A 57,498-nucleotide genomic window follows, 5' to 3' on the forward strand; every position below is an offset into this window, starting at 1 on the left:
CCTGAAAGCCTGAAAGCCTGAAAGCCTGAAAGCCTGAAAGCCTGAAAGCCTGAAAACCTGAAAGCCTGAAAGCAGAAGCTAACTGCTTGTTAAATAATAAAGTGCGTAAGAGACGAGACTGCCTTCGAAAGCATCACGTCCCTGATTGTATTTTAATGGCATCGGCATTTAACATCACTGATAGAAGAGAGTGACGGGAAAGACTAACAGAATTATGGTGGCATATGATAAAAGTACTCGTTTTCTTTAATACCGAATCCTGTAAAGTCATGACCGTTCCGGAGGGTACATCCTCAATCAGACAGGAATACCCAAACGGTGAAGAAATACATCTACAGATTATGTCTGCAGGCTTTCCTTCATTAACCGGTGATCATGATGTTATTTACGTAGCCTCTGACAGACAGTTAATGTCACAGGAAATACTCGATGCGTTCCGGAAATATTTATAGCATTTTCGTTATGTTCTCTGCTTCAAATTGAATTGCGTATTTACCCTATTTATCAGAAGCGAACAAAAATGAGTTGAAATCTTTGTGGCTTGCTAATAGCAGGCCTTTTTTTTACATGTTCATTTTTAATAATCGTTCTCATATAAGGAAGTCACTCTTTGTGCACTGACAAAATGCAGATATCTTTCTAACCTGATGACTTTGCTGCTGGAATGTTCATCATGCACGACTGAAGCCGCGAGTCATGGGGGGATACCTAAATATTTACCGGGAGGAACCCGGCATCATATTGATACATCCAGACAATGCAACAAGGGCTTTTTCACCGGATATTCCGTTTTCTGACCCAGTAAGTTATTATCGAAAAATTATTATTTATTTCCGCTTTTGGCATTAGGCGTACGTCTGGCTATGTGCATTTGATTGCCTCAATCAATTATTCCCCTGATTTTTCACATTTCTTACGGCGCGCGTCACTGCATGCCAGATAAATTTGTCTGCGGGCACGGTGCCATTCGCAGCTAACTCCTCTGACTCTTTCCCTCCAATGTCCTGCCTCATCCATTATCTTGCTGCTTCTGGCGACAGTACCAGAGACTGGTGGTCGTGGATATCTATTAGACCTTTTTCTGTTGCTGCGGTGACGATCAGAAAGCCTTCTGTTTCGTCTCCACGTTCAAATGGTGTGCTTCCGATTGCCGCCATGAATATCGGCTGGCCATCGGCGCGATGGATAAAGTAGAGTGGGTTGCTTCTTGTCACCTTCTTTCTTCCATCCGAAGCCCCCATCAGCAAAGCAGATCGCCCGGCCATGTTGCCATAGCGCCTTAAACATCCTGCTGGTGGCCACAGTTTCAACACGCGCGTTAATCAGTGGAGCCTTATCCCACCACCCGGGCGCATAACCCCAGAAGACAGGATCGATATGCAGTTGTTCGTCGCGTTCGCTCAGGAGCAAAACCTTTGTACCTGGCGACACGTTGTACCGGCCGATTGGTTCGGGGTCATAAGCGATATCCCGCTCAGCCTCTTCAGCCAAATAAGCCAGGTACTCTTCACGGGTTTGTGATTGAGCAAAGCGTCCGCACATGGTTACCTCCCGTTTGCAGACTGAAAGTATAGAATGTGTGGAGGAGTAGGAAGAAAACTCCGACAGCAATCAAACTGATGACTGTCGGAGCTAACGTTAAAAACAATGTGTACAAAATTGTGTATTAAAGTCAGGAATATCGAACAATTTTAAAATTTAACTCATTGTTTTTAATTGATAAAGGTTTTTGCTTTGTAGGTGCTATCGTAGGGCATACCATTCCTTATGTTTCAGTGGGTTAGCCATGGCTCCTAAAATATCCGAGATCACGTTGACGATAATGACCAGCGCGCCGATCACCATCACTCCGGCGGAAATCGCTGCGTAATCCTGTTGGCGGATGGCGTTGATCAGCCAGCGCCCCAGTCCCGGCCAGCTGAAGACCATTTCGGTAATCATTGCCAGCGTTAGCATGGTGGAGAACTGCAGTCCCAGGCGCGGGATCACCGGCGGCAGGGCATTGTGCAACACGTGACGATGCAGAATCGTCCTGCGGGTAACGCCGCGGGTCGCCGCCGCTTTAACATAGTTAGTATCGTAGACTTCACTGGTGCTGATACGCATCAGGCGAATCACTTCGGTGGTCGGCGCGACGGCCAGGGTCAACACCGGCAGCACCATATGCCGCGCGGCGCTGACGATCATCTCATGGCGCCACGGCGAATCAGAGAGCCAGGCGTCGATGAGCGCGAAGCCGGTCACCGTTTTCACTTCGTACAACAGATCAAAGCGGCCGGAGACCGGCAACCAACCCAGCGTTAACGAGAAGAACAGGGTAAACAGCAACGCCAGCCAGAACACCGGAATGGAGAACCCCACCAGCGCCAGGGCGCTAATGAGCGTGTCCGGCCATTTATTACGCATAATTCCGGCAATCATCCCCACGGGAATGCCGACCAGCAGCGCAAAACCAAACGCCAGAATGCACAGTTCCATCGTGGCAGGGAAGACCACCTTCAGCTGTTCGGAAATCAGCTGGCCGTTGATGCTGGAGACGCCAAAGTCCCAGTGCAGAACCCCTTTGAACCAGAACAGCCAGGCATTCCATAGCGATGCGCCCTGCAGCGGCGCGTGCGGCGTAAAGTAGCTGAGGCTAAAGCCGATAAAGGTGAGGAAAAACAGCGTCACAAGCAACAGCAGCAGGCGGCGCAGGGTAAAAATAATCATGGTTTTTTCACCTCTTCTTTTTCGCGCGACACGCCTGCGAAGGAGGCGTTGCCAAACGGACTCAGCACCAGTCCTTTCATATCATAGCGATAAGCCTGCAGACGCAGCGAAGAGGCCAGCGGCAGCACCGGTAATTCACGGGCGAGAATATGCTGCGCCTCTTTGTAGGCCTCGATACGCGACGCCAGCTGTTGTGAAATCAGCGCTTTTTGTAATACCTCGTCAAACTCGCGGTTGCACCAGTGGGCGAGGTTGGTCTGCGAACCAATCGCCGCGCAGCTTAACAGCGGGCGGAAGAAGCTATCCGGGTCATTACTGTCGGTTGCCCAGCCGGAAAGCGTTAAATCGTGGCTCATGTCCATCAATCGCGCCTCCTGGAAGCGACCTTCTACAGGAATAATAATCACTTTGACACCCACCTGCGCCATATCCGCCTGTATCAGCTCGGCGGTTTTCAATGGGCTGGGGTTCCACGCCTGGGAACTGGTCGGCACCCACAATTTTAGCGTGAGATTACTGAGCCCCAGCGCCTGCAGGCGACGGCGCGCCTCCGCGGGGTTGTATTCGGTAATTTTAGCGTCGTTATCATAAGCCCACGAGGCGCGTGGTAGCATTGAGGCCGCGGTTTCCGCGGTGCCGTAGTAGATCGATTGCATCAGACGCTGGTTGTTGATCGCCAGCGCCAGCGCGTGGCGAACCTCCGGATTATCCAGCGGCGGTTTGGCGGTGTTAAAAGCCAGCCAGGCGATATTCATACCCGGGCGCAGCGTCAGACGCAGGCGCGGATCGTCGCGCAGGATGGTGAGCTGGCTGGCGGCGGGCCAGGCCAGCACGTCGCATTCGCCGGTCAGCAGTTTTGACAGACGGCCGGTGCCGCCGGAACCGAGATCCACCACCACCTGTGGCATCAATGGCTTGCCGCGCCAGTAGGCCGCGTGGCGCTGCAGGCGGATGTACTGCCCGGTGCGATACTCTTCCAGTTTAAACGGGCCGGTGCCGACGGGCTGGCGGTCGAGTTGTTCTTCGCGGTCGCTTTTGGTCAGCTGCGCGGCATACTCCGCCGACATGACTGAAGCATAGTGTGTTGCCAGGTGCCACAGGAATGAGGCATCCGGGCGTTTCAAGCGAAACTCGACGGTATGGTTATCCAGCTTACGAATGCTTTCTACGGTGTCGGCGAACTGCAGGCTATCGAAATAGGGGAAGCTACTGCCGTTGACGCTGTGCCACGGGTCGTCGCGATTAAAGATGCGCCCGAAGGTGAAGATGACATCATCAGCGTTAAAAGCGCGGGTCGGTTTAAACCAGTCGGTAGTCTGGAACTGGACCTTATCGCGCAGGTGGAAGCGGTAGGTGGCGCCATTATCAAGCACTTCCCAGCTTTCCGCCAGTTCAGGCACCAGACGATAGGTATAAGGGTCGACGTCGAGCAGGCGATCGTAGATCTGGGCGGCGAGGGTGTCGACAATCAGGCCGCTGCTGACTTTTTGCGGGTTAAAGGTATTTACCTGCCCGCTGACGCAATAGACAAACCCGCTATCGCGGATATCGGCATTAGCCGGCAGCGCCGGGGCCGGTGCGGCAAAAGCCTGCCCGCACAGCATCGAGGCTGCCGCTAAAAGAGAGGACAATTTCAGGCGCATATTTTCTTTTTGATCATAGAGCAGAGCTCTATCTTATTAATATTAAATGACATTTACCACCACCTTTACGACATCGAGGGGGATAATGCGGTCACCGGCAGCGCATGTTGTCCAGCCAGTTGGTCAAAATAGTGTCGGAAATAAACCAGTATTAAGAAACATGGTATCTTTTTATTGCCGATTTCTCCAGTTAGCCATCTGTATGCGTTTTGTAGAGGGGGGGTGTGAATTGCGGGATCAGAGCGGAAGGAGTTGATTATAGCGGGCGATATAATCCTTTGGCGTGATCTCCAGTTCTCCGCCGTCGCGATGGATAGCGACAAAGGTACGCAGCACCAGTCCGCTTTTACGTTCTGATATTTCCCATCCTTGTTCGCTGTAGGCATCGCGCGTGGAGCGCACGCAGAGATCCGAGAAAATCATCATTAAAGAGAGGGCTGGGGCATGATGATTTTTCATGGTGTGGATCAAACTGGCATGGGCGGCATAGCGGGTTAGCGTATGAGAATTAACCGGAATCACGTGAATTTTCAGTCCATTGAATATAATTGCCGCCGATGATAATTCACATTAAGACATCTTACCAGTTACATATTATTAACTCCTCGCGTTTTCATAAATGAAATGATAGTGACGTTGTCACGCTTCAATCATCCAGCGGTGTGAATTCATATAATGCCAGCGCATTGCTCTGCAGTGAATCCACCCGAAGCCAGCCATCATCCATCTGTTCCTCATGCACGCTCAGCGCCGGGCGGGCGTGGTGCTGGAGCCAGCGATAATCTTCTTCGTCCGGGCCGCTGCGGCTGCGGAATGCCTCAAACAGAGGAAATAGCGCGCCGTGATGTTGATCGAACAGATGCTGTTTGATGCGCCAGCGTCCCTGCAGCCCTTCAAGCCGCAGGGTATAGGGCTGGCGAAACCGCTGAGTAAAGGCCTCTTCGCTCGATAGCCAGGGGTTGAAAATCACCGTATTGCGCAGCAGCAACTGGTAGTGTCCGTTATGGCGCAATAACAACAGGTTTTTGTCATTGATTAAGACTTCGCCGCGCAGACGCCGCCACAGCCATAATACCCAGTAAACCGGGCGCGGCAGACCATGCAGGTAATGCAGCGCCAGGCTGGAGGTGTCAAGTTTACCGTTGTCCCGCGCCTCCCCCTGCAGCCCGGAATTAAGCCAGAAGCCGGCCAGCCACACCTGTTCGGCAATGCCCAGCAGGTTATCCATCAATAGCGCGCCGCGGAAAAAACGTCCGTTGGTATCGCGGGTATCACCGGTCAACGTATTCCACGATAGCAGCCACAGTGGCAACGAGAGCTGCCGTTGCCGTAGGGCATTATGTATTTGGCGTAATTTCTGTCGCGGATAGCTTTCACTGGCGGCCAGCTTGCTGCTATCGGCCTGCGCCAGGTCAAGCAGTTCATTAGCATCCGCCTGGCAGGCGAGAAAATCGGCTTCGCTGAGCAGCGGGGAATGCAGTAGCGGATCGTCGGCAATATCGCTTTGCGGGAAACGATGCCAGATCCCCATTTGCGGTTGTTGCAAGGTGGACGCGAGCACTTCGCGCTGTTGTCGCCAGGCCAGCTGTCGCGCCGCTTCACTGGCCTGCGGCGACCAGTGCCAGACAAAACACCAGCTCGCAAGCGTCGCGGGTGGAAAGTGATTAGCGGCAAGTTGCAGAAAACGCTGTAGTAAATCGCAGCGGGTGGTTAAACCGGTATGGAGCAGCACCGTCCAGCCTTTCTGCGCCAGCCAGCTAAACAGCTGCTGAAGGTTGTACCAACAGGCATAGCCCGCGAGCGTCGGGTCGTCCCAGCCTTCGCCAAACAGGCGGCTACTGAGAAACGGATCGTGAATATCGATGCCGTAGACGGGTAGCGTCTGCTGCAGTTGCTCCAGCTCGCGGCGGACATCTTCGCGGAGTAAATCATCAAGTTCGCGAACGGTGACGATGGTTCGGGTATGGCGCAATAACGACGCGCGCGCTGGCAACTGGCGGATATCCACCAGCCTGGTCTGACGCGGGTTGAGCAGCAGCGGCGGCGTATCATCGCTGCTTTTTTCCGCCTCGTTAAGGCGGGCGTAAAGCCGCTCAACCGCGACCGGATACCAGACCTCACTGGCGTTGACTCGCGGACGAGCGGCGGGCTGCGGCTGCTGTTGGCGAAATTGCCGCGGTGTGACGCCATGCTGGCGCTTAAACAGATCGCTCATGATGCGGGCACTGGCGAAACCGTTGTCCTGCGCCACCTGCTGAACCGAGCGGCGGGTGGCCAGCAGTTGCTCGGCGGCCTTGCCGAGACGCAGGGCGGTAATGTACTGCACGAAGCTGACGCCGACCTCTTTATGAAACAGGCGGGAAAGCCAGGCCTCCGAGACAAACTCAGCGGCGGCCACTTCCTGCAGCGAGATCCGCCGCTGATAGTTGGCTTCAATGCGCGCTACTACGTTGATAATTCGTCGGCTCCAGTTTTCGGCGCCTCGGCGCAGGCTGGGTACGATGGGCTGCGTAAAGCGGGTCGCCAGCAGCAGGGCGATTTCGCTGAGCCAGCGGTTGGCCTCTAAGCGGTAACGTGACTGATGATTAACCAGCCCGGCTACCAGCAACTGGCGCATCAACTGGCGCAGGTTATCTGCCGCATCCATGTTTTCGCCGTTAACCCGATAATCACAGGCAAAAAAATCACTATCAAGGCGGGTGAGCCAACCGGCGGCAAGGTTGAGGATCATGACCGCATTGGCCTCTTCGCCGGTAATCTGCCAGCGTTGGCGGCGGTTAACGATCGCCAGTCCATCAACGCGCATCTGTTGTGGCGCTTCGCCGAGTTGCAACCGCGCACTGCCTTCCAGCAGCCACAGCAGCGTTAATCCGTCACTTTCCGGCGGGCTGAAGTGGCGAATATCGCGAACCGTGAAGCTGAAATCGCCGAGATGGTGTTCCATGCGCCGCTCCTTAAAAGACAAAAAATAACAGGGTGTTTTTTGTCATAACAGAATTGTATAGAAAACAGTCATTGATAATTCGTCAATATAAAACAAAAAAGCGCATTTTAAAGCCGGGTGGGGCGCATAAACTCGAAAGTGTCGTGCAAACACAACACAGGAATAATAAAAATGACACATCCATTGATTGAATCTTTGCAAGTTAATGAAGCGCAGTTTGTGGCCTTACGTCGCCGCTTCCACCAACAGCCCGAGATTGGCTTTGAAGAACATAAAACCAGCGATGAAGTCGCCAGGCTGCTTGCTGAGTGGGGGTATGAAGTGCATCGCGGCCTCGCCGGTACCGGCGTGGTCGGGACGCTGAAAGTCGGCAGCGGCGAAAAACGTCTGGGTCTACGCGCGGATATGGATGCGCTGCCGATGCAGGAAATGAGCGGTAAAGCATGGGCAAGCCAGGTCGACGGGCGTTTTCACGGCTGCGGCCATGACGGTCACACCACCACGCTGCTGTATGCGGCGGAATATCTGGCGCGCACGCGTCAGTTTAACGGTACGCTGCAGTTAATTTTCCAACCTGCAGAAGAGCTGCTGTACGGCGGACGGGTGATGGTCGAAGATGGCCTGTTCACAAAATTCCCCTGCGATGCCATCTTTGGCCTGCATAACATGCCGGGCCAGAAGCTGGGCAAAATCGGCCTGCGCGACGGCGCGATGATGGCCTCTTCCGATACGCTGCATATCGAAGTGAAGGGCGTTGGCGGCCATGGCGCGGTACCGGAACATACCGTCGACGCGACGCTGGTTGCCTGCCACATTACCCTCGCGCTGCAATCGATCGTTTCACGCAACATCACGCCATTTGAACCTGCGGTAGTCACCGTCGGCAGCATTCAGGCTGGTCACGCGCCGAACATCATCAACGATAAAGTGTTGATGAAGCTGACGGTCCGTACCCTTAACCAGCAGGTGCGCGAGACGGTGCTGCAGCGCATTCACGATATTGCGGTCGCTCAGGCGGAAAGTTTTAACGCCAGCGCTACCTTAACCCACGTCAACGGCAGCCCGGTTTTACGTAACGATCCGGCGGCTAATGAGCTGGTCCGTGAAGTGGCGACCTCGCTGTTTGGCAAAGAACAGGTTGGTACCGTGAATCCATTTATGGGCAGCGAAGATTTCGCCTTCATGCTGGAGAGCAATCCCAACGGCTGCTACTTCACTATCGGCGCGGGTGATGAAGCCGACCGCTGCATGGTGCATAACCCGGGATACGATTTTAACGATCAAATCCTGCTTACCGGCGCAGCGCTGTGGTGCGGCCTGACGGAACGCTATCTGCGTTAACCTATCGCGACGGGGGGACCCGATTATGAGTTCTGTATCGTTAAGCGAATCTCGTTTCGTCGGTAGCGATCGCCTGCTGGCGGGTATTGTGCTCAGCGTGCTGACGTTCTGGCTGTTTGCGCAATCGGTTATCAATGTTGTTCCGGCGATGAAAAGCAGCCTCGATATTTCACTGGAGACGCTAACCCTGGCGGTGAGTCTCAGCGCCTTATTTAGCGGCTGCTTCGTGGTGGCCAGCGGCGGGCTGGCGGATAAATTCGGCAGGGTGCGGATGACCTATCTCGGCCTGGCGTTGAGTATTATCGGCAGCGCATTTCTGGCGGCGTCGCAGGGGCCGGGTCTGTTTATCACCGGTCGCATCCTGCAAGGGCTCTCGGCGGCCTGCATTATGCCGGCGACGCTGGCGCTGATTAAAACCTGGTATGAAGGTAGGGCGCGGCAGCGGGCGGTGAGTTTCTGGGTCATTGGTTCCTGGGGCGGCAGCGGGCTTTGCTCGTTTGTCGGCGGCGCGATTGCCACCGGTCTTGGCTGGCGGTGGATCTTCGTGTTCTCGATTGCGGTGGCGCTGCTGGCGTTGCTGCTGCTGCGCGGCACGCCGGAGAGTCGAAGCGCCAGCGCCGATCGGCATAAGCTGGATGTGGGCGGACTATTAAGCCTGATCGCGTCGCTGGTGCTGCTTAATCTGTTTATCAGCAAGGGCCATCAATGGGGCTGGAGCAGTGGCTTATCGCTGTCGATGCTGGGCGGCGCGGTAATTACGGGTGGTTTGTTTATCCGTAGCGGTTTGCGTAAAGGTGAAGCGGCGCTGATCGACTTCGCTTTATTTCGCAACCGGGCCTACGGCGCGGCGGTGCTGTCGAACTTCATGCTTAATGGCGCTATCGGCACCATGATGATCACCAGCATCTGGCTGCAACAGGGGCATCATCTTACCCCGCTGGAAACCGGCATGATGACGCTGGGGTATCTGGTGACGGTACTGGCGATGATTCGCGTCGGGGAAAAGTTGCTCCAGCGCTACGGCGCGCGGTTGCCGATGATGACCGGGCCGGTCTTCACCGCCATCGGCATTTTGCTGATCTCCTGTACCTTCCTCGATAAGTCGCTGTATATCGGGACCGTCTTCTTCAGCAATATTCTGTTTGGCCTCGGGCTCGGCTGTTACGCCACGCCTTCGACCGATACCGCCGTCGCCAATGCGCCGGAGAACAAAATCGGCGTCGCGTCAGGGGTTTATAAGATGGGAAGCTCGCTTGGCGGCGCGATGGGTATTGCCGTGACAGCGTCACTTTTCGCGCTGTTCCTGCCGTTGGGAATGGCCAGCGCCGCGCAATACGCGTTGTGGTTTAACGCTGCGCTGTGTTTAGGCTCAATGGTGGTGAGCGCGACGATGCTGCCGCGTGCCGCTCATAGCTGATGCTTCTTCAACAAGGCGCGTAGCTGGTGGTAGGTTAGCCCCAGCAGCTCCGCTGACTGCTTTTGATTGTACTTCGCCTGCTGCAGGCTCAACTGCAGCAGGCTTTTTTCTTGCTCCAGTTGAAAGGCCCGCAGGTCCAGCGGCAACGCGGGAAGCGCATGTTCAATGACCGGTGCAGGCGCAGGCGTCGTGCTGTTAAATGGGTTGATAATGATATTATCCAGCTCGCTATCACTGCTGCCGTGACGGTAAACCGAACGTTCAACCACGTTTTTCAGCTCACGAATATTGCCCGGCCAGCGGTATGCGAGCAGCGTGTCGACGGCTCGCTCGCTAAAGCCTGGAAACAGAGGAAGCCCCAGTTCGCGGCACATCTGAATGGCAAACTGGTTGGCAAGCAGCATGATGTCGCTCTGGCGCTCGCGCAATGGTGGTAGTTGCACGACATCAAACGCCAGCCGGTCGAGCAGGTCGGCGCGGAAATGACCTTCCTCGACCATTTTGGGCAGATCGGCGTTGGTGGCGCACACCAGCCGTACGTTAACCTGCAGCGGCTGGCTGCCGCCGACGCGTTCGAGTTCGCCGTATTCAATTACCCGCAGCAGTTTTTCCTGCACCAGCATCGGAGCGGTGGCCAGCTCATCGAGAAACAGCGTGCCGCCGTCGGCACGTTCAAAGCGCCCCGGATGCCGTTTGCTGGCGCCGGTAAAAGCGCCGGCTTCATGACCAAACAATTCGGAATCGAGAAGGTTTTCATTCAGCGCCGCGCAATTCAGCGAAATAAACGGTCCCTGCCAGCGCGAAGAGAGAAAGTGCAGTCGGTTGGCAATGAGCTCTTTGCCGGTCCCGCGCTCGCCGATCACCAGCACCGGTTTATCCAGCGGTGCCAGCTGCGAGACCTGTTCGAGCACCTCCAGAAAGCTGTTAGCCTCGCCCAGCAGGTTATCCTTGTATTCCGCCATGATGAATTTCGCCATTAAGTAGTGTGATTCGCCAACTCACTGTAGCAAGCAGGCGGCCATATCTCAACCACCTTGTTTAAAATCAATAAGATAAAAAGTTGGCACGCCATTTGTATTAACTACTGCACAGGCCGCTGCCTGCTATCAGAACTATGAGGATTGAAATTATGGGTATTTTTTCTCGCTTTGCCGACATCGTGAACGCCAACATCAACTCCCTGCTGGAGAAAGCGGAGGATCCACAGAAGCTGGTCCGTCTGATGATTCAGGAGATGGAAGATACATTGGTTGAAGTGCGTTCTACCTCCGCCCGCGCGCTGGCGGAAAAGAAACAGCTGACCCGCCGTATCGAACAGGCGCAGGCGCAGCAGGTGGAATGGCAAGAAAAGGCCGAGCTGGCCCTGCGTAAAGAGAAAGAAGATCTGGCGCGTGCGGCGCTGATCGAAAAACAGAAGCTGACTGACCTTATCGGCAGCCTGGAACACGAAGCGCAACTGGTGGATGAAACCCTGGCGCGGATGAAAAAAGAGATTGGCGAGCTGGAGAATAAGCTCAGCGAAACCCGCGCTCGTCAGCAGGCGCTGATGCTGCGCCATCAGGCGGCCAGCTCTTCACGTGATGTTCGCCGCCAGCTGGATAGCGGTAAAATGGATGAAGCGATGGCGCGTTTTGAGTCTTTCGAACGCCGTATTGACCAAATGGAAGCCGAGGCGGAGAGCCATCGTTTTGGCAAACAACAATCGCTGGATCAGCAGTTTGCCGAGCTGAAAGCGGATGATGAAATCAGCGAGCAACTGGCGGCGCTGAAAGCCAAAATGAATCAGAATAACCAGTAATGCATATTGCGCGGCGCGGTGTTGCGCCGCGGCTCACCACCTGTAAGGAGTACACATGAGCATGCTTTTTCTTGCCATCCCGCTCACGCTGTTTGTGCTGTTCGTGTTGCCGGTCTGGTTATGGCTGCACTACAACAATCGCTCGGCGGACGGGGCGTTAACCCAGAACGAACAGCAGCGCCTGCTGCAGCTGACCGATGACGCGAAACGGATGCGCGAACGTATTCAGGCGCTGGAAGCGATCCTTGATGCGGAACATCCGAACTGGAGAGACAAATAATGGCCGGATTGGACTTTAATAAAAAACTGTGGCGTATCCCGCAGCGCGGAATGGTGAAGGGGGTCTGCGCCGGTATCGCGCAGCACCTGGATGTGCCGGTGAAGCTGGTGCGTCTGATAACCGTACTGGCGATGATTTTTGGCCTCTTCTTTTTCGTGCTGGTGGCCTACATCATTCTGACTTTCGCGCTGGATCCGATACCGGATAGCGAACTGTACGGCGAGAAAGGGCCGAGCAATGGCGATTTACTGGCCGCCGTGGATGCCGAACTGGCTTCCGGCGAACAGCGCCTGCGTGATATGGAGCGTTATATCACCTCCGATACCTTCACGCTGCGCAGCCGTTTTCGTCAGCTGTAAAATTTTTCCATGTAACCAACGAGGCAACGCATGAATATGAAATGGCAACAGGCAGGGCAAAAAGTGAAACCGGGTCTTAAGATCGCCGGTAAGCTGGTGCTACTGACCGCGCTGCGTTACGGCCCGGCGGGCGTTGCCGGTTGGGCGGTGAAATCGGTGGCGCGTCGGCCGCTGAAAATGTTGCTGGCGGTCGCGCTTGAGCCGCTGCTCAGTCGGCTGGCCAATCGTTTTGCCCGCGGTATGAAATAATTCCTCAGGGGGAGGAATACCGGCGCGCTTTATATTGGCCCTGATTATCCCCATTTAAATAGCTTATCATTAAACGACATTCCTTCTGGGCATAACGGACTGGCGATGAAGCGACTCAAAACTGAATTCAATGCGCTGGTCAACCGCGGGGTTGACCGGCATTTACGTCTTGCCGTGACCGGACTCAGCCGCAGCGGCAAAACGGCTTTTATCACCGCGATGGTTAATCAACTGCTGAATATCCACGGCGGAGCGCGACTGCCGCTGCTGAGCGCGGCGCGCGAAGAACGTCTGTTGGGCGTGAAGCGGGTTCCGCAGCGTGATTTCGGCATTCCGCGTTTTACCTATGATGAAGGCCTGGCGCAGCTTTATGGCCAGCCGCCGGCCTGGCCGACGCCGACCCGTGGGGTGAGCGAAATTCGCCTCGCGCTGCGCTATCGCTCTAACGATTCTCTGCTACGTCATTTCAAAGACACTTCTACTCTGTATCTGGAAATCGTGGATTATCCGGGAGAATGGTTGCTCGACCTGCCGATGCTGGCGCAGGATTATTTAAGCTGGTCACGGCAAATGACCGGGCTGTTGCAGGGGCAGCGCGGGGAGTGGTCTGCCCGCTGGCGGCAGCTGTGTGATGGGCTCGATCCGCTGGCGCCCGCCGACGAAACCCGGCTGGCGGAGATCGCCGCCGCCTGGACCGATTATCTGCACGCCTGCAAGCGCGAGGGGTTGCACTTTATTCAGCCGGGGCGGTTTGTGCTTCCCGGCGACATGGCGGGAGCCCCGGCGCTGCAGTTCTTCCCCTGGCCGGATGTCGATGCGATTGGCGAAGCCAGGCTGGCGCAGGCGGACAAACACACCAATGCCGGAATGTTGCGCGAGCGCTTCAAATACTACTGCGAGAAAGTGGTGAAAGGCTTTTATAAAGACCACTTTCTGCGCTTTGACCGCCAGATCGTACTGGTGGACTGTCTGCAGCCGTTAAACAGCGGGCCGCAGGCGTTTAATGATATGCGTCTGGCGCTGACCCAGTTGATGCAAAGCTTCCATTACGGCCAGCGAACGCTGTTTCGCCGCCTGTTTTCACCGGTTATTGACAAGCTACTGTTTGCCGCCACTAAAGCCGATCACGTGACCGTCGATCAGCACGGCAACATGGTGTCGCTACTTCAGCAACTGATTCAGGACGCCTGGCAGAATGCCGCCTTTGAAGGCATCAGCATGGATTGTCTGGGGCTGGCATCCATTCAGGCTACCCAGGGCGGGCTTATCGAGGTTAATGGTGAGAAGATCCCAGCGCTGCGCGGCGATCGTCTGAGCGATGGGCAACCGCTTACCATTTTCCCGGGGGAGGTGCCGGCGCGGCTGCCGGGCCAGGCCTTCTGGGAACAGCAGGGCTTCCAGTTTGAGAACTTCCGCCCGAGAGCGATGGATGTCGATAAACCGCTACCGCATATACGCCTTGACGCGGCGCTGGAATTTTTGATTGGAGATAAATTGCGATGAGCGAGCCGATAAAACCGCGGATCGATTTCGATGGCCCACTGGAAACGGAAAAGAGCCAGACTTTAAAATCGGCCCGCGCCTTTGACGCGGTCGATGCGCAAACCTTCTCTCCGATGCTGCCTGAAATGGTTGCTGAAGAGGAGGGGGCCGCCGAAGCGGTGGTGGAATCGGTACTGCGCCCGAAACGCAGCCTGTGGCGGAGAATGGTTAGTGCCGGGCTGGCAATTTTTGGTATTAGCGTGGTGGCGCAGGGCGTGCAGTGGACGGTGACGGCCTGGCAGACTCAGGACTGGATTACGCTCGGCGGCTGTGCGGCCGGGGCGCTGATTGTCGGCGCGGGCGTGGGGTCGGTAGCGACCGAATGGCGTCGCCTGTGGCGTCTGCGCCAGCGCGCGCACGAACGCGATGAAGCGCGGGATCTGATGCATAGCCACGCGGTGGGCAAAGGGCGCGCGTTCTGTGAGAAACTGGCGCAGCAGGCCGGGCTGGATCAATCGCATCCGGCGCTGCAGCGCTGGTATGCGGCGATCCATGAAACGCAAAACGATCGCGAAGTGGTGAGCCTGTACGCGCAACTGGTGCAGCCGGTGCTGGATGCGCAGGCGCGGCGGGAAATCAGCCGCTCGGCGGCGGAATCGACGCTGATGATCGCCGTCAGCCCGCTGGCGCTGGTCGATATGGCGTTTATCGCCTGGCGTAACCTGAGATTGATTAACCGTATCGCCACCCTCTATGGTATTGAACTTGGCTATTACAGCCGCCTGCGTTTATTCCGCCTGGTGTTGCTGAATATCGCCTTTGCCGGCGCCAGCGAGCTGGTGCGCGAAGTCGGCATGGACTGGATGTCGCAGGATCTGGCGGCCCGCTTATCGGCGCGCGCCGCACAGGGTATCGGCGCCGGATTGTTGACCGCCCGTCTGGGGATTAAGGCAATGGAGCTGTGTCGTCCGCTACCGTGGATCGCCGATGATAAACCGCGGCTCGGCGATTTCCGCCGCGAACTGATCGGCCAGTTAAAAGAGACGCTGCAGAAAAGCAAAACCGGCGCGGAGAAATAACGCCGGCAAGCGTAAATGCCGGGTGGCGGCTGCGCCTTACCCGGCCTACGGTTCGTGCGGCCTGTCGTTAATTTATTCACCACGCTGGATCCCCCGGTGGCGCTGCCGCTTACCGGGGCTACAGCGCTTTGCGATTTGGTAGCCCGGAGAAGGCGCAACGCGCCGCCTCCGGGAAAACCCCTGGCGCCCAGCGCCCTCTGTGCCATGCGAGCCATAACGCAAAAGAAATGCCCGCATAACTTTACGGCATAAAGCCCATTTTTCCGTCATACTGTCAATAATTGTTGACAGCTATCTTCACGTAAGCCCATATCTGTCCTATCATTCATCCGTCATTGGCCTTTTTAGGGTGAAAACTCCTATGCGTCTGGAAGTCTTTTGTCAGGACCGTCTTGGTCTGACCCGTGAATTACTCGATTTGCTGGTGCTGCGCGGTATTGATCTGCGCGGTATCGATATCGACCCGATTGGCCGAATCTACCTTAATTTCGCCGAACTGGAGTTCGCCAGTTTCAGCAGTTTAATGGCGGAAATCCGCCGTATCTCCGGCGTAACCGATGTCCGCACCGTGGCGTGGATGCCGTCAGAGCGGGAACATCTGGCGCTGAGCGCGCTGCTGGTGGCAATGCCGGAACCGGTGCTGTCGCTGGATGCCAAAGGCAAAGTAGAGCTTGCCAACCCGGCCAGCTGCCAACTGTTTGGTCAAACTCAGGCACGCTTACGCAGCCATCCGGTGGCGCAACTCATTACTGATTTCAACCTGCAGCGCTGGCTGGAAGGCAACCCGCTGGAGTCGCATACCGAGCATGTGGTCGTAAATGGCCAAAACTTTATGCTGGAAGTGACACCGGTGTATCTGGAAGGCGAACACGCCGAGCGTGTGCTGACCGGCGCCGTGGTGATGTTGCGCTCCACCGTACGTATGGGGCGTCAACTGCAAACGCTGACGACCCAGGATACCAGCGCCTTTAGCCAGATCCTCGCCGTTGGGCCGAAAATGCGCCACGTTGTTGAACAGGCCCGTAAGCTGGCGATGCTCAGCGCCCCGTTGCTGATTGTCGGCGATACGGGTACCGGTAAAGATCTGCTGGCCCATGCCTGCCATCTGGCCAGCCCGCGCGCCAGCAAACCTTATCTGGCGCTGAACTGCGGTTCGATTCCGGAAAACGCGGTAGAGAGCGAGCTATTCGGCGATGCGTCGCAGGGGAAAAAAGGTTTCTTTGAGCAGGCCAACGGCGGCTCTGTGCTGCTGGATGAGATCGGCGAAATGTCGCCTGGCATGCAAACGAAGCTGTTGCGCTTTCTCAACGATGGTACTTTCCGTCGCGTCGGTGAAGATCACGAAGTGCATGTCGATGTCCGGGTTATCTGCGCGACGCAAAAAAATCTCGTTGAGCTGGTGCAAAAAGGACTCTTCCGCGAAGATCTTTATTATCGTCTGAATGTGCTGACGCTGAACCTGCCGCCGCTGCGTGATTGTCCGCAGGACATCATGCCGTTGACCGAACTGTTCGTCGCGCGCTTTGCCGATGAGCAGGGCATCCCGCGGCCAAAACTTTCCGCTGACCTTAATACCGTGTTGACCCGCTATAGCTGGCCGGGCAACGTGCGTCAGTTGAAAAACGCAGTGTACCGCGCGTTAACCCAGCTCGAGGGCTTCGAACTGCGCCCGCAGGATATTCTGCTGCCAGATCACGATGTGTCGTCGCTGCCGGTAGGTGAAGAGGCGATGGAAGGATCGCTCGACGATATTACCCGCCGCTTTGAGCGTTCGGTATTGACCCAGTTGTATCGCAGCTTCCCCAGCACGCGTAAATTAGCCAAACGTCTCGGCGTTTCGCATACCGCGATTGCTAACAAGCTGCGCGAGTATGGTCTGAGCCAGAAGAAAGGCGAAGAATAAATCACCGGTGCGGCCGGCTCGGCGCGGCCGCGATTTTCAGCGTTTTTTCAGCGATATCTCTGTATATACTTATTTTATTTTTCTTTTTCCGGGAAGGTGACGGTTGGCGAAGCAACGGGATTGGCCTCAGTGGATGATATTACTGGCACTCTCCGCCGTGCTCTCCTTTGGGCTGTTCCGGCTCCATCTTCCCGCTGCGCCGCTGCTTGGCCCGCTTATCGCCGGAATTACCCTTAGTCTGCGCGGCGCCACGATTCGTCTCCCTCGTCCATTCTTCATCTCCGCTCAGGCTATCATCGGCTGTATGATCGCCCGCGCGCTAACCCCGTCTATTTTCGGCGTTCTGGCCGATAACTGGGCGTTGGTGTTGATTATCCTCCTTTCCACGCTGGCTATCAGCGCGCTGACCGGCTGGCTGCTGGTGCGTTACAGTTCGCTACCTGGGGCAACCGGCGCGTGGGGAAGCTCGCCGGGCGGCGCTTCGGCGATGGTGGTGATGGCGCAAGAGTATGGCGCCGACGTTCGTCTGGTGGCCCTCATGCAGTATCTGCGGGTACTGTTCGTGGTCGGCGTGGCGGTAATGGTGGTGCGTTTCGCGCTCGGCGGCGAGGCGCAGGAGATGACCCAGCAGATCGTCTGGTTCCCGCCGCTGACTTTTAATCTACCGTTAACGTTGCTATTGACTGCGGTCGCCGGTTGGTTAGGGTTACGTTTACGCATCCCTTCCGGGGCAATGTTGTTACCGATGCTGGCCGGTGCGCTGGCGCAGGGTGAAGGCGTTCTATTGCTGGAGCTACCGGAATGGTTACTGGTGCTGGCTTATACCGCGCTTGGCTGGACGGTTGGCCTGCAGTTTAATCGCGAGATTTTTATGCTGGCGCTGAAGACGCTACCGCAAATCATCGCCGCCATCCTCGGCTTGATTGCGCTGTGCGCACTGATGGCTTTAGCGTTAACGCACCTGCTGCCGCTGGATTTTCTCACCGCCTATCTGGCGACCAGCCCCGGCGGTCTGGATACGGTGGCGATAATCGCCGTCGGTACCCGGGCGGATATGTCTTTTATCATGGCGATGCAAACGCTGCGCCTGTTTACCATATTGCTCACCGGCCCGGCCACCGCGCGGTTAATTTCGCGCTATGCGCCGCGCAAAGAAAAAAGCCCCCGTTGAAGGAGGCTTGATAACAGAAGGGAAGCGATTACGCTTTCAGCGCAGCCAGCGCCGCATCGTAATCCGGCTCTTCGGTGATTTCGTTAACCAGTTGGCTGTATACCACCTGGTCGTTTTCATCGATAACAACGACTGCGCGTGCAGCCAGACCAGCCAGCGGGCCTGCGGAGATAGCAACGCCATAATCTGCCAGGAACTGCGGCGCGCGCAGGGTGGACAGGGTGACCACATTGCTCAGGCCCTCTGCGCCGCAGAAACGGGACTGCGCGAACGGCAGGTCAGCGGAGATGCACAGCACCACGGTGTTGTTCAGCTCAGAAGCCAGTTGGTTGAATTTGCGAACCGATGCCGCGCAGACGCCGGTATCGATGCTTGGGAAAATATTCAGTACTTTACGTTTACCAGCGTATTGGCTCAGCGTGACGTCAGAGAGATCTTTGGCGACCAGCGTAAACGGCTGCGCCTTCGCGCCAGCCTGCGGAATGGAGCCCTGAACGGACACTGGGTTACCCTGGAAATGTACGGTTTGCGACATGGTTATCTTCCTGTTTACATATAGTTAACGTCGTAGTTAGTGTATGACATCAGCCAGCAACACGGCAAACTCTATTTAACATTTACCTAAGAGGCCCAGGGAATGCGCAACCTTCGAGTTTTTGAAGAATCATGGCCGCTTCACACGCCGTTTGTTATCTCTCGCGGCAGCCGCAGCGAGGCCAAAGTCGTGGTGGTGGAAATAGAAGAGGATGGGGTAAAAGGGGCCGGAGAATGTACGCCTTATCCGCGCTACGGGGAAAGCATCGCCTCGGTGATGGCGCAGATTATGGCGATCGGCGAGCAGCTTGAGCGCGGCGCTACCCGCGAGCAGGTTCAACAGCTACTGCCGGCTGGGGCCGCGCGCAACGCCGTCGACTGCGCGTTGTGGGATCTGGAGGCGCGCCGCGCGGGGAAAACGTTGCCGCAGCTGCTTGGCGTCAATCTGCCGCGCGAAGTCGTGACGGCGCAAACCGTGGTAATCGGCACGCCGGAACAGATGGCGGCCAGCGCCGCCGCGCTGTGGGAGAAAGGCGCGCGGCTGCTGAAGGTCAAGCTCGACGATCATTTGATTAGCGAGCGGCTGGTTGCTATTCGCGACGCGGTGCCGCAGGCGACGTTGATCGTTGATGCTAACGAAGCGTGGCGTGGCGAAGGTCTGGCGGCGCGCTGTCAGCTTTTGGCCGATCTCGGCGTGGCGATGCTGGAGCAGCCGTTACCGGCCGGCGCGGATGAGGCGTTGGAAAACTTCATTCATCCGCTACCGATCTGCGCCGATGAGAGCTGTCATACGCGGGAAAGCCTACCGGCGCTGCAGGGGCGCTACGAAATGGTCAACATTAAGTTGGATAAAACCGGTGGTCTGACCGAGGCATTGCTGTTGGCGCAGGAGGCTGAACGGCTGGGTTATAAGAGGATGCTGGGCTGTATGCTTTGTACTTCACGGGCCATTTCCGCCGCGCTGCCGCTGGCGCCGCTGGCCCGTTTTGCGGATCTCGATGGCCCGACCTGGCTGGCGGTAGATGTGGAACCGGCGCTGAAGTTCAGCACCGGCATGCTTCATCTGTGAGTGTGCCAGTGCAGTAAATCGGTCATCGCCGCGAGGTACTTTTCTGTCGCTTCGTCGGCGGAGACCGGCGGAAATTCGGCGGTAATGCACGGCAGGCCGATATCGGCGCACCAGCTGCCAAAAGAGCCCGGCGTTTCGTAACCGACGCTGCCCACCAGCGGTAAATTAAAGGCCCCGGCGAGCCATTGTCCCAGCTCGCTGTGGCCGGGGTCCTCAATGCAGGCTAGCGGATCGTGGAAGGAGACTACCCACGCCGGATGGATCTGGTGGATCAGTTGGCACAGCGCCTGAGTTTCGGGCTCCGACCCCGGTTTTTCACCGGTCAGCAGTACCACGTCACGCTTTTCTGCTGCGCTATTCCAGCGATACACCGTTTCTCCCGCCTTCCAGTTAGCGGCCGGGAAGTTTCGATTGAGATCGATACCGCGAGCGTTGGCGCGTAACCCTAGCTGACAGCCGTCAGGGTTGACCGTTAATACCACGTGATGGCGGCGCAGCTCCGGTTTTAGCGTGCGCAACGCGCAGGAGAGGGTGACGATCGACGAGTTTTCGTCGCCGTGCGTGCCGGCGATAATCAGACCGCTGCGGCTATCAGCCAGCGGAGCGGGGAACCACAGCAACGGCGCGCCGAGATGCGACTGGCCGTAACGTTGCGTACCTGGCGGGAAAGCGCCGCGCAGGGGGCGAGGACGTGAAACGGGCATAGGGTATCCTGTCATCAGGTTATTGTTAGCAGTGTTGTAGAAAAGCGTCCCGGAATCAAACGCTTTCCCTCTCTGGCGAAAAAACTCGTCATGTCAATTTTCTATCATAAGCCGTTTGCAATTTCAGGTGGGGAAACAAATAATTATCGCTCTGCCAGCACTGGTTTGTTCATTTAAAAGGGGATCTCATGAAGTATCCTGTCACATTGACATGCGGCGCGCTGTGGTTAGCCAGCGTTTCTTCTCTTGCCTGGGCGGCGGACGTGCCTCCGGGAACCGTATTAGCTGAAAAACAGCAGCTGGTACGCCATATAAAAGACGAGCCCGCTTCATTAGATCCCGCTAAAGCCGTCGGCCTGCCGGAAATTCAGGTTATCCGCGATCTGTTCGAAGGGCTGGTGAACCAGGACGCGAAGGGCAATATCATACCTGGCGTGGCGACCCGCTGGCAGAGCAACGATAACCGCGTCTGGACCTTTACCCTGCGTGATAACGCGCGCTGGTCCGACGGCACCCCGGTGACGGCGCAGGATTTCGTCTATAGCTGGCAGCGGCTGGTGGATCCGAAAACCACCTCGCCATTTGCCTGGTTCGCCGCCTTGGCGGGTATCAGTAATGCGCAAAATATTATTGATGGTAAAGCAGCGCCGGACACCCTTGGGGTGACGGCGGTCGATGCCCACACGCTGCGCGTGCAGCTGGATAAACCGCTGCCGTGGTTCAGCAACCTGACCGCCAGCTTTGCGTTCTACCCGGTGCAGAAAGCCAACGTCGAAAGCGGCGCTAACTGGACGCGCCCGGGAAGCCTTATCGGCAACGGTGCCTATGTGCTGAAAGACCGGGTGGTGAATGAGAAGCTGGTTGTCGTGCCGAATACACAATACTGGGATAACGCCAAAACGGTGATTAAGCAGGTGACTTTCGTGCCGATTAACCAGGAATCTTCGGCGACCAAACGTTATCTGGCGGGTGATATTGATATCACCGAATCCTTCCCGAAAAATATGTATCAGAAGCTACTGAAGGATATTCCCGGACAGGTCTACACGCCGCCGCAGTTAGGTACCTATTATTACGCTTTCAATACCCAGAAAGGGCCAACCGCCGATGAGCGTGTGCGTCTGGCGTTAAGCATGACCATCGATCGGCGGATTATGGCGGAGAAAATCCTCGGCACCGGTGAGAAACCGGCCTGGCGGTTCACCCCTGACGTTACCGCAGGCTTTACTCCGCAGCCTTCGCAGTTTGAAAGCATGAGCCAGGCCGAGCTTAATGCTCAGGCTAAAGCGCTGCTATCGGCGGCAGGATATGGCCCGGACCGTCCGCTGAAGCTGACGCTGCTGTACAACACGTCGGAAAATCACCAGAAGATCGCCATCGCCGTGGCATCGATGTGGAAGAAAAACCTTGGTGTGGATGTGAAGCTACAAAACCAGGAGTGGAAGACCTATATCGATAGCCGTAATACCGGTAATTTTGACGTTATCCGCGCATCGTGGGTAGGGGATTACAACGAGCCGTCGACTTTCCTGTCGCTACTCACTTCTACTCATAGCGGTAATATCTCGCGCTTTAACGATCCGGCATACGATAAGATCCTCACCCAGGCGGCGCAGGAAACCTCGGAAAAAGCGCGTAACGATGATTACAATGCGGCAGAGAAAATCATCATGGCCAAAGCGCCTATTGCGCCGATATATCAGTATACCAACGGCCGCCTGATCAAGCCGTGGTTAAAAGGATACCCGATCACCAATCCGGAAGACGTGGCGTACAGCCGCACGATGTATATTGTGAAGCATTAATCAGTACCGGTTGCCTGATGGCGTCAGGCAACCATCGCTAACCTCAGAACTGGCGCGGCTTACAGCGCCAGTTTCTCCTTCTGACCATTACCCGCCACAGCAGAAAGCATAACTTTTCTAACGCTTAGTTATCCTGCCGTATTCGGTGGGATAACAAATCAATAAATATGTCGCCAACGCTACTGCTTCCTGGTGCTGGCGCGAACTTGTAACGCTGAGGGTAATTCAATGAATTTATCCGTCGAATTACCCGCCAGTAGCTCAAGCAATGTTTGTCCTGCGAGGGTTCCCGTTTCACTCCAGGGGAATTCGACGGCAGTCAGCGCCGGTGAGCAAACGGCGGCAAGAGTCCCCCCGCTCAGGCTTGCCAGTGCCAGAGAGTCGGGCACTTTTTGCCCCGCGCCATGGCAGGCCATAATGCAACCGCAGGCGATTTCATCGGATGTGCAAATCAGCGCATCAAGCTCAGGCCAGGTGATACGAATATCGCCGAGCAGGTTCAGGCCGGTCGTAATGCCTGCCGGCAGGTGAGAGGTCACCACGCGATGCGGAGAGTGGTTAACGGAGAGCATCGCGCTGTTCCAACCGCTTAGTACCTGGCGAAACATAATGTTATTGGAAGCCGTGCAAAGCAGGCCGATATTTTTATATCCGGTCTGTACAAGCGATGTGACCAACTTTTTGATGGCTGCGGCATAGTCAACGCCAATGCTGACCCAGCTCGCATCGCGATTGATGGCACCAATCTCAACCACCGGCACGCCGGTGTTACTGATCATTTGCGAACAACTGCTGATGTTATCAATATTGAATTGAACAATCGCTGCCGGGTTGTAAGCGAGCATTTGCGCAAAAGCTTTTTCTTCACTCTGTCCACCCTGGCCGGACTCGATAAACATCATGCTGTAGCCCTGGGTCGTGAGCACCGTCTGCAGTGTTTCGGAGACGGCAAGAAAGCCCGGGGAGGAAAACGAGGGAACCACGCCCATCACCAGGCTGGAGTCGGCAGAGGCAAGGTTGCGGGCCTGCAGATTTGGCACATAGCCCAGCTCGTTTACCGCTGCTTCAATACGTGTGCGCAGTTCAGGATTCACTTTTTCAGGCATGCGTAACGCGCGTGACACGGTCATCGTGCTGACGCCGACCAGTTTTGCCACTTCAGCGAGCGTAATTTTACCGGTGTTTTTCCTGCGTTTTTCTCTCGCGCTATCGTCCGCTTCTAACGTCTGCACTGATGTCCTCCTTTCGCCTGACTGGGCGGCCATTGTAAATGATGTTTGGCATTTTGCGCATTGCCCAACTGCAAAGTAATGATAAGTATGGGTAACAAAGTTAGCGGTAACAAGAATTTTAACATTGTTACTGTGTTAGCGCTAACTTTGAGATACAGATCACGGTAAGCCGCGAAGACATTCCACTATAGTAGGCTCACTTTCAACGCTATCGGGGTATTTATGATTACGACCTGGTTAACTGCGGAAAATATCCAGATTGTAGATTCAGTCAGTGACTGGAAACAGGCAATTGCGTTATCGGCCCAACCCTTATTGGCGAAAGAGGCGATTACTGAAGATTATATTCAGGCCATTTTTAACAGCCACGAAAAGCTTGGCCCTTATTATGTTTTAGCGCCTGGTCTGGCGATGCCTCATGCTCGCCCGGAGCAAGGTGCAATTAAAAATGGGTTATCACTTTTGCATATTAAAAAAGGCGTTTCTTTTGACTCGGAAGATAATGACCCTATTTACGTCGTGATTATGCTGTGTGCACTTTCGGGAGATGAGCACATCAATATGATTACAGCACTGGCGGGCATTTTTAGCGATGATGAACGACTCTCAGCACTGCTGAAAGCATCATCATTGGAAACAATTCAAACCGTTATCAACGGATAGTGAGGTAGAGATGAAAAAGGTTCTGATTGTTTGCGGTAACGGTTTAGGCAGTAGCTTTATCGTTGAAATGAATGTGAAAAAAATCATTAAAGAGCTGAATAAAGAAGCAGAGGTTTCCCATACCGATCTGACTTCGGCAAAAAGCGAAACTGCCGATATTATTCTTAGCGCCAGGGATATAGCTGAACATCTGTCGAGCCATTCTGCACAGATATTTGGTTTATCTAACCTGCTGGATAACAATAAAATCAAAGAAATTCTTTCCGAGAATCTCTGATTAATTATTTGCGGCCTTACGGAGTCATTCTATGCTGCAGTTTATTATTCATGATGTGTTGGGCACACCAGCAATACTGGTCGGTCTGTTTTCCCTGATCGGCTTATTATTGCAGAAAAAAGCAGTTTCCGACGTTATTTCCGGAACCCTCAAAACCATTATGGGGTTTGTGATATTAACATCCGGGGCGGCGATTATCGCCACGACGTTAACGACGTTTAGCCAGCTGTTTGAGCACTCATTCCATATTCAGGGTGTTGTACCCAATACTGACGCCATGGCGGCGTTGGCGCAGAAAAACTACGGTACCGCGACAGCCATGATCATGGTGCTGGGGATGTTGTTTAACATTGTCCTTGCCCGTATTACGCCGCTGAAATACATCTTCCTGACAGGCCATCACACGCTGTATATGTCGGCGATGCTGGCTGTCATCCTCTCTGTCGGCGGTCTGTCGCCGTTCTGGGTGGTGCTGGTGGGGGCGGTAATCCTCGGCATCATGATGGTGGTCTCTCCGGCTATTCTGCAGCCGTTTACCCGCAAAATTACAGGCACTGATGACCTGGCACTGGGCCACTTTGGTTCAACCGGGTATCTGCTGTCAGCGCTGGTGGGAAAAGCGATTGGTAAAGGCAGCCCGTCGATTGAAGAGCTGAAGGTGCCGAAATCGCTGAACTTCCTGCGTGACTCCTCAGTGGCTATCTCGCTGACGATGATGATCCTGTTCCTGATTCTGGTACTGGTCGCAGGCAAAGCGTTTGTTGAGACCCGCATCAGTGGTGGTCAGAACTTTATCATCTTCGCCATTATCCAGTCGCTGACTTTCGCGGCAGGCGTGTGGATCATCCTTGCGGGTGTACGCATGATTATTGCCGAAATTGTTCCGGCCTTTAAAGGCATCGCCGACAAGCTGGTGAAAGACGCTAAGCCGGCGCTCGACTGTCCGACCGTCTTTCCGTTTGCCCCGAACGCGGTGATCGTCGGCTTCTTGTCAAGTTTTGCCGCTGGTCTGGTGAGTATGTTCCTGTGCCCACTGTTTGGTCTAAGCGTCATTGTTCCTGGCCTGGTGCCGCACTTTTTCTGCGGCGCGACGGCTGGCGTTTACGGCAACATCTGCGGCGGTCGTCGCGGCGCGGTGGTGGGGGCATTCGCTCACGGCCTGTTGATTTCATTCTTGCCCGCGATTTTGCTGCCTCTTATGGGCGACCTTGGATTTGCATCCACCACCTTTGGCGATGCGGACTTCGGCGTAGTTGGCATCATTCTTGGGCATGTCGTGACACTGTTTAACTAATTAATTCATTTGGAGGTGAGGTATGGCAGCTAAATTTTCGCCCTCGTTAATGTGTATGGATTTAACACAGTTCAGAGAGCAAATTACGGCAATGAACGGTCGGGCTGATTTTTATCACGTCGATATTATGGATGGCAGCTATGTAAAGAACATTACGCTATCACCGTTCTTTATCGAAAATCTGAAAAAAATCACCGATGTGCCGATCGATGTGCATCTGATGGTGAATCACCCGGAAGATATTATTCCAATGTGCATTGATGCAGGGGCCGATATTATCAGCTTCCATCCGGAGACGGCGAATAACAAAATCTTCCGTCTGCTGAACCAGATTAAAGATGCGGGTCGTCGCTGCGGCGTGGTGCTGAACCCTGCGACTCCGGCTGATGCGATTAAAGAGTACGCCCACCTGCTGGATAAAGTGACAGTCATGTCGGTTGACCCAGGCTACGCAGGCCAGAAGTTTATCCCGGAATCACTCAACAAAATTAAACAACTGATTGCGATGCGCGAAGCGCATGGTTACCACTATCTGACCGAGATTGACGGCTCCTGCAACGAGAAAACCTTCAATATTATCTCCCGGTCGGGCGTTGACGTCTTTATTGTGGGAACCTCGGGCCTGTTCTCCCTGGCGGATAATGTCAGCGATGCATGGGATAAAATGATCAATATCTACCAGCGAGAAATCGCTGCCTGAAAATTGCAGCGCGCTCAGCCGTATTGAGTCATCGCGCAGGACAAAGAATCTATTTAACCGGTCTGTCTCTTTGACCTCGTTCTTGCTTTGTACGGTTGAGAGCGCTGTAACCCTATTATATCTGGAGTTCCCTCATGACGACTCGTCGCACGCTAGCGAATGCTTTGCGCATGCTTTCTATTGATGGTGTACAAAAATCCAATTCCGGTCACCCGGGTGCCCCGATGGGTATGGCTGACATTGCCGAAGTCCTGTGGCGCGATTTTCTGAACCATAACCCGCAGAATCCGTCCTGGGCTGACCGTGACCGCTTTGTGCTGTCTAACGGCCACGGCTCCATGCTGATCTATAGCCTGCTGCACCTCACCGGTTACGATCTGCCGATTGAAGAACTGAAAAACTTCCGTCAGCTGCACTCCAAGACTCCGGGCCACCCGGAAGTGGGATATACGCCGGGCGTGGAAACAACCACCGGCCCGCTGGGGCAGGGGATTGCGAATGCGGTAGGTATGGCGATTGCTGAAAAAACACTGGCGGCACAGTTTAACCGCCCGGACCACGACATTGTTGATCACTTCACTTACGTATTCATGGGCGACGGCTGCATGATGGAAGGGATCTCTCATGAGGTATGCTCTCTGGCCGGTACCCTTGCGCTTGGCAAGCTGGTGGCGTTCTATGACGACAACGGCATCTCCATCGATGGTCACGTGGAAGGCTGGTTCACCGATGACACCGCGAAGCGCTTTGAAGCTTACGGCTGGCACGTGGTTCGTGGCGTTGATGGTCACGATGCTGACGCGATTAAACGCGCAGTGGAAGAAGCTCGCTCAGTCACCGACAAACCGTCTCTGCTGATGTGCAAAACCATCATCGGTTTCGGCTCCCCGAACAAAGCGGGCACCCACGACTCTCACGGTGCGCCGCTGGGCGATGCTGAAATCGCGCTGACCCGCGAACAACTGGGCTGGAAATACGCGCCGTTCGAAATCCCATCTGAAATCTATGCTCAGTGGGATGCGAAAGAAGCAGGCCAGGCAAAAGAAACGGCATGGAACGAGAAGTTCGCTGCGTATGCGAAAGCCTTCCCGCAGGAAGCGGCTGAATTCACCCGTCGTATGAAAGGTGACATGCCGGCTGATTTCGACGCGAAAGCGAACGAGTTCATTGCTAAGCTGCAGGCTAACCCGGCCAAAATCGCCAGCCGTAAAGCGTCTCAGAACGCGATTGAAGCGTTCGGTCCTCTGCTGCCTGAATTCCTCGGCGGCTCTGCAGATCTCGCGCCATCTAACCTGACTCTGTGGTCGGGTTCTAAAGCTATCAACGAAGATACCGCCGGTAACTACATCCATTACGGCGTGCGTGAATTCGGTATGACCGCTATCGCTAACGGTATCTCCCTGCACGGCGGTTTCCTGCCGTACACCTCTACCTTCCTGATGTTCGTCGAATATGCCCGTAACGCGGTGCGTATGGCGGCGCTGATGAAACAGCGTCAGGTAATGGTCTACACCCATGACTCTATCGGTCTGGGCGAAGATGGCCCGACTCACCAGCCGGTTGAGCAGGTTGCTTCTCTGCGCGTGACGCCGAACATGAGCACATGGCGTCCGTGCGACCAGGTTGAATCCGCGGTGGCGTGGAAATATGGCGTAGAGCGTCAGGACGGCCCGACTGCGCTGATCCTCTCCCGTCAGAACCTGGCGCAGCAGGAGCGTACTCCAGAGCAACTGGCGAACATCGCTCGCGGTGGTTACGTGCTGAAAGATTGCGCTGGCCAGCCGGAACTGATCTTCATTGCTACCGGTTCTGAAGTTGAGCTGGCTGTTGCCGCCTGGGACAAACTGACTGCTGAAGGCGTTAAAGCGCGCGTGGTTTCCATGCCGTCTACCGACGCGTTCGACAAACAGGATGCCGCTTACCGTGAATCCGTACTGCCAAAAGCGGTTTCCGCACGCGTTGCAGTGGAAGCGGGTATTGCAGACTACTGGTTCAAATACGTTGGCCTGAACGGCGCAATCGTCGGGATGACCACCTTCGGTGAGTCTGCTCCGGCAGAGCTGCTGTTTGAAGAGTTCGGCTTCACCGTTGAGAACGTTGTCGCGAAAGCAAAAAGCATTTTATAAACACCCTTATATCAGTGGGCATAGATACATGCCCACTGATAATCAATCATTAATTTATATTAACGAAGGTGACCTATGGACATTTCGAGTGTACTTAATGTAAAAAATATCAAATTGAACATGATGGCTAAGAGTAAAGAAGATGCAATTGAAGAATTAGCTGACTTATTAGTTCGTGATGGGGCAGTCATTAATAAAGATATTTTTCTGAAAGATGTCTGGCTACGTGAGGAACAGGGCTCAACTGGATTCGAAAATCATATTGCGATCCCGCATGGCAAATCCTCAGGAGTAGCCCGTACGGCATTGGCCATTGGACGCACCCAACATCAAATCCCATGGGAAACGATGGATGGTAGCGACGTTCGCTGTATTATTTTATTTGCAGTATGCCTGGTGGACCAAAATGCCACCCACATTCGATTATTATCACAAGTTTCAGGTTCACTTGCCGATGAAGAGATAGTGGAGAAATTACTGAAGGAAGATTCCCCTCAGAAAATTATTGATCTATTGAACGCTGAAGGTGTCAGCGCTTAATTTAATTATCATATCTACCATAGCATCAAAACAACCAATTCTGGAGAATAGTTATGAATATTGTTGGAATTACAGCTTGCACCGTAGGCATTGCACACACCTATATTGCGCAAAAGAAAATTGAAATAGCAGCAAAAAAAGCCGGGCACAATGTCAAAATTGAAACGCAAGGCACTATAGGTATCGAGAATGCCTTAACTGCTGAGGAAATTGCACAAGCCGACATCGTCCTGTTAGCCGCCGATGTTAAAGTCTCCGGTGAAGAAAGGTTCGCCGGAAAGAAAGTCGTCAAAGTACCAACGGAAATGGCGGTTAAATCACCAAATAAGCTTATCGAAAAACTTGGTGAATTAGTCAATTCATAACACTTACCCATGCGTATCCTATATAAATTAAAGGGCGTAATTTATGAATATAAAAGAAATATGGAAAGCAGCAAACCCTAAAGGTCATTTGCTGACAGCCATCTCATTCTTGATTCCGATTGTCTGTGGAGCTGGGTTTATTATTGCCATCGGTATGGGTTTTGGGGGGACGGTTCAGGACACTTTAATATCGGGTCAATTTGATCTGTGGCAGGCCTTTGCAACAATGGGGGCTAAGGCGCTCGGACTATTACCCGTCGTTATTGCTATCGGGATTTCCGGTTCGATCGCGGGTAAGCCCGGTATTGCCCCAGGTTTTGTTGTAGGACTGGCAGCTAATGCTATTGGTGCGGGTTTTATCGGTGGTATGATCGGCGGCTATATTTCCGGGTATATTGCTCTTGCTATCATTAAAAATCTGAAGGTTCCCGACTGGGCCCGGGGTTTAATGCCTACATTGATTGTGCCATTTTTTGCATCCATTGTCAGTGCCCTGATCATGGTCTATATCATCGGTACGCCTATTGGTATTTTTACCGATGCTCTCACATCGTTCCTGAGAAGTATGGGAACTTCATCTAATTTACTATTAGGTGCTGTTATTGGGGCGTTGTGTATCGTTGACTTTGGTGGGCCGATCAATAAGACGTGCTTCGCATTCGTCTTAACTCTCCAGGCACAGGGTATAAATGAGCCAGTTACGGCCCTTCAGTTAGTTAACACAGCAACACCTATCGGTTTTGGGCTTGCATTTTTTATCGCCAAACTTCTTCGCAAAAATATCTATAATAACGAAGAAATCGAAATGTTGAAATCGGCGGTTCCTATGGGGGTAGTGAATATTGTTGAAGGATCTATACCTATAGTGATGAATGATATCGTTCGCGGTATTGCAGCAGCGGCAATCGGCGGAGCTTGTGGCGGTGCAATCACCATGGTATATGGCGCAGATGCAACAGTACCTTTTGGTGGTGTATTGATGCTCCCAACAATGTCAAATCCCATGGCAGGTATTATGGCGTTGATAGTTAATATATTAGTAACAGCGACCATCTATGCTGTCATCAAAAAAGATGTTCCTCGTGATGTTGTTATAAACAATGATCAAGAAGAGGAAGATATCAACTTCGATGACATTAAGATTAGTTAATTATATATAATAGCATGCAGTAACATGATATCGCGCTCACATGAATTGTGATAATGGAATTTTATTATTATCGCGCTATATTCTATTCGCTGCATGCTATTTTAATCGTCACGAGTAAAAAATGGGTCGCTAAGGTGACCCATTTTTTATAGGCATGTTATCAGAATTACTTAAAAAGATTATCGCTTAGCTGCCAGTATAGCGGCGAACCGAAAGCTTCTACATAATAATCAATTACGGCCCTGACATTTAACGTTGGGTGACGAGCATGAGGATAAATAGCAGAAATATTTTGTGGCTCGGTCTTAATCGCTGTTTCCATATCTGGTATTAATTCAATAAGTTCGCCGCTTTGTAGCGTTTCGCCAATCAACCAGTCCGGAAAAAGGACTATCCCCATACCGCCCAATGCTGCAATAAGTAAAGTCTCGGCATTATTGGAAGACATCAACGGAGAGACTGGATAGTGCATCCACTCCCCACCTTTTCGACGCAACAGCCAGCGATTCGGTCCGGATGAACCACGGTAAACGAGACACTTATGTCGGCTTAAATCCGCCGGGTTATCAGGTACGCCATACTTTTGAAGATAAGCCGGTGATGCTGCCAGGCGATAGCACTGCTGTCCAAAAATGCGTGCATGAAAAGATGAGTCAGTAAGCTCACCGATACGAAAAATGACATCAGCAGCATCTTTATGTGGGTCAATGTAATCATCAGTTAACGTCAGCTCAATACTGAGGCGTGGGTAACGTTCCGTCAGCCCCGCCAATTTGGGTGCGACATGCTTTTGCCCAAAAAAAACGGGAGCATTTATGCGTATTAGCCCGGAAGGCTCAAGCGTCCTTTCATTGAGTTCCCGTCGGGCAGCGTCCAGGCTACTGGTAACCGCCCGAACATAACGGATAAAAATATGACCGTTCTCTGTCGGAATAATGGCGCGCGTATTGCGATAGAAAAGTTGCTGACCGACCGCATCTTCTAGCTGATGAATGACGCGTGAAACCTGAGAGGCAGAAATGCCTTCGCGACGAGCCACAGTGGAAAAGTTCTGCACTTCATACACTGCAATGAAAATGAAGAGCGATCGAATATTGATATTGCTTAAATCATACATTAATGCAATTCCTGCACAGGTGTTTATTGCATTATGGCATTTTTCTCATTCATGTTCAGGCGTAGTCTTCATCGCCTGCACATCTGGAGATTGTTTGCTATGCAATTTGTACTGATTTTGTTAGTTATCGCTGGCGGTATGGGGCTGTCAGTCGAGGCAGGCTTACTGGGGCCGCTAGGGGGAGAGGTCGGTGATTTATGGGCAACGTTCAGCATATTTGGCGTAGGCGCTGCACTGACTTTCCTGCTGATGCTTTTTTTCAGCCCACGCAATAGCCCGTCATTTTTCTCTTTGCCTGGGTGGCAGCTACTTGGTGGCGTACTCGGGCCAGTTTATGTCGTTATTCTGACCGTGGCCACGCCAGTCATTGGGATAGCGATGACGATGATCGGTATCTTAGCTGGTCAGGTATTTAAGAGCCTGATAATCGACCATTTTGGTTTACTCGGTACACCCCGTAGGAAAATAGACAGTAAGCGAATTATCGCCCTTATTTTTATCATCGCTGCATTAATTCTGGTTGCCAGAGGATAAGTTAGACTATGACATTTATTATGATCGTTTTAGCCATTATAGGCGGCTCCATGTTGAGTATTCAGGCGGCCATTAATGGACAATTGGGTAGTCAGGTAGGGGTATTTAAAAGCGCGTTCCTGACCTTTTCCGTAGGCGCACTTATCACCGCTTTGCTTATTTTCTTTTTTGAACCAAAACAGATGGTTACACTGATGGATGTGCCTAAATGGCAACTGCTGGGTGCCATGTTTGGCGTACCCTATATCGTTATCATGGTTTTAGCCGTACAACGAATAGGGACCGCGATTGCCACAGTCGCCGTTATCTTCGGACAGTTAACCATGAGCATGTTAATCGATAACTTTGGCTGGTTGGGAAATCAATCCATTTCGTTTTCGATGAGTCGTTTGGGTGCCATCGTCTGCTTAGGTATCGCACTTTTCTTCATTTATTCAAGTAATAAAGTAAAGGCGACCGCCTTAAAACAAGACGTTCTGTCATCGAGCTAAATAGAATCAGTCTCGTTCATCTATAAGGGATACGGACTAAAAATATCTGCATCCCTTATGGGGAGTAAATGCTCCGTTGATGTTATACAGAGCTAATATCGCCAAATTGATGAATACACCTAATAAACCCTAGCTAATTCCTCTATCTAATCGAATAAATCAGTTTGCGTTATGCTTTTCCTGGACAACAGCCAAAGGATAACGTGATGCAAACTGTAAAACTGAACAACGGTATTGAAATGCCCCTGGTGGGCTTTGGTGTGTTTCAGATGACGGATGCAGCTGAATGCGAAAGAGCCGTTATCGATGCCATCGATACGGGATACCGCCTGATCGATACCGCCGCGTCTTACCAGAATGAAACCCAGGTCGGGAATGCACTGAAACAGACCGGCATCGCCCGTGACGAGCTCTTTGTAACGACCAAGCTATGGCTTCAGGATACTCATTACGAAGGCGCTAAAGCACAGTTCGAACGCTCCCTGAATCGGCTGCAACTTGATTATGTTGACCTGTACCTGATTCACCAGCCTTACGGTGATGTCCATGGGGCATGGCGTGCCATGGAGGAATTGCATCAGGCAGGCAAAATTCGTGCTATTGGCGTCAGCAACTTCCATCCTGACCGACTGGCCGATCTCATTGCCTTCAACCACGTTGCCCCGGCGGTAAACCAGATTGAAGTTAACCCCTTCAACCAACAGCTGCATCCCGTGGCGTGGATGCAAAGCCGGGGTATTCAGCCGGAAGCCTGGGCGCCGTTTGCAGAAGGTAAAAATGGTCTGTTTGAGCATCCCGTATTAACGGCAATTGGCCAGAAGTACGGTAAAAGCGTGGGACAGGTTGTGCTGCGGTGGATTTTCCAGCGAGGCATCGTTTCGCTGGCAAAAACAGTGCGAAAAGCACGTATGGAAGAGAACATCAACATTCTCGATTTCGAACTGAGTGATGAAGATATGTTGCAGATTACCGCTATCGACACCGCAACAAGTGCTTTCTTCTCACACCGCGATCCTGCCAGAGTTGAATGGTTGGCCGGTCGCAAACTGGACGTTTAAGACGCGATAAAAGAGGCAATTAATCAATGCAAAAACGTTATCTGGGTCAATCAGGACTCGAAGTGTCCGCGCTTGGGCTCGGTTGCATGGGCTTAAGCCATGGCTACGGCCCGGCGACAGATACGCGTCAGGCTATCGAACTTATTCGCGCCGCGGTTGAACGTGGCGTCACCTTCTTTGATACCGCCGAAGTGTATGGCCCCTTCCTTAATGAAGAGGTTGTAGGCCTTGCCTTAAAACCGTTTCGTGACCGTGTGGTCATTGCCACCAAGTTTGGTTTTACCTTCGGTGCGGACAACAAGCAGCAGATTTTAAACAGCCGTCCGGGGCATATCCGTGAAGCCGTGGAAGGGTCATTACGCCGCCTTAAGACGGATGTTATTGATCTGCTGTATCAACACCGTGTCGACCCGGATGTCCCGATTGAAGATGTTGCGGGAACAGTGAAAGACCTGATAGCGGAAGGCAAAGTTAAACATTTCGGCCTGTCCGAAGCGGGTGCGCAAACCATCCGTCGTGCTCATGCGGTACAACCCGTCACAGCCCTGCAAAGCGAATACTCCATGTGGTGGCGTGAACCTGAGCAGGAGATCCTGCCATTGCTGGAGGAACTCGGTATCGGTTTTGTGCCATTCAGTCCATTAGGCAAAGGCTTCCTGACGGGAGCGATTAAGTCAGGAACGTCGTTTGGTCAGGATGATTTCCGCAGTCGTGTGCCGCGCTTCGCCGAACAGGCGATTGCAGCCAATGAAAAGCTGGTCTCGTTGTTGGGTGAACTGGCTGCAGAGAAAGGTGTGACATCTGCGCAAATCGCGCTGGCATGGCTGCTGGCGCAAAAGCCGTGGATTGTTCCCATCCCTGGTACCACGAAATTGCACCGGCTGGAGGAAAACCTGGGGGCTGCTGACATCATTCTTTCGTCGGATGCGTTGCGACAGATAACCCAGGCGCTTGAATCAATTAAAATTGTCGGCGAACGTTACTCGCCTGAGCATCAGGCTCGCGTGGGGCGTTAATAGCCGGGCGGGTCCGCACGAATGGCGGACCCGTTATTCCTGGTAGCGCAGCGCATCGATCATCAGCGCAAAGGCCGGTGGATGCTGTTTGCGGCTGGGGTAATAAAGGTAATATCCAGGGAAGGAAGGGCACCATTCCTGCAGAATCTGAATGAGCTCTCCTGACTTTATATAGTCCTGCACCCTGTCCTCAGGTATACAGGCGATGCCAAAACCAGATAAGGCCGCATCAAGCCTTTCCGCCTGCAGATTAAACGTTACCTGTCCTTCAACTCTGACCCGTAAAGGTTTTCCTTCCTTCTCAAATTCCCAGTGATAAAGACCACCGGCAGTCGGTAACCGCATATTGATGCAGCGATGATGTTGTAGCTCGTGCGGCGTGTGAGGTGCAGGGTTCGTGGCGAAATAGGATGGGGCACCGACAATAGCCATGCGCATGTCCGGGCCAATTCGCACCGCAATCATGTCTTTATCAACGCTTTCACCCAGTCGTATCCCGGCATCAAAGCGCCCCTCGACAATATCGACAAAACCGTTATCGACCACCAGCTCCAGGTTAATTTCCGGATATTCCCTGAGGAAAGGTTTCAGTTTTGGCCATACCACGCTCCGCGCAGCATGCTCCCCGGCGGATAAACGGATATTACCGGAGGCGGTGCCGTTGAGTTGCACCAGCGCTTCCAGCTCCTGCTCAAGGGAGGCGATACGGGGTTCAAGGCAGGCAATAATTCTCTCACCGGCTTCTGTAGGGGCAACGCTTCGTGTCGTGCGGGTCAGAAGGCGGATATTTAGCCTTTCCTCCAGTGCCTTCATCGCATGGCTGAGAGCTGACTGAGACACACCGAGCTTACCCGCTGCTTTGGTAAAACTTCGCTCTCTTGCCACCACAAGAAAGATCTGGAGTTCATTGAAGTTTTCTTTGAGCATCGGTGATTTCCTAGGGGAGCATACCCTTCAATATGCATTCATGAAGGGGGTTCATAGACACAATCATTTTAGCCCTATTACTGACAATAATGATAATTGATATTCTGACTGTATCGAAAATAAGTCTGAACTTTCAGAAGGTTTATCATGAAAATACTCGTGGCGGGGGCAACAGGAAGCATTGGCCTTCATGTCGTCAATATCGCTATCGAAATGGGCCATCAGCCCGTTGCGCTGGTCAGAAATAGGCGCAAAGTAAAATTGCTTCCTCGTGGAACGGAGGTATTTTACGGCGATGTTTCAATGCCTGAAACTCTCATCGATCTGCCAAAAGATATTGATGCCATCGTCTTTACGCTCGGCTCAGATGGACAGGGGCGTATTGGCGCCAGAGCGATAGATTACGGCGGTGTGCGTAACATTGTCCGAATGTTCAGGGAGACGGCTGTTCACATCGCCTTAATGACCACGATAGGCGTAACTGAACGGCTCAGCACCTGGAATCAACGCACTGAAGTTCATGACTGGAAAAGGCGTGCCGAACGTCTGGTCAGGGCCAGTGGTCACCCCTATACCATCGTCAGGCCCGGCTGGTTTGATTACAACAATGATGATGAGCACAAAATCGTTATGCTCCAGGGGGATCGACGCCATACAGGAACACCAGAAGATGGTGTGATATCCCGGGAGCAAATCGCCCGGGTTCTGGTCAGTGCCCTGGGCAACCACGCGGCAAAAAATAAAACGTTTGAGCTGGTGGCTGAACGAGGCGAAGCGCAGCAGGATCTTACGCCTCTATTTGCAGACCTGCAGGCGGATAATCTGCAAAAAAATGATGGGGTTTTAGATATGGACAATATGCCACTCGTGGAAGAACCTGAGTGCATTATTAACGAGCTGAATTTCTATTTAAAAAATTTAACCAATCAAAAAGCCTGACAATTTTGTCAAATAGTGGGCAGTCTTATGATAGCTGAGGTTTGTATATTTAAATATACAGACGGAGAACGCTCCTCCTGATATGAGTCCAGTTTCAAATATATTCTTTTAAACAGGCATTAGAGATGAAAGCACTGCTTATTACTACATTGGTCATAGGATTTATTTCTGCGAATACCGTATCTGCAGCTCAGCAATTAAATTATGCAGATGGAAAGAAGATATGATCATAGTCTCAGCCAGAACGTCTGCGGTGCCCGTCCCGGTTGGGTTGCGGCTTCACAAAACTTCAGCGTCTGCCGCATTGATCTATTCCCTGCGATGAATGCTGGCAACGCGTTTACGATTTTCCCCATCAGAACAGTATCAGGTCATTATGAACAAGCAAAAAAACATTTCTCCGGCCGGGCGCGCTGCGACATCCGGCGTCTTTTTTATCGTTATTCTCGGCGCATTAATGGCCTTTACCTCTCTTTCCACCGATATTTATCTGCCTTCCATGCCGATGATGGCCTCTGAATTGCAGGGGAATGTGGAGCTGACCATTACCGGTTTTCTGATAGGGTTCTCGCTGGCGCAGTTGATTTGGGGACCAATCAGCGATCGTATCGGACGCCGCGTGCCATTGTTTATCGGCATGGTATTGTTTGTGATCGGTTCAGCCGGATGCGCGATGTCTTCCAGTATGCCGCAGATTGTTTTCTGGCGCGTGTTTCAGGCCTTTGGTGCCTGTACCGGACCAATGCTGGCAAGGGCGATGATCCGCGATCTCTATGTCCGCACGCGCGCGGCGCAAATGCTTTCAACGCTGGTTATCATCAGTGCTATCGCGCCGGTGATTGGCCCTCTACTGGGCGGACAGATTGTCACCGTTGCCTCCTGGCGCGCCGTGTTCTGGCTGTTGGTGGTACTGGGTGGGGCGATGTTTATTGCGCTCTGGTGGTTACCGGAAACGCTGCCGGGTGAAAAGCGCCTGACAACGCCGCTAAGCAGCGCCTTCGGAAACTATGCTTCGTTACTGCAAAATCGTGAATTTATGCGTTATACCCTCTGCGTCAGCTTTTTCTACGTGGCCGCTTACGCCTTTATTGCCGGTTCGCCGTTTGTCTACATCAGCTATTTCCATGTTGATCCACAGCATTACGGCTGGCTGTTTGGCATCAATATCATTGGTGTGATGGGACTGAGCTCCATTAATCGCCGTCTGGTGCAGCGTCATCCGTTGCATACGTTGTTGCGGGTTGCGGCGCTTGTTGCCGCTCTGGCAACGGTTGTGCTGGCCGCTGGCGCGAAAATGCAGACTGGCGGCATGGCGATGATGGTCGTGACGATTTTTATCTTTTTCTCCATGAACGGCATTATTGCCGCAGCATCGACGGCGGCGGCGCTGGATACCGTGCCATCCAATATGGCGGGGTCGGCTTCTGCGCTGATCGGCTCGTTGCAGTACGGCAGCGGGATTGTGTCATCGCTGTTGCTCTCGGCGATGAGCGACGGCACGCCGTGGACAATGTCGTGGATCATGATGGTATTTACACTGTTGAGCCTGGTGATGGTAATCAAACGAAAAGTGCATTGATGGCGGAACGGTCCGTTGCGTTTTCAGGGGATCCGCGTTTTATTTGCCATCATTTTTCTGTGGTGTTCTCCGGCGCTTCTGACATCGCCAACTTAATTTCCTGGTACCCCTAAAATGGGGGCACCTGGCCGGATCATACAGAACGTAGAGGTTGGTCCTTGAGTGAGTATCTCTGTCATTTACTTTATAGTCAGGGTAATAATCCAGAACAATGAGTCCTGATTCTTTCCTGGGGTTCTGGCGCCTTTTACCAAAATAACCTGTCTGTATTTATGAATTCGCTGCATAGGTCAAATCATAAATGACGGGCTAATCATGGTGGCGTTCCTGGCCTAAAATGGTGTTTTAACATAACGGGAGCTTTGCCGTGGAATACTCAGTATTAAGTAACAACCTCAAAATGCCGATGGTCGGTTTTGGCGTGTTTAAGGTCACCGATAAGGAAGAGTGTAAGCAGTCGGTGTTAAGCGCTATTCGTACCGGTTATCGCCTTATTGACACCGCAGCCGTCTACGGTAATGAAGATGCCGTGGGTGACGCGGTTCGTGAGGCCATCGCCGAAGGACTGTGTACCCGTGAGGAATTATTTATTACCTCAAAACTGTGGGTTCAGGACATGGCCAACGGCGATATGGCCAAAGCCGGTATCGAGGCGTCGCTGAAAAAATCGGGTCTGGAATACTTTGATCTCTATTTGTTGCATCAGGCCATGGGCGATTATTTCAGCGCCTGGCGCGCGTTGGAACAGGCTTATGAAGTCGGTAAATTGAGAGCCATTGGCGTATCCAACTTCTATGCGCATGTCTTAGCCAATTTCTGTGAAACCGTCAGAATTAAGCCTATGGTGAACCAGGTCGAATTACATCCTTACTTCGCGCAACCCGCCGCGCTGGAAACCATGAAGCGCTATAACGTTCAGCCTGAAGCCTGGGCGCCGTTAGGCGGCGGAAGACATAAACCGTATGAAGATGAAATGCTTCAGGGGATTGCCGCTGCCCATCAAAAAACCATTGCTCAGATTGTTCTGCGCTGGAACGTGCAGCGCGGTGTCACGGTAATCCCTAAATCTACCCGGCAGGAACGTATTGCAGAAAACTTTGCCCTCTGGGATTTCTCATTGACTGATAGCGAAATGGCGCAAATCAGCGCGCTGGATTTAGGCTATGTGGGTGAAGCGGTGAAACATTTTAACCCTGAATTTGTTCGCGGTTGTCTGGGGGTTAAAATCCATGACTGAGCGGGTAGACAAGGGCGCGAAATCGGATAGCGGAGTACTATTTATCCCACGGTAAAAAAGTGACTGCCTGCAATAATGCAACAACCGCAGCCAAAAACGCGGAGAAAAGTAAGCCGAACGTTGTAAACATACCTGTCACTTCTTCAGGGCATCTGTATCGTTGGATGACCTTAGACCTGTTTCTTATGATATTGTAATGACGATTACAATATGCTTCGAAAGATCATGTCTTCAAGGAGTAATGTCGTGAGCACGACGAAAGCGAATCGAACCCCAGGGCGCCCACGTAAGTTCGATCCAATGCAGGCGGTGGAAACGGCGCAACACCTTTTCCACTCGCGAGGTTATGACGCGGTGAGCGTTGCCGACCTGACAAAAGCGTTCGGGATTAACCCGCCCAGCTTCTATGCCGCTTTTGGCAGTAAACTTGGGTTATATACCTGCGTACTGGATCGCTATAGCCGCACCGGCGCAATCCCTTTTGCGACGCTTTTACGTGACGATCGTCCGGTGGTTGAATGTTTGATTGATGTTCTGCATGAGGCGGCAAGGCGCTACGTTGCCGACCGGAGCGCTGCTGGTTGCCTGGTGCTGGAAGGAACCCATTGCAACGATCCTGAGGCACGTGAAGCGGCTTGTGAATTGCATGTTGCTGCCGAAGAGAGTATTCGGAACTATATTGCGGAGCAATATCCGCAGGATGCCGTTCGCTTAACTGACTTTATGAGTACGTTGATGTCCGGACTTTCTGCGAAAGCGCGGGCAGGGGATAGGCTGGAGCGGTTACTGGAAACCGTGCGCCTGGCGGGGCTGGCGCTGCGGCAAGTACTTTCACGGTGATACAGGCCTTGCTTCTGCGGGTGAGAAGGTTTGTCCGCGCGACACCTCGCTGCGGGGCGCAAAACTGCGCGTGAGCATCGGTGTTGTCGCGGACCAGGCTACAGCTACAGTATTGTGTGAGTTAAATAACGGTTTTAAGCCAGGCTTCAATATCCTGGGTCGCTATATGATGCTGTACATTCCAGGTGTCGCTCATTGGCCACCACATGCCATCTCCTCGTGCGAAAGCCGCGCGATAGCGAAGCATCGGATCGTCAGGATTTAAATGCAGGGCGTCCAGTAAGCCTGAGAGTGTTAATACGCTCTTGTCAAAGGTGTGTTTGGTCACGCGTTCAACCGTTTCAGCCAGCTTTCCATAAGAAGTCGTCTCTCCTGCGACAAAGAGCACTTCGTTAGCGATCCGCGGCTGATGCAAATAAATTTCGCTGGTTAGCCGACCAATATCTTCCGGTGATGTCACAGTGACTTGAGTTTCCCATCCTCCTAATGCCTTGATGGTTTTTTCAGATAGGTTCACCACATCAAATGCGGGTTCGAAGAGAAAACTGGTGAACATGCCGGTTGAAACAATGACCCATTCCGTTGTCTTCTGTGCCCGCAGCAGTATTCTGACGTCATACTGTTCATCCCAGACGGGCTGACCGCTGCCTTTACCTACCACATCGTAATTTACGCCAAACTGCCAGGGGAAATAGCGGTTAACGCCAGCATCCACGACGGCGTGTGCGATATTTATCTGTGTTCCCGGACCGGCGACAAAGCCCATGCAGTTGATAATGGTCTCAAAATTCATAAAGCAGGTTGTTAACGCTTCAGTCGTGCTGGCGGCGACATCAAGAGAGATAAACTCAGCTCCCGCGTCAGCCAGTTTTTGATGAACATCAGAAAACAATTTGCCCTGTTCATCCATGGCGCCTGGCGACACAATAACGCAGATGCTGCCATTACGCGCTATGACCTCTGGAAGCAGATAGTGCAGCACAGCAGCGCCCAGTTGTCCCGCGCCAAGCACTAATACTTTTTCACCCGTTGTAATGTCACGCTCTTTCATATTGAACCTCTTTTGGTAAATCGCCGGTTACTAGCGAGTAGAGAGAGGTTATGTCAGTGTTCTGTATTCGATAAGACAATGAATGCAGGTTAGACTGTTCGTATAAATGGGATAATCAATGCGTTCAGGCGCGGTGGGTGTATGGATAAGCTGGAATCAATGCAGGTCTATGTTTGCGTGGTAGATGTCCATAGCTTCGCAAGGGCGGCAGAAGTGCTGGGACTACCGCGTTCAACGGTATCGCGGGTCGTTAAGGAACTTGAGACGTACCTGGGTATTCAACTATTACAACGCACCACCCGCAAACTCAGCGTGACCGCCGACGGCCGACGTTACTATCATGAATGCAAAAAGGTGCTGGCTGATATTGCGACGATGGAGTCTTCATTTCCCGGCAGGTCTGCACAACCCAGAGGCCGTTTCAAAGTCGGAATGCCGCAGTCGCTCGCCCGCCATTGCATACTTCCCCGGCTGGCTGCATTTCTGCATCAGTATCCTGAGCTGGAATTGATACTTTGTTCCAGTGATAACGTCGAAGACATCATTCAGGAGGGATATGACTGCGTGATCCGCGCCGGCAGGATCGAAGATTCAACGACGCTGGTCGCCCGCTCGCTCGCGAACTTCAGATGGATGGTTCTGGCTTCGCCAGACTATATTGCCGCCCATGGTAAACCGGATAACGTAGACAGCCTGCAAAGACATCATGCCGTTGGCTACCTGAATCATCGCACCGGGCGTACCACCGACTGGTTTTTTACGTTGGATGATGGTGACTGCGCGCTCCGTATGAAAGAGACGCTGATCGTTGATGATACTGACGCTTACATCCAGGCAGGAATACAAGGCTTTGGTTTGATTCGTGTCGCCAGCTATCTGGTTGCGCCCTATGTGCAAAGCGGAGCGCTCGTTCTCTGTATGGAGCACCTCTCTTTTGATTTACCGCTTTCGCTGGTTTATCCGCAAAACCGCTATCTTCCTCCTTCGGTACACGCTTTTTATGAGTGGAGCAGAGCGGTTTTGCATCAAACCATTAACGGATGATTAAAACCGTGGCATGGCTGATTCAAACTAACGTTGCTGAAGTGAGAAGAAAGCAGGCGGAAGCCAAAAAATGCATCGCTACGGATATCCGTGTGGCGATTAAAAAAACAGCAGAAAATGCAGGGGATAAGAAGAGTACCAGGCTTCAGGAAATATTTAAAACGTCATTGTTTATGGTTTTTATATAATCATCTCAGTCTAAACGAAATCCTAATTGTTATTATTTCCGAGGCAAGGTATAGAATTGTTCGTGGTTTTATTTCAGTATGCATAGCGCAAATAGTAAGCCTGAGTACTGCGTAATGTATTTGCTGATATTATATTTTAAGGATTAATGTTAAGGGACTATACATATGAATAAAATCTGTGTGGCGGTATTACTGACAACGGCGATGGCAAGCGGCATGGCGTTGGCTGATAATCATACGGTATCAATCGGTTATGCGCAAAGTAAAGTGCAGGACTTTGATGATATCAATGGTGTAAATCTGCAATATCGTTATGAGTTTAACTCCACGTTAAGTGTCGTTGCCTCTTTTTCTTATATGCAGGGCGACGGTGAGCAGAATTATTTATACTATGGCGACTCAATAAAAAATAGTGTCGATGTGAAATACTACTCCTTACTCGTGGGGCCAGCGTACCGCATTAACAATTATGTCTCGTTATATGCGCTGGGCGGTGCGGCCTATGTTAAAGCTACAGGCTCGACGAAATGGATAAATGCAGGAGATGTTACCGCTAATTATGAAGATATCTCTGAAAAATCGACTTCTTTCGCTTACGGCGCCGGTGTGATTATTAATCCTGTGGAGAACCTTTCCGTTAATATCGGATATGAAGGAACTCAAGCAGACCTGGCAGGTAATTACTCAATTAATGGCTTTAACGTTGGCATTGGCTATCGTTTCTGATAATAAAAACAGCCTCCCTCCCGGTCGGATCTTCCGCTCGGGAGAATTTTATTGCCCGCCTACAAAACGGGCAACAGAGGTGACAGGTTTACGCCGGAGGAGTCCGACGGTGTCACAGTCGGTCAGGAACCGGCTTGCCAGGCCAGTTCCTGCCTGTAGTGATTTTAAACCGCCGCAGTGCTGGTTAATTAGCTCGTCGTTCCCCAGCCTCCCAACTATAAACATCCGTGCCAATTAACGAGTCGCCAAGCTCTTGATAATCGAAATCATAAAAATCAGCACAGGCGCCGTAGCCTGAGTAGTCCACTGCGGCAAGCCCTACAAATGCTCCGGTAAAGAAACCGCCATAGCTCTGCAGGACATAGTCATCGGAAAGGACGGCGGCATCGAAAACTACCGGGATTTCAACAAACTCGGCGCCGTCAAAACTATACTCATAGCTATAGGTCTGCTTCCTGACTTTTGTCCGTAACCACACGTATTCGACGTCGTCAGGAATATTAATCGCGTTATCTTTCAGGTATGAAGTATATTTTCCACGATTGTTTTCGGCAACCTCGATGACTCTGCCGTTAATTTCATTCCAGGTTACAAAAGCAAAACTCCAGTGACGGTCGTTGTAGTAATTGGTTAATCCGGCCATTTGTTGGTAGCTGAAAGGATTAAAAGCGACTTTAACTTCAGCATTAAAGTAAAAGGCTTGCCAGCGGCGGGCAATAAGCGACAAATCATGCGTATTCGCTAATGATCCCTGGCCGATTAAGGTAAGCTTTCCGTCGCCTGTGGTACCCATCTTTTCGGTAAACGGTACCCGCAGTGTATTCCAGTTGAGATTAAGCGTTGGCGTAGTAAATTCATCGTGCTGGCTATTATCATTCGCGCTTTCGGTATAAATGGCGTCTTTTGGGCCCTCAACAAACGTTTTACCGCCGTGACCGCCCACAATGCGCGGCCAACCATCGTCATCCCAGTACACTTTTTGGATAGCCGTTTCCCGGCCAAGCGTGGACCAGCCGCGAGGATCATAGATTGATTCTCCGGGACGATTCCACGGACGAGCGCACAGCGAAGCATAATACCATTCGCCTTCGGGCGTCGAAACCAAAGCGCCATGTCCTTGTTTCTGGATATAGCTGTCAGGGGTATCAACGTTAGTTAAAAATACCTCTCCAGGCTCGGTTTCGAAGCTGTCCGCATTTAACGTCGTGGAACGGGCCACCACTTCCTGATGGGTAAATACCGTCCCCCCCTGAGCAGCAAAGAGATAATAATAGCCGTTCAATTTATAGAGATGCGGCCCCTCAACGAGCGCTACTGCGGTACCGCGATAGATAGTCCGTGCGGTTTCTGGCATTAATTTTAAAGTTTTTGTATCAAGCTCTGTTAAGGTAATCCCATCAAAAGGATGGTGGTACTCCCGATGATCCCACGTCTGTTGCACAATATATTTACGGCCATCATCGTCATGGAAAAGTGAAGCATCGAAACCCACGCCATTCAGTTTTATCGGCGCACTCCACGGGCCGCGAATATCTGTTGCGGTAGTCAGGTAGTTTGTCATGTCTTTAAAGGCACCTTCGGTGACTTTCACATCGGTATACACTAACCAGAATTTACCATCCGCATAAGAGAGCGCCGGAGCCCAAATGCCGCCTGAAGACGGATTCCCCTTCATATCTAAGAGGGTAGTGGTTGACAGTGGCGACGGCAGAAGATTCCAGTGCTTCAGATCTTTTGATTCATGTAAACGAACGCCAGGAAACCACTCAAATGTCGAGTTGGCGATATAGTAGGTGTCCTCAACACGGATAATACTAGGGTCGGCATTAAAACCACGTAATATAGGGTTTTGGATAAGGGACATATTATTACACCTTTATAAATTTAAAGTTTAATCTGTATTGGATTTACACCCGAATCTCATCAAGCTGGCGGTTAATGTCGCTGACGTGTTTGTCTGAGATGGGATAAATTTGCATGACGATCATTGATACAATCGCTAAGGCGATGGGGATCCAGACCGCTGTCATCATGATCCCATCGATAGCGCTCGCGCTTTGCTGCGCGCCGGTTTCATTAAATCCATAGACGGCCAGCAGCCACAGAGGAATGGCGCCGCCAATGGTAAAGCCAATCTTGAAAAACAGTCCCATAATGGCATTAATAATTGCTGCATTTCGCTTACCAGACTTTAATTCACCATAAGCAATAACTTCAGGAACCAGCGCCCACATAAATCCGGTGGCTGAGGTTAAGCCCCACTGTTTAATGAATGTGGCGATGTAAGCAAGCCACAGCGCATCGTGCATGCCTTCACGCGACCAGACGTAAGTTAATAATTCACCGGCAATAAACATTCCCAGGAAAATGTGGAAGAAGCCTTTTTTACCAAAAATCTTTTTTAGTTTTGGCCAAAATATGGGGAACGCAATACCGGGTATGGAGGCGACCAGCCCAACGGCGCCCATCCATTCGGAGTGACCAACAACATACTGATTGAAAAAGCCGTTAACCGTGTTCATAAAGAACATGAAGGTAAAGGCCAGCATGAAAAACAATCCAAGAATGACGAGTGGACGATTATTTTTAAGTTCAAGGAACAGATCGGTTGTTTTAACGTTGGCGGTCTGTTCGGCGGTCGCAACAACGCGTTCTTTTGTGAATTTATAGCAAATGAAAAGTGCCACCGCACCTAATAACATATACACGGAGTAGACGCCGAACCAGGCGTAATTCGCTGATGGATCGGTATAGTTTCCCAGATTGAGTTCTATGCCAAAAAAACCAGTATCCTTCAGGCTACGGTCTTTTGGTGAGGCCATTTGCACGAACATCGGGAAAAGGGTATACACCAGAAGATTGGCGCTATTAGCCAGCATCATTCGCGTACTGGTTAATTTATCAATAGATTCCGGATCTCTTGTCAGTGAGGCATTAAGAGAACCATAAGGGATATTCACCAGGGAGTAGACTAAATCCAGCGCTAAATAAATGATAAAGGCGAACGGTACGGAACCTCTCACGCCAGGAATGGGAGCAAAAAGCAAAGCGGAAAGGATCACCAGCGGCACGCCGGCTCTTAACAGCCAGGGACGGTATTTACCCGCGACTGACGTCCTTTTGTCTACATAGGTTCCAACCATCGGATCCCAAAACACATTGATTATTCGTACGAAAAGAAAAATGAACCCCGCAGTGGCCGTACTGATCGTATTCACCGTCAACATATGTAGAGCAAGAAAGCCGCCTATTGTGCCGAAAACCAGGTTTTGCGCAAAATCGCCCATCCCGTAGCCAATACGTTCCCCACGAGTTAACTTATGATATTCATCATTGCGACTTTGCATTATTTTTTTACCCATTCTGAGCAGACTCCGGTTTGTTGTGTGAGTGTGAAACACTTTCTGACACAAATGATCTCGAAGAATCTATTACGTTTTTAAATTAATTAATTATGTTTTTTTACTTCTGTGATCCTCAGAGCAACAGCCACTCGACACAATCTATGTACTCTATATGGATTTTCTCGCATTAAATATTTGAAAGTAATATTTGCGAGGTGGCTCACATTTGAGTGTTTTCTCAATCGCTGAGTGAAATAACGTAATTGAGTAACCGGTTTATTGAATACAGGATGTGTCATAGTTGTTACATCTCTTACATTCACCAATGTCGGAGGCATTATGCCATCTTAGTTTAGGCGAAATACTATCAAGGGTTTTACTCACGATATAATGATGCCCACGCGGCAGAACCTCTGTGGCGATGATTTTTCTATCAGCGCTAATCATTAATTTCGATTGTGGAGAAAGAATTACGATACTAGTTTAAAACCTCTGTAACGGTACAAAATAAAAATAAATTGTTCTCCCAATAGCGACATATTCTGCGTAGCCAGAGTAAGGTTGTTATTGTCTGAATAAAATTAACCTCAATTGAGATAATGATGACAATGATTAGAAAGCTTCCATTAACTATGGCGGTTATCGCCGCGTTTTCTCCGCTTACCTCTGTAATAGCCCAAGAATTTACCCAGGAGCAGATCGACGCCATCGTCGCCAAAGCGGTTGATAAAGCGCTGGCCGACCGCCAGGCTAAAATTGATGCCGCGGCCGATAAAAAGGTTGATGTTATTACCAACCCGCAAACCACCGCCGCTTCGCCGGATATGGCGATTCCTTTCGGCCTGAAATTTAGCGGCTACGCCCGCTATGGCGCCCACTTCCAGACCGGCGACCAGAAATATGTTGGCGTCGACGGCTCCTATAACGGCGCCTCGGCGATCGGCCGTCTCGGTAACGAAAGCAACGGCGGCGAATTTCAGATCAGCAAAGCGTTCAAAAGCGCGCAGGGGGCCATCTGGGATCTTAACGTCATGTTTGACCACTGGAGCGACGAGGTTAACCTGAAAAAAGCCTACGTCGGCGTCACCAACGTCCTCGAATCCAACCCCAACGCCTATATCTGGGCCGGCCGCGACTTCCACCAGCGCCCGCAACAGGGGATCAACGACTACTTCTGGATGAACCACGACGGCCAGGGCGCGGGGGTGAAGAACTTCGATATCGGCGGCGTGCAGTTCGACGTGGCGACGGTGTCGCAGGTGAAATCCTGTAGCCCGGAAGTGATGGCCGATGAGACCAACCCGTCGCGCATCACCTGTACCGGCAGCTCCGATACCGGCGATAACGGCCACTACGCGCTGACCACCAAAACCCACAACATCAAGGCCGGGCCGATCGACGTCGAGGTGTACGCCAACTACGGCTTTGACTCAAAAGCGGTGGACAGCGACGCGCGCCTCGATGCCTGGCAGGGCGGGCTGGTGCTGAGCCACACCAACGACAGCGGGGTGAACAAGGTTATCCTGCGCTACTCCGACAACTCGGATAACAGCGTCTACAACAAAACCGACGACCTGACCACGGTCTACGCCAGCTTCGAGGGCAGCCATAAGTTCACCCAGCAGGCGCAGATCGAGTATCTGCTGGCCTTCCACGACTACGACAACGGCAAGGATAATACCGACAACCGTAAAAACTACGGCGCGATCGTCCGGCCGATGTACTTCTGGAACGACGTGCACTCGACCTGGCTGGAAGCGGGCTACCAGCGCGTTGACTACGACCAGGGCGGGGATAACCACGGCTGGAAGCTGACGCTGTCGCAGAACATCGCCATCGGCATGGGGCCGGAGTTCCGCCCGATGCTGCGCTTCTACGTCACTGGCGGCCAGGTGGATAACGAGCACACCGCGAAACTAGACGGCACCAGCGACGAGCGGCTGGATTCGCTGAACATCGGCGGTATGTTTGAGGCCTGGTTCTGAGAGAATGTGTTTACGGGAATACCAGACTGGCCTATGCCAGTCTGGTAGTTTTTGGCGCCCAGAACGCAATTTTATTAACGTCTCTATTAATATTTTCTTTTAATAATTCCTTTATTAAAAGGAATGAGTTTATTTCGACTCTGAAAGTTGAATTTATAATATTTAAATAGTTTCCATCTGTGATTGAGTAAATTACATATTGGTTGTCGTGTTGAGATTGCAAGAGTTATTGGTTGAAATTATTGCTTGTCAGCGATATTGATCTATGCCAATTAAATGACTTGTTATCTCTGGATCTTCGTATCTGCTGGTTGATATATTGCCCTGGTTTCTTTAAACATAACGTTGTGAATAAAACGAAATTTACTCCACAATCATTCCTTAAGGAAAAGGGACCGCTATGGCTGATTCATTCCAGAATGAGGTGCCGAAGGCACGTATTAATTTAAAGTTATCCTTACATACCGGGGGGGCGCAGAAGAAGGTTGAACTACCGCTTAAATTGCTCACCGTTGGTGATTTCAGTAATGGAAAAGAGCATCGACTATTGGCCGAACGCCAGAAAATAGATATCAATAAGAATAATTTTAATAGTGTGCTTTCTGAATTTAACCCAGAGATCAATCTCACCGTTGAGAATACGCTGGCCGGTGACAACTCAGAAGACAATGTTAAACTGCGTTTTTCCGATATAAAAGACTTTGAGCCCGAACAGGTTGCCCGGCAAATCCCTCAACTCCGCGCCATGCTGGCGATGCGTAATTTATTACGCGATCTCAAATCGAACCTGCTAGATAACGCTACTTTCAGAAAAGAGCTTGAGAGAATCCTTAAAGATCCAGCTCTGTCCAGCGAATTACGCGCCGAAATGAGTGCCCTTGCCGGGAAGTAAACGGCGGTCATCTCTTTTAATGGATTAACCGGGAATATGCTGATGTCTGTAAATACTGAAACGAACCCCGCGCAGGGGCAAACCGCCGTAATGAACAAAGAAAGCGTTTACGCTTCTCTGTTTGAAAAAATCAATCTGAGCCCGGCATCAAGCCTTGGCGATATTAATGTCTTTCTGGACGATGCGGCGCTATCAGAGGCCACAGCGGGGGAACGCCTGACCGCGGCGATGCAGGTTTTTATGGACTGCATTCGTCAATCCGGTCAGCAGGTGGAGAAACTCGATAAAACGCTTATTGACCACCACATCGCGGAGCTGGATTTCCGTATCAGCCGTCAACTCGATGCTGTTATGCATCACCCGGAGTTCCAGAAGGTGGAGTCTCTGTGGCGCGGCCTGAAGCAACTGGTAGATAACACCGACTATCGCCAGAACGTGAAAACCGAAATCCTCGATGTGTCCAAAGACGATTTACGTCAGGATTTTGAAGATGCGCCAGAGCTGATACAGAGCGGCCTGTACTGGCATACTTACACCGCCGAATACGACACCCCCGGCGGCGAGCCGATAGGCTCGGTAATTTCAGCGTACGAGTTTGACGCCAGCCCGCAGGACATGGCGCTGTTGCGTAATATTTCGAAAGTCTCCGCTGCGGCGCATATGCCATTTATCGGCGCCGTAGGGCCGAAATTTTTTCTCAAGGATTCAATGGAGGAAGTCGCGGCGATTAAAGATATCGGCAACTATTTCGATCGCGCTGAGTACATTAAATGGAAATCGTTCCGCGATACCGATGACTCGCGCTATATCGGCCTGGTCATGCCGCGGGTATTGGGCCGTCTGCCGTATGGGCCGGACACGGTTCCGGTGCGCAGCTTTAACTACATTGAGCAGGTAAAGGGGCCGGATCACGAAAAGTATCTGTGGACCAGCGCGTCATTCGCCTTCGCCTCGAACATGGTACGCAGCTTTATTCAAAACGGCTGGTGTGTGCAAATCCGCGGCCCGCAGGCGGGCGGCGCGGTGAAAGATCTTCCCATCCATCTCTATGATCTCGGTACCGGAAATCAGGTGAAAATCCCTTCCGAGGTGATGATCCCGGAAACCCGTGAGTTCGAATTCGCCAATCTGGGCTTTATTCCGCTGTCTTATTATAAAAACCGTGACTACGCCTGCTTCTTCTCGGCTAACTCAACTCAGAAACCCGCGCTGTACGACACCGCGGATGCGACAGCCAATAGCCGTATCAACGCCCGCCTGCCGTACATCTTCCTGCTGTCGCGCATCGCCCACTACCTGAAACTGATCCAACGCGAGAACATCGGCACCACCAAAGATCGTCGCCTGCTTGAGCTGGAGCTCAATACCTGGGTTCGTGGCCTGGTTACGGAAATGACCGATCCGGGTGACGAGCTGCAGGCCTCACATCCGCTGCGTGATGCGAAAGTGGTAGTGGAAGATATTGAGGATAATCCAGGCTTCTTCCGCGTCAAGCTGTACGCGGTGCCGCACTTCCAGGTGGAAGGCATGGACGTCAATTTGTCTCTGGTTAGCCAGATGCCGAAGGCGAAAGGGTAACACGCCTGTCACTATCCAGGTCGTCTGGCTCGACAGGCTACAGCCTGTCTGGCGACAGACAACACACCCGCGCCATCTCAGGATGATGGCGTGTCAAAAAATGAAATGGAGTAATTAACATGGCAATACCAGTCTATTTGTGGTTGAAAGACGACGGCGGGGCGGACATTAAAGGTTCCGTGGATGTGAAAGATCGTGAAGGCAGCATCGAAGTGGTGGCGCAGGAGCATAACCTGTACATCCCGACCGACAACAACACCGGAAAGCTAACCGGCACGCGTATCCACACGCCGTTTCTGTTTACCAAGGAAATCGACTCCTCAAGCCCCTATCTCTACAAGGCGGTGACCACCGGCCAGACGCTGAAGTCTGCCGAATTCAAGTGGTACAAAATCAATGATGCTGGTCAGGAAGTGGAATACTTCAACACCAAACTGGAAAACGTGAAAGTGGTGAAGGTCAATCCGCTGATGCACGACATCAAGAACCCAGCCTACGAGAAGCACAGCCATCTTGAGCAGATTGAACTGCGCTACGAAAAAATCACCTGGACCTATAAAGACGGCAACATCATTCATTCCGATTCATGGAATGAACGAACGACAGCCTGACGTCTGAAGCAGGCGGTTCGCCGTCTGCTTTTTTGCTAAGCGCCTGTGACCGCTGGCTTTTAGCAAAAAACAATCAGCCTGCCCGACCTTGCGCGCTTTGGTCTCCTGCATTACGGGAAACGGCGATGGGCGGTAGCGTGTCCGGAATCGACAAAGAGAGAGTCTCATGGAAAACCCAGCCATCCTGTTACGCCGTTTAAACCCTTACTGCGCCCGTGCCCTGGAAGGCGCCGCTTCGCTGTGTCAGGCCCGCGCGCATGCGCAAATCCTTCCCGAACACTGGCTGCTAAAACTACTGGAGCAGGGCGAGGGAGACCTGACCGTTTTAGCGCGGCGTTATGAGTGGGATATGGACGCTATCTGGCAGGATCTGCTCTCTTTTCTGGAAACGCTTCCGCGTTCGGTACACAGCCGGCCGCAGCTGTCCGGCAGCATCCAAAGCCTGATGCAGGAGGCGTGGTTAAGGGCTTCACTGGCGGGGGAGACCTCTCTACGCAGTGTTCATCTACTGATGGCGTTAGTCAGCAACCCAACGCGGGTGCGCTGTGACAGTCTTTGGCCGCTGTTAACATTGGGACAAGCGCAGCTTGAACACCTGCGACCACTATTAGATATGCAGTCTGATGAGCGCCCGGAATTACAGCCAGATGAGCCTGGCCACGCTGGCGATGTGGAGTTTGTCGGCCGCCCGATGGAATCGGCCGTGAAGTCCGCTGAGATGACCCCTGCATTACAGAACGCGCTGGATAAATTTACCCTTGATATCACTGCTCGGGCCCGTGAAGGCAAAATCGACCCGGTTTTTGGTCGCGATAACGAAATTCGTCAAATGGTGGATATCCTGTCGCGCAGGAGAAAAAACAACCCAATCCTGGTTGGCGAACCCGGTGTCGGCAAAACCGCGCTGGTCGAAGGGCTGGCGTTGCGCATCGTGGAGGGCAATGTGCCGGACAGTCTGAAGCCGGTTTCATTGCGTACGTTGGATCTCGGCTTACTGCAGGCCGGCGCAGGCGTCAAAGGGGAATTCGAACAGCGGCTTAAGAACATTATCGAAGCGGTACAGCAGTCGCCTGTCCCGGTGCTGCTGTTTATCGATGAAGCTCATACTATCATCGGCGCAGGCAACCAGGCCGGTGGCGCGGATGCCGCTAATTTGCTCAAACCGGCCCTGGCGCGCGGCGAACTGCGAACTATCGCCGCCACGACCTGGAGTGAGTATAAGCAGTACTTCGAGCGTGATGCCGCGCTGGAGCGCCGCTTCCAGATGGTCAAAGTCGACGAACCGGACGATGACACCGCCTGTCTGATGCTGCGCGGGCTGAAATCTCGCTATGCTCAGCATCACGGGGTACATATCACCGATGAAGCCATTCGCGCCGCCGTGACACTTTCCCGACGCTATCTCACCGGTCGCCAGTTGCCAGATAAAGCGGTGGACCTACTGGATACCGCATCGGCCCGCATTCGCATGGGAATCGATACGGTGCCGGAATTGTTGACGCGTATGAAAGCGCAAATCACGGCGCTGGAAATGGAAAAACAGGCGCTACTGGAAGATGCCATGGTCGGTAGCGGTAGCGACGAAGCGCGGTTGGCGGCAATTGAGCTGGAAGAATCGCGTATTATTTTACAGCTTGACGATCTGGAAACGCAGTACGGCCTGGAACTGAAGCTGACCGAGCAACTGCTGAGCTGCCGAGCGGATCCTTCCCGCCGCAAGGAGATCGGCGCATTACAGAGCCAACTTGCCAGCGTCCAGAATAACCATCCGCTGCTGGGGCTGGATGTCGATTTACGTACCGTAGCAACGGTGATTGCCGACTGGACCGGGGTACCGCTCTCTTCATTGCTGAAGGACGAGCAGACGGAACTGCTGGGTCTCGAATCTCATTTGGATAAACGAGTGGTGGGGCAGAATATGGCGCTAAACGCCATTGCCCAGAGATTGCGGGCGACCAAAACCGGGCTTGCACCGGATAACGGCCCGCAGGGCGTATTTCTGCTTGTCGGTCCGAGCGGCACTGGAAAAACGGAAACCGCGCTGGCGCTGGCTGATGAGCTGTTCGGTGGTGAGAGATCGCTGATTACCATCAATCTTTCCGAATATCAGGAGCCGCATACGGTGTCTCAACTGAAAGGTTCGCCTCCCGGTTATGTCGGCTACGGTCAAGGGGGTATTCTCACCGAAGCGGTACGCAAACGCCCGTACAGCGTGGTCCTGCTTGATGAAGTGGAAAAAGCGCATCGTGATGTGATGAATGTGTTCTACCAGGTGTTCGACCGTGGCTTTATGCGCGATGGCGAAGGACGCGAAATCGACTTTCGTAATACGGTGATCCTGATGACCTCAAACCTCGGCAGCGATCGGCTGATGCTGATGCTGGAGGAGCATCCGGAAGCGACAGAATCCGATTTACATGACCTGTTGCGCCCGGTGCTGCAAGAGCATTTTCAACCAGCGCTGCTCGCGCGTTTCCAGACCATTATTTACCGTCCGCTCAGTCAGCTGGCGATGCGCAAAATTGTCAACATGAAACTCAACCAGGTCAGCCAGCGTTTGTATCGTCATTACGGTATGACTACCGATATTGCCGAAGGCTTGTACGACGCGTTGACGGACGCCTGCCTGCTGCCGGATACCGGCGCGCGTAACATTGACAGCCTGCTTAATCAACAAATTCTACCGGTGCTGAGTCAGCAACTGTTGAGCCATCTGGCGGCAGGGTTGAAGCCGCAGAGCCTTTCTCTGGATGTCGATGAAGAAGGCGGCGTGGTCATGGAATTTAGCCACTCCTGATGAGGATTTCTTAGCGTCAACGCCATCCCGGTACAGGATGGCGCGGGCGATGGGCAAGCAGAACACTATCTGCAGGGCATTGCGGTCTTATGGAGAAAAAATATGACCTGGATGAGTTCGTTGGGCCGTGAGCGCAACACAACCGCAGGAGCATAACCTGCATGGTTGGGAATATGAATTTAATCTCAAGCAAAGCTACCCAAAACGCGAACAGATAAACCAGTATCGCGAGAGCGACCTGGCGTTTATTCAGCGCCTGCTGGCTGAAGTCGGCATATTCTATTATTTCACCCTGCAGGAAGAGGCGCAGAGCGAAGTGGTGAATTTCGCCGATGCGCAGCGCACGTTGATATTTGGTAAGACACTCCCCGTCAACAGCCCGTCGGGAATGAGCGACAGCGGGGCGGAGTCCGTATGGGGCTGCGAGGCGGAGAGTGAACAGCGCAGGGAGGATCTTTATTAATGGCATCAGTTCTTACATTGATTAGTGCGAGCCAGGTAGCGCCGGAAGCGCTGGCCGCACAGACCCAGCAGCGTTTGCTGCTGTGGGAAAACTGGCTGCAGCCGGTCACGGCCGAGCAACCAACGGGCGATGATCCCGGCTATGACGATGATTTCCAGTTGATGCGCGAAGAAGTGAATAAGCTATCCGGCGCCAATACCGATCTGATTTGTCAGCTTGCGGAAAAGCTGCTGACCACCGTCACTCAGGATATCCGCGTCGCCTCATACTACGCCTGGGCCCGCCTGCACCGCGATGGCGAAGCGGGTCTGGCTGATGGGCTGGAATTACTGGCTGGATTAATGCAGCGTTTTGGCGTGAGTCTACACCCGCAGCGGGATCGCAGCAGGAGAGCTGCCCTTGACTGGCTGGCGAGCCAGCGCATGCTCGACAGCCTGTCGTTATACCCGGAGGTATGCAACAGCGATGCGCTACGTATCACCGGCGCGTTGCTGATCATGGAGCAGACGCAAGAAGGGGCGGTCCCCGGCGCGTTGTGCGCCGCCCTCGAAACCCGGTTAATGAAATCCGGCGGGCCAGAAGCTGTGGTCCCGCAGAATATCAGCGATGCGCCGCTAGCGGCGGTGGGGGGCAGCGCGCCAGTGCTCAGCAGTATCACCTCTGGTCAGGAGCTGCTGACGCAGGCGCGGGTGCTGGCAAAGTATCTCAGCGACCAGCCGGATGGCTGGCTCTCTGCCCATCACCTGATAAAGAGCATTCGCCATGATACGCTGCATCAGTTGCCGCCGTTACTGGCGGACGGCAGAACTCGTATTGATCCGCCAAAGCCGGACCAGCGGGCGCTGCTGAAAAGGCTGTATCTCCAACAGAGCTGGATGGAATTACTCGAGCAGGCCAGCGAGATGTTTTCCCGCGGCGCAAACCATCTGTGGCTGGATCTGCAGTGGTATGTTCACCAGGCGCTGTTGAAATCCGGGCGCGACGCGCAGGCCGCTATTATTCAGCATGATCTGCAAGGACTGCTGGCACGTTTGATCGGCCTGGAAGGGTTGGCGTTTAACGATGGTACGCCGTTTGCCGATGAGGTGACGCTGAACTGGATACAGCAACAGGTGCTGGATAATGCAACCATCTGGCTGGACGACACCGCTTCCCGCGCCGTCACCGCTTCCGGCGACGACAACATCCTTCAGTTAGAGCCGGAGGCGCTGGCTCTGGTCGACAGCGATGGCGCTGAGGCGGCGCTGACCTGGCTGCAGCATCGTCCGGGTATCACCACCCCCAGAAGCCGCTGGTTACTGCGATTATTGATGGCGCGGATTGCCGAGCAGAGCGGGAAAAACGAACTGGCGCAACATCTGCTGGCGGAACTGGACGTGCTGGCAGCCACGCTGTCACTGGCACAATGGGAACCGGAACTACTGTTTGAAGTCCGAGCGCGTCATCTGCGGCTGTTGCGCGGTAAGGCCGGACGCAGCGAAACGGAAAGAGCTCGTCTGCAGTCGCAGATGGACCGTTTGCTGGCGGACCTGATTGCTATTGACCCCGCCCGCGCGGCGGTGCTGTGCGTTTAAACGCCTGATGATCGTCATGGACGAGTAACGGATAACATACGATCGATGATTTAACCTTGCGCTATTTCGATGCTGGATCTCGACAAAGCCGGTACGCCGGATCCCTACGTAGAGCGTCTGTTTGAAGGGGTTGCTTTTTCCATGGAGCGCTTGCGGGAAAAGATTGATGACGACCTGCCTGAGCTTACCGAAGGGCTGGTTAGCATGCTGTGGCCGCACTATCTGCGCACCATTCCGTGGCTATCGGTGGTGGCGCTGACGCCGGAACTACCGACGATGAAGATGGCGGAAACGGTGCCTGCCGGGCTGGAGATATATTCCCGCCCGCTGGGGCCGAAAAATACCGTCTGCTGCGCCGCCTGCGCAGAGCGTGGGGCCGCGTGAGCTACCGTTTATCGACAAGGATCGGCTGGACCACGCGGCGTGGGGCTATGACTTTGCCCACACCGGCATCGTGGCGCAGCTGGGTTCGCCGCAGATGCTGGATTTTTACGATAATAGCGTCCTGCCGGGCCTGCGAGTAAAACAATTATTGAACTTAATATCGGCGAAATAATTAATACACGCACGAACGGATATGAAATAACTGCTGAGAATATTTATCGTGGCCAATATTCATTGACCGCTACAAATATCATCATCAGTTATATATGGAGGTTCATCTATTAGCATA

The 57,498-nt window shown here is 52.7% G+C and carries 52 protein-coding genes and 4 pseudogenes; 42 read left to right on the top strand and 14 right to left on the bottom strand.

Translation table 11 applies throughout. From position 1 onward, the window contains the following. Positions 1–224 precede the first annotated feature (224 nt). Positions 225–452, top strand: a complete 228-nt coding sequence (locus ABLU80_RS18005) for a hypothetical protein (protein WP_072051401.1) — start codon at positions 225–227, stop codon at positions 450–452. A 432-nt stretch (positions 453–884) separates the two neighbouring features. Here the strand turns inward: ABLU80_RS18005 and ABLU80_RS18010 are convergent. The 5 genes and pseudogenes from ABLU80_RS18010 to ABLU80_RS18030 form a co-directional block, all read right to left on the bottom strand. Further along, positions 885–1,542, bottom strand: a pseudogene (locus ABLU80_RS18010) (SOS response-associated peptidase). A gap of 201 nt (positions 1,543–1,743) precedes the next feature. After that, the gene (gene sapB / locus ABLU80_RS18015; protein WP_015366265.1) at positions 1,744–2,709 is read right to left on the bottom strand and encodes a putrescine export ABC transporter permease SapB; all 966 of its coding nucleotides are present in this window, start codon (positions 2,707–2,709) and stop codon (positions 1,744–1,746) included. Beyond that, on the bottom strand, positions 2,706–4,352 hold the full coding sequence (gene sapA / locus ABLU80_RS18020) for an ABC transporter substrate-binding protein SapA (protein WP_348850279.1): 1,647 nt from the start codon (positions 4,350–4,352) through the stop codon (positions 2,706–2,708). The genes sapB and sapA overlap by 4 nt, the downstream gene beginning before the upstream one ends. A 237-nt stretch (positions 4,353–4,589) precedes the next feature. Beyond that, positions 4,590–4,874, bottom strand: coding sequence for a hypothetical protein (locus ABLU80_RS18025; protein WP_015366267.1), 285 nt, complete (start codon positions 4,872–4,874; stop codon positions 4,590–4,592). A gap of 124 nt (positions 4,875–4,998) precedes the next feature. Then, positions 4,999–7,296, bottom strand: a complete 2,298-nt coding sequence (locus ABLU80_RS18030) for a helix-turn-helix domain-containing protein (RefSeq protein ID WP_348850280.1) — start codon at positions 7,294–7,296, stop codon at positions 4,999–5,001. 171 nt (positions 7,297–7,467) lie between these two features. On the opposite strand from ABLU80_RS18030, the gene ABLU80_RS18035 reads away from it, so the two are divergent. Together ABLU80_RS18035 and ABLU80_RS18040 are read left to right on the top strand one after the other, a co-directional pair. After that, a complete protein-coding gene (locus tag ABLU80_RS18035) occupies positions 7,468–8,637 on the top strand; it encodes a M20 aminoacylase family protein (protein ID WP_015366269.1) in 1,170 nt (389 codons plus the stop codon). A gap of 25 nt (positions 8,638–8,662) precedes the next feature. Continuing rightward, complete coding sequence (locus tag ABLU80_RS18040) at positions 8,663–10,054, top strand: MFS transporter (RefSeq protein WP_020078603.1); 1,392 nt, start codon at positions 8,663–8,665, stop codon at positions 10,052–10,054. On the opposite strand, the gene pspF is transcribed toward ABLU80_RS18040, so the two are convergent. Further along, on the bottom strand, positions 10,045–11,031 hold the full coding sequence (gene pspF, locus ABLU80_RS18045; protein WP_230249565.1) for a phage shock protein operon transcriptional activator: 987 nt from the start codon (positions 11,029–11,031) through the stop codon (positions 10,045–10,047). The two genes, ABLU80_RS18040 and pspF, sit on opposite strands and share 10 nt — an antisense overlap. A 152-nt stretch (positions 11,032–11,183) precedes the next feature. On the opposite strand from pspF, the gene pspA reads away from it, so the two are divergent. The 8 genes from pspA to ABLU80_RS18085 all read left to right on the top strand — a co-directional run bounded on the left by pspA (position 11,184) and on the right by ABLU80_RS18085 (position 18,375). Beyond that, a complete protein-coding gene (gene pspA / locus ABLU80_RS18050; protein ID WP_015366272.1) occupies positions 11,184–11,852 on the top strand; it encodes a phage shock protein PspA in 669 nt (222 codons plus the stop codon). Positions 11,853–11,907: 55 nt separating this feature from the next. After that, a complete protein-coding gene (pspB, locus tag ABLU80_RS18055) occupies positions 11,908–12,132 on the top strand; it encodes an envelope stress response membrane protein PspB (RefSeq protein ID WP_015366273.1) in 225 nt (74 codons plus the stop codon). After that, entirely contained in the window at positions 12,132–12,491 is a 360-nt protein-coding gene (gene pspC, locus ABLU80_RS18060) for an envelope stress response membrane protein PspC (protein WP_015366274.1), read from the top strand. Before pspB ends, pspC begins: the two co-directional genes overlap by 1 nt. Before the next feature lie 30 nt (positions 12,492–12,521). Next, on the top strand, positions 12,522–12,740 hold the full coding sequence (pspD, locus tag ABLU80_RS18065) for a phage shock protein PspD (protein WP_015366275.1): 219 nt from the start codon (positions 12,522–12,524) through the stop codon (positions 12,738–12,740). A 105-nt stretch (positions 12,741–12,845) separates the two neighbouring features. Then, positions 12,846–14,243, top strand: coding sequence for a YcjX family protein (locus ABLU80_RS18070; RefSeq protein WP_348850282.1), 1,398 nt, complete (start codon positions 12,846–12,848; stop codon positions 14,241–14,243). Beyond that, complete coding sequence (locus ABLU80_RS18075) at positions 14,240–15,301, top strand: TIGR01620 family protein (protein ID WP_348850283.1); 1,062 nt, start codon at positions 14,240–14,242, stop codon at positions 15,299–15,301. The genes ABLU80_RS18070 and ABLU80_RS18075 overlap by 4 nt, the downstream gene beginning before the upstream one ends. Before the next feature lie 361 nt (positions 15,302–15,662). Further along, positions 15,663–17,204 (top strand): transcriptional regulator TyrR, encoded by a 1,542-nt coding sequence (tyrR, locus tag ABLU80_RS18080; RefSeq protein ID WP_015366278.1) that lies wholly within the window; start codon positions 15,663–15,665, stop codon positions 17,202–17,204. 133 nt (positions 17,205–17,337) lie between these two features. Then, complete coding sequence (locus ABLU80_RS18085; protein ID WP_348850285.1) at positions 17,338–18,375, top strand: AbrB family transcriptional regulator; 1,038 nt, start codon at positions 17,338–17,340, stop codon at positions 18,373–18,375. A gap of 28 nt (positions 18,376–18,403) precedes the next feature. Here the strand turns inward: ABLU80_RS18085 and tpx are convergent, their stop codons facing one another. Further along, positions 18,404–18,910: a thiol peroxidase gene (gene tpx / locus ABLU80_RS18090; protein ID WP_015366280.1), complete on the bottom strand. Its 507-nt coding sequence runs from the start codon at positions 18,908–18,910 to the stop codon at positions 18,404–18,406. Between the two features lie 102 nt (positions 18,911–19,012). Here tpx and ycjG point away from each other — a divergent pair, with 102 nt between their 5' ends. Continuing rightward, positions 19,013–19,978, top strand: coding sequence for an L-Ala-D/L-Glu epimerase (gene ycjG, locus ABLU80_RS18095; RefSeq protein ID WP_015705659.1), 966 nt, complete (start codon positions 19,013–19,015; stop codon positions 19,976–19,978). Here ycjG and mpaA read toward each other — a convergent pair. Then, positions 19,969–20,682 (bottom strand): murein tripeptide amidase MpaA, encoded by a 714-nt coding sequence (mpaA, locus tag ABLU80_RS18100; protein WP_285177743.1) that lies wholly within the window; start codon positions 20,680–20,682, stop codon positions 19,969–19,971. The genes ycjG and mpaA overlap by 10 nt on opposite strands. A 90-nt stretch (positions 20,683–20,772) precedes the next feature. Here mpaA and ABLU80_RS18105 point away from each other — a divergent pair. Beyond that, positions 20,773–20,835 (top strand): annotated as a pseudogene (locus ABLU80_RS18105) (hypothetical protein); the annotation flags it as partial. Positions 20,836–20,870: 35 nt separating this feature from the next. Next, positions 20,871–22,487 carry an ABC transporter substrate-binding protein gene (locus ABLU80_RS18110; protein ID WP_020078609.1) on the top strand — a complete coding sequence of 539 codons (1,617 nt, stop codon included), beginning with the start codon at positions 20,871–20,873 and terminating at the stop codon, positions 22,485–22,487. Between the two features lie 179 nt (positions 22,488–22,666). Here ABLU80_RS18110 and ABLU80_RS18115 read toward each other — a convergent pair whose 3' ends face one another. Continuing rightward, complete coding sequence (locus ABLU80_RS18115) at positions 22,667–23,719, bottom strand: LacI family DNA-binding transcriptional regulator (RefSeq protein ID WP_086630286.1); 1,053 nt, start codon at positions 23,717–23,719, stop codon at positions 22,667–22,669. A gap of 222 nt (positions 23,720–23,941) precedes the next feature. Between ABLU80_RS18115 and ABLU80_RS18120 the strand changes: the two genes are divergently transcribed. From ABLU80_RS18120 to ABLU80_RS18155, 8 genes are all read left to right on the top strand, one after another. After that, the gene (locus tag ABLU80_RS18120) at positions 23,942–24,382 is read left to right on the top strand and encodes a PTS sugar transporter subunit IIA (RefSeq protein WP_086630285.1); all 441 of its coding nucleotides are present in this window, start codon (positions 23,942–23,944) and stop codon (positions 24,380–24,382) included. Between the two features lie 10 nt (positions 24,383–24,392). Next, the gene (locus ABLU80_RS18125; RefSeq protein WP_079774370.1) at positions 24,393–24,659 is read left to right on the top strand and encodes a PTS sugar transporter subunit IIB; all 267 of its coding nucleotides are present in this window, start codon (positions 24,393–24,395) and stop codon (positions 24,657–24,659) included. A gap of 31 nt (positions 24,660–24,690) precedes the next feature. After that, positions 24,691–25,953 (top strand): PTS ascorbate transporter subunit IIC, encoded by a 1,263-nt coding sequence (locus tag ABLU80_RS18130; protein ID WP_086630284.1) that lies wholly within the window; start codon positions 24,691–24,693, stop codon positions 25,951–25,953. A 22-nt stretch (positions 25,954–25,975) separates the two neighbouring features. Continuing rightward, positions 25,976–26,653 carry a D-allulose 6-phosphate 3-epimerase gene (gene alsE, locus ABLU80_RS18135; protein WP_086630283.1) on the top strand — a complete coding sequence of 226 codons (678 nt, stop codon included), beginning with the start codon at positions 25,976–25,978 and terminating at the stop codon, positions 26,651–26,653. A gap of 134 nt (positions 26,654–26,787) precedes the next feature. Continuing rightward, the gene (tkt, locus tag ABLU80_RS18140; protein WP_348850286.1) at positions 26,788–28,779 is read left to right on the top strand and encodes a transketolase; all 1,992 of its coding nucleotides are present in this window, start codon (positions 26,788–26,790) and stop codon (positions 28,777–28,779) included. A 75-nt stretch (positions 28,780–28,854) separates the two neighbouring features. After that, a complete protein-coding gene (locus tag ABLU80_RS18145) occupies positions 28,855–29,319 on the top strand; it encodes a PTS sugar transporter subunit IIA (protein ID WP_348850287.1) in 465 nt (154 codons plus the stop codon). Between the two features lie 53 nt (positions 29,320–29,372). Continuing rightward, positions 29,373–29,684, top strand: coding sequence for a PTS fructose transporter subunit IIB (locus tag ABLU80_RS18150; RefSeq protein WP_001028229.1), 312 nt, complete (start codon positions 29,373–29,375; stop codon positions 29,682–29,684). Between the two features lie 43 nt (positions 29,685–29,727). Then, on the top strand, positions 29,728–30,834 hold the full coding sequence (locus tag ABLU80_RS18155; RefSeq protein WP_086630280.1) for a PTS fructose transporter subunit IIC: 1,107 nt from the start codon (positions 29,728–29,730) through the stop codon (positions 30,832–30,834). A 166-nt stretch (positions 30,835–31,000) separates the two neighbouring features. Here ABLU80_RS18155 and ABLU80_RS18160 read toward each other — a convergent pair whose 3' ends face one another. Then, positions 31,001–31,951: a LysR family transcriptional regulator gene (locus ABLU80_RS18160; protein WP_079774348.1), complete on the bottom strand. Its 951-nt coding sequence runs from the start codon at positions 31,949–31,951 to the stop codon at positions 31,001–31,003. A 99-nt stretch (positions 31,952–32,050) separates the two neighbouring features. On the opposite strand from ABLU80_RS18160, the gene ABLU80_RS18165 reads away from it, so the two are divergent. From ABLU80_RS18165 to ABLU80_RS18180, 4 genes are all read left to right on the top strand, one after another. After that, positions 32,051–32,485, top strand: coding sequence for a DMT family transporter (locus ABLU80_RS18165; protein ID WP_079774349.1), 435 nt, complete (start codon positions 32,051–32,053; stop codon positions 32,483–32,485). An 8-nt stretch (positions 32,486–32,493) separates the two neighbouring features. Next, positions 32,494–32,976 (top strand): DMT family transporter, encoded by a 483-nt coding sequence (locus ABLU80_RS18170; protein WP_086630279.1) that lies wholly within the window; start codon positions 32,494–32,496, stop codon positions 32,974–32,976. 206 nt (positions 32,977–33,182) lie between these two features. Further along, positions 33,183–34,034, top strand: a complete 852-nt coding sequence (locus ABLU80_RS18175) for an aldo/keto reductase (protein ID WP_086630278.1) — start codon at positions 33,183–33,185, stop codon at positions 34,032–34,034. A 26-nt stretch (positions 34,035–34,060) separates the two neighbouring features. Beyond that, a complete protein-coding gene (locus ABLU80_RS18180; protein WP_348850288.1) occupies positions 34,061–35,050 on the top strand; it encodes an aldo/keto reductase in 990 nt (329 codons plus the stop codon). 33 nt (positions 35,051–35,083) lie between these two features. On the opposite strand, the gene ABLU80_RS18185 is transcribed toward ABLU80_RS18180, so the two are convergent. Continuing rightward, complete coding sequence (locus ABLU80_RS18185; protein WP_086630276.1) at positions 35,084–35,977, bottom strand: LysR family transcriptional regulator; 894 nt, start codon at positions 35,975–35,977, stop codon at positions 35,084–35,086. A 147-nt stretch (positions 35,978–36,124) separates the two neighbouring features. Between ABLU80_RS18185 and ABLU80_RS18190 the strand changes: the two genes are divergently transcribed. The 4 genes from ABLU80_RS18190 (at position 36,125) to ABLU80_RS18205 (ending at position 40,572) form a co-directional block, all read left to right on the top strand. Next, positions 36,125–36,916 (top strand): SDR family oxidoreductase, encoded by a 792-nt coding sequence (locus ABLU80_RS18190; RefSeq protein ID WP_086630275.1) that lies wholly within the window; start codon positions 36,125–36,127, stop codon positions 36,914–36,916. Positions 36,917–37,292: 376 nt separating this feature from the next. Next, entirely contained in the window at positions 37,293–38,495 is a 1,203-nt protein-coding gene (locus tag ABLU80_RS18195; protein WP_086631133.1) for a multidrug effflux MFS transporter, read from the top strand. Between the two features lie 367 nt (positions 38,496–38,862). Then, a complete protein-coding gene (locus ABLU80_RS18200) occupies positions 38,863–39,732 on the top strand; it encodes an aldo/keto reductase (protein ID WP_086630274.1) in 870 nt (289 codons plus the stop codon). Between the two features lie 246 nt (positions 39,733–39,978). Next, entirely contained in the window at positions 39,979–40,572 is a 594-nt protein-coding gene (locus tag ABLU80_RS18205; RefSeq protein ID WP_228148322.1) for a TetR/AcrR family transcriptional regulator, read from the top strand. A 121-nt stretch (positions 40,573–40,693) separates the two neighbouring features. Here the strand turns inward: ABLU80_RS18205 and ABLU80_RS18210 are convergent, their stop codons facing one another. After that, positions 40,694–41,623 (bottom strand): aromatic alcohol reductase, encoded by a 930-nt coding sequence (locus tag ABLU80_RS18210; RefSeq protein ID WP_348850289.1) that lies wholly within the window; start codon positions 41,621–41,623, stop codon positions 40,694–40,696. A gap of 141 nt (positions 41,624–41,764) precedes the next feature. Here ABLU80_RS18210 and ABLU80_RS18215 point away from each other — a divergent pair, with 141 nt between their 5' ends. From ABLU80_RS18215 to ABLU80_RS18225, 3 genes are all read left to right on the top strand, one after another. Next, a complete protein-coding gene (locus ABLU80_RS18215; RefSeq protein WP_086630272.1) occupies positions 41,765–42,667 on the top strand; it encodes a LysR family transcriptional regulator in 903 nt (300 codons plus the stop codon). An 8-nt stretch (positions 42,668–42,675) separates the two neighbouring features. Beyond that, positions 42,676–42,855, top strand: coding sequence for a hypothetical protein (locus ABLU80_RS18220; RefSeq protein WP_140357657.1), 180 nt, complete (start codon positions 42,676–42,678; stop codon positions 42,853–42,855). A 165-nt stretch (positions 42,856–43,020) separates the two neighbouring features. Continuing rightward, positions 43,021–43,581, top strand: coding sequence for an Ail/Lom family outer membrane beta-barrel protein (locus ABLU80_RS18225; RefSeq protein WP_113373183.1), 561 nt, complete (start codon positions 43,021–43,023; stop codon positions 43,579–43,581). Between the two features lie 184 nt (positions 43,582–43,765). On the opposite strand, the gene ABLU80_RS18230 is transcribed toward ABLU80_RS18225, so the two are convergent. Both ABLU80_RS18230 and ABLU80_RS18235 read right to left on the bottom strand, forming a co-directional pair. Next, complete coding sequence (locus ABLU80_RS18230; protein ID WP_221694561.1) at positions 43,766–45,445, bottom strand: glycoside hydrolase family 43 protein; 1,680 nt, start codon at positions 45,443–45,445, stop codon at positions 43,766–43,768. Between the two features lie 43 nt (positions 45,446–45,488). Beyond that, positions 45,489–46,928 carry an MFS transporter gene (locus ABLU80_RS18235; RefSeq protein WP_162184131.1) on the bottom strand — a complete coding sequence of 480 codons (1,440 nt, stop codon included), beginning with the start codon at positions 46,926–46,928 and terminating at the stop codon, positions 45,489–45,491. A 599-nt stretch (positions 46,929–47,527) separates the two neighbouring features. Between ABLU80_RS18235 and ABLU80_RS18240 the strand changes: the two genes are divergently transcribed. From ABLU80_RS18240 to ABLU80_RS18280, 9 genes and pseudogenes are all read left to right on the top strand, one after another. Next, positions 47,528–48,910, top strand: coding sequence for a carbohydrate porin (locus tag ABLU80_RS18240; protein ID WP_086630268.1), 1,383 nt, complete (start codon positions 47,528–47,530; stop codon positions 48,908–48,910). A gap of 400 nt (positions 48,911–49,310) precedes the next feature. Further along, entirely contained in the window at positions 49,311–49,802 is a 492-nt protein-coding gene (tssB, locus tag ABLU80_RS18245; RefSeq protein WP_047080525.1) for a type VI secretion system contractile sheath small subunit, read from the top strand. 42 nt (positions 49,803–49,844) lie between these two features. Then, entirely contained in the window at positions 49,845–51,380 is a 1,536-nt protein-coding gene (gene tssC / locus ABLU80_RS18250) for a type VI secretion system contractile sheath large subunit (RefSeq protein ID WP_015705647.1), read from the top strand. Positions 51,381–51,499: 119 nt separating this feature from the next. Further along, positions 51,500–51,991 (top strand): type VI secretion system effector Hcp, encoded by a 492-nt coding sequence (hcp, locus tag ABLU80_RS18255; RefSeq protein ID WP_015366299.1) that lies wholly within the window; start codon positions 51,500–51,502, stop codon positions 51,989–51,991. A 166-nt stretch (positions 51,992–52,157) separates the two neighbouring features. After that, the gene (gene tssH, locus ABLU80_RS18260; RefSeq protein WP_348850291.1) at positions 52,158–54,788 is read left to right on the top strand and encodes a type VI secretion system ATPase TssH; all 2,631 of its coding nucleotides are present in this window, start codon (positions 52,158–52,160) and stop codon (positions 54,786–54,788) included. A gap of 145 nt (positions 54,789–54,933) precedes the next feature. Next, positions 54,934–55,209 (top strand): annotated as a pseudogene (locus ABLU80_RS18265) (phage late control D family protein); the annotation flags it as partial. A 41-nt stretch (positions 55,210–55,250) separates the two neighbouring features. Next, on the top strand, positions 55,251–56,825 hold the full coding sequence (tssA, locus tag ABLU80_RS18270; protein ID WP_348850292.1) for a type VI secretion system protein TssA: 1,575 nt from the start codon (positions 55,251–55,253) through the stop codon (positions 56,823–56,825). 72 nt (positions 56,826–56,897) lie between these two features. Continuing rightward, positions 56,898–57,176: pseudogene (locus tag ABLU80_RS18275) on the top strand (type VI secretion system baseplate subunit TssF); the annotation flags it as partial. Positions 57,177–57,195: 19 nt separating this feature from the next. Beyond that, the gene (locus ABLU80_RS18280; protein ID WP_348850293.1) at positions 57,196–57,381 is read left to right on the top strand and encodes a hypothetical protein; all 186 of its coding nucleotides are present in this window, start codon (positions 57,196–57,198) and stop codon (positions 57,379–57,381) included. Positions 57,382–57,498 lie beyond the last annotated feature (117 nt).

The sequence above is a fragment of the Klebsiella sp. CN_Kp104 genome (assembly GCF_040064515.1).
Classification (GTDB): domain Bacteria; phylum Pseudomonadota; class Gammaproteobacteria; order Enterobacterales; family Enterobacteriaceae; genus Klebsiella; species Klebsiella aerogenes.

What these genes read in the sequence shown, in the direction of transcription:
- ABLU80_RS18005 (WP_072051401.1), top strand. Translation starts at nt 225, where the DNA reads ATGATAAAAGTACTCGTTTTCTTTAATACCGAATCCTGTAAAGTCATG.
- sapB (WP_015366265.1), bottom strand. Translation starts at nt 2,709, where the DNA reads ATGATTATTTTTACCCTGCGCCGCCTGCTGCTGTTGCTTGTGACGCTG.
- sapA (WP_348850279.1), bottom strand. Translation starts at nt 4,352, where the DNA reads ATGCGCCTGAAATTGTCCTCTCTTTTAGCGGCAGCCTCGATGCTGTGC.
- ABLU80_RS18030 (WP_348850280.1), bottom strand. Translation starts at nt 7,296, where the DNA reads ATGGAACACCATCTCGGCGATTTCAGCTTCACGGTTCGCGATATTCGC.
- ABLU80_RS18035 (WP_015366269.1), top strand. Translation starts at nt 7,468, where the DNA reads ATGACACATCCATTGATTGAATCTTTGCAAGTTAATGAAGCGCAGTTT.
- ABLU80_RS18040 (WP_020078603.1), top strand. Translation starts at nt 8,663, where the DNA reads ATGAGTTCTGTATCGTTAAGCGAATCTCGTTTCGTCGGTAGCGATCGC.
- pspF (WP_230249565.1), bottom strand. Translation starts at nt 11,031, where the DNA reads ATGGCGAAATTCATCATGGCGGAATACAAGGATAACCTGCTGGGCGAG.
- pspA (WP_015366272.1), top strand. Translation starts at nt 11,184, where the DNA reads ATGGGTATTTTTTCTCGCTTTGCCGACATCGTGAACGCCAACATCAAC.
- pspB (WP_015366273.1), top strand. Translation starts at nt 11,908, where the DNA reads ATGAGCATGCTTTTTCTTGCCATCCCGCTCACGCTGTTTGTGCTGTTC.
- pspC (WP_015366274.1), top strand. Translation starts at nt 12,132, where the DNA reads ATGGCCGGATTGGACTTTAATAAAAAACTGTGGCGTATCCCGCAGCGC.
- pspD (WP_015366275.1), top strand. Translation starts at nt 12,522, where the DNA reads ATGAATATGAAATGGCAACAGGCAGGGCAAAAAGTGAAACCGGGTCTT.
- ABLU80_RS18070 (WP_348850282.1), top strand. Translation starts at nt 12,846, where the DNA reads ATGAAGCGACTCAAAACTGAATTCAATGCGCTGGTCAACCGCGGGGTT.
- ABLU80_RS18075 (WP_348850283.1), top strand. Translation starts at nt 14,240, where the DNA reads ATGAGCGAGCCGATAAAACCGCGGATCGATTTCGATGGCCCACTGGAA.
- tyrR (WP_015366278.1), top strand. Translation starts at nt 15,663, where the DNA reads ATGCGTCTGGAAGTCTTTTGTCAGGACCGTCTTGGTCTGACCCGTGAA.
- ABLU80_RS18085 (WP_348850285.1), top strand. Translation starts at nt 17,338, where the DNA reads ATGATATTACTGGCACTCTCCGCCGTGCTCTCCTTTGGGCTGTTCCGG.
- tpx (WP_015366280.1), bottom strand. Translation starts at nt 18,910, where the DNA reads ATGTCGCAAACCGTACATTTCCAGGGTAACCCAGTGTCCGTTCAGGGC.
- ycjG (WP_015705659.1), top strand. Translation starts at nt 19,013, where the DNA reads ATGCGCAACCTTCGAGTTTTTGAAGAATCATGGCCGCTTCACACGCCG.
- mpaA (WP_285177743.1), bottom strand. Translation starts at nt 20,682, where the DNA reads ATGCCCGTTTCACGTCCTCGCCCCCTGCGCGGCGCTTTCCCGCCAGGT.
- ABLU80_RS18110 (WP_020078609.1), top strand. Translation starts at nt 20,871, where the DNA reads ATGAAGTATCCTGTCACATTGACATGCGGCGCGCTGTGGTTAGCCAGC.
- ABLU80_RS18120 (WP_086630285.1), top strand. Translation starts at nt 23,942, where the DNA reads ATGATTACGACCTGGTTAACTGCGGAAAATATCCAGATTGTAGATTCA.
- ABLU80_RS18125 (WP_079774370.1), top strand. Translation starts at nt 24,393, where the DNA reads ATGAAAAAGGTTCTGATTGTTTGCGGTAACGGTTTAGGCAGTAGCTTT.
- ABLU80_RS18130 (WP_086630284.1), top strand. Translation starts at nt 24,691, where the DNA reads ATGCTGCAGTTTATTATTCATGATGTGTTGGGCACACCAGCAATACTG.
- alsE (WP_086630283.1), top strand. Translation starts at nt 25,976, where the DNA reads ATGGCAGCTAAATTTTCGCCCTCGTTAATGTGTATGGATTTAACACAG.
- tkt (WP_348850286.1), top strand. Translation starts at nt 26,788, where the DNA reads ATGACGACTCGTCGCACGCTAGCGAATGCTTTGCGCATGCTTTCTATT.
- ABLU80_RS18145 (WP_348850287.1), top strand. Translation starts at nt 28,855, where the DNA reads ATGGACATTTCGAGTGTACTTAATGTAAAAAATATCAAATTGAACATG.
- ABLU80_RS18150 (WP_001028229.1), top strand. Translation starts at nt 29,373, where the DNA reads ATGAATATTGTTGGAATTACAGCTTGCACCGTAGGCATTGCACACACC.
- ABLU80_RS18155 (WP_086630280.1), top strand. Translation starts at nt 29,728, where the DNA reads ATGAATATAAAAGAAATATGGAAAGCAGCAAACCCTAAAGGTCATTTG.
- ABLU80_RS18160 (WP_079774348.1), bottom strand. Translation starts at nt 31,951, where the DNA reads ATGTATGATTTAAGCAATATCAATATTCGATCGCTCTTCATTTTCATT.
- ABLU80_RS18165 (WP_079774349.1), top strand. Translation starts at nt 32,051, where the DNA reads ATGCAATTTGTACTGATTTTGTTAGTTATCGCTGGCGGTATGGGGCTG.
- ABLU80_RS18170 (WP_086630279.1), top strand. Translation starts at nt 32,494, where the DNA reads ATGACATTTATTATGATCGTTTTAGCCATTATAGGCGGCTCCATGTTG.
- ABLU80_RS18175 (WP_086630278.1), top strand. Translation starts at nt 33,183, where the DNA reads ATGCAAACTGTAAAACTGAACAACGGTATTGAAATGCCCCTGGTGGGC.
- ABLU80_RS18180 (WP_348850288.1), top strand. Translation starts at nt 34,061, where the DNA reads ATGCAAAAACGTTATCTGGGTCAATCAGGACTCGAAGTGTCCGCGCTT.
- ABLU80_RS18185 (WP_086630276.1), bottom strand. Translation starts at nt 35,977, where the DNA reads ATGCTCAAAGAAAACTTCAATGAACTCCAGATCTTTCTTGTGGTGGCA.
- ABLU80_RS18190 (WP_086630275.1), top strand. Translation starts at nt 36,125, where the DNA reads ATGAAAATACTCGTGGCGGGGGCAACAGGAAGCATTGGCCTTCATGTC.
- ABLU80_RS18195 (WP_086631133.1), top strand. Translation starts at nt 37,293, where the DNA reads ATGAACAAGCAAAAAAACATTTCTCCGGCCGGGCGCGCTGCGACATCC.
- ABLU80_RS18210 (WP_348850289.1), bottom strand. Translation starts at nt 41,623, where the DNA reads ATGAAAGAGCGTGACATTACAACGGGTGAAAAAGTATTAGTGCTTGGC.
- ABLU80_RS18215 (WP_086630272.1), top strand. Translation starts at nt 41,765, where the DNA reads ATGGATAAGCTGGAATCAATGCAGGTCTATGTTTGCGTGGTAGATGTC.
- ABLU80_RS18225 (WP_113373183.1), top strand. Translation starts at nt 43,021, where the DNA reads ATGAATAAAATCTGTGTGGCGGTATTACTGACAACGGCGATGGCAAGC.
- ABLU80_RS18230 (WP_221694561.1), bottom strand. Translation starts at nt 45,445, where the DNA reads ATGTCCCTTATCCAAAACCCTATATTACGTGGTTTTAATGCCGACCCT.
- ABLU80_RS18235 (WP_162184131.1), bottom strand. Translation starts at nt 46,928, where the DNA reads ATGCAAAGTCGCAATGATGAATATCATAAGTTAACTCGTGGGGAACGT.
- ABLU80_RS18240 (WP_086630268.1), top strand. Translation starts at nt 47,528, where the DNA reads ATGACAATGATTAGAAAGCTTCCATTAACTATGGCGGTTATCGCCGCG.
- tssB (WP_047080525.1), top strand. Translation starts at nt 49,311, where the DNA reads ATGGCTGATTCATTCCAGAATGAGGTGCCGAAGGCACGTATTAATTTA.
- tssC (WP_015705647.1), top strand. Translation starts at nt 49,845, where the DNA reads ATGTCTGTAAATACTGAAACGAACCCCGCGCAGGGGCAAACCGCCGTA.
- hcp (WP_015366299.1), top strand. Translation starts at nt 51,500, where the DNA reads ATGGCAATACCAGTCTATTTGTGGTTGAAAGACGACGGCGGGGCGGAC.
- tssH (WP_348850291.1), top strand. Translation starts at nt 52,158, where the DNA reads ATGGAAAACCCAGCCATCCTGTTACGCCGTTTAAACCCTTACTGCGCC.
- tssA (WP_348850292.1), top strand. Translation starts at nt 55,251, where the DNA reads ATGGCATCAGTTCTTACATTGATTAGTGCGAGCCAGGTAGCGCCGGAA.